Origin of the sequence: Mucilaginibacter metallidurans (genome assembly GCF_003286435.2) — a bacterium.
In the GTDB taxonomy this organism is placed as follows: Bacteria; Bacteroidota; Bacteroidia; order Sphingobacteriales; family Sphingobacteriaceae; genus Mucilaginibacter; species Mucilaginibacter gossypii.
This window is the reverse complement of the sequence record NZ_CP043449.1, coordinates 2,304,636-2,362,306: the sequence shown is the minus strand read 5'-3', so window position 1 is coordinate 2,362,306 and position 57,671 is coordinate 2,304,636. Positions and strand designations below refer to the sequence as shown.

The 57,671-nt window shown below is 43.2% G+C and carries 43 protein-coding genes (2 of these 43 cut by a window edge); 12 read left to right on the top strand and 31 right to left on the bottom strand.

From position 1 onward, the window contains the following. On the bottom strand, positions 1–291 hold the 5' portion of the coding sequence (locus DIU38_RS10190) for an MBL fold metallo-hydrolase (RefSeq protein ID WP_112652329.1). The gene continues 645 nt to the left of window position 1, outside the view; 291 of the gene's 936 nt are visible here — the first part of the coding sequence; the start codon lies at positions 289–291; its stop codon lies off the left edge, out of view. A gap of 165 nt (positions 292–456) precedes the next feature. On the opposite strand from DIU38_RS10190, the gene DIU38_RS10185 reads away from it, so the two are divergent. After that, positions 457–696, top strand: a complete 240-nt coding sequence (locus DIU38_RS10185) for a hypothetical protein (RefSeq protein WP_112652330.1) — start codon at positions 457–459, stop codon at positions 694–696. 56 nt (positions 697–752) lie between these two features. Here the strand turns inward: DIU38_RS10185 and DIU38_RS10180 are convergent, their stop codons facing one another. The 7 genes from DIU38_RS10180 to DIU38_RS10150 all read right to left on the bottom strand — a co-directional run bounded on the left by DIU38_RS10180 (position 753) and on the right by DIU38_RS10150 (position 10,054). Next, positions 753–2,063 carry an MFS transporter gene (locus DIU38_RS10180; protein ID WP_112652331.1) on the bottom strand — a complete coding sequence of 437 codons (1,311 nt, stop codon included), beginning with the start codon at positions 2,061–2,063 and terminating at the stop codon, positions 753–755. A gap of 19 nt (positions 2,064–2,082) precedes the next feature. Further along, on the bottom strand, positions 2,083–2,745 hold the full coding sequence (locus DIU38_RS10175) for a bifunctional 4-hydroxy-2-oxoglutarate aldolase/2-dehydro-3-deoxy-phosphogluconate aldolase (protein ID WP_112652332.1): 663 nt from the start codon (positions 2,743–2,745) through the stop codon (positions 2,083–2,085). Continuing rightward, the gene (locus tag DIU38_RS10170) at positions 2,742–3,773 is read right to left on the bottom strand and encodes a sugar kinase (RefSeq protein ID WP_112652333.1); all 1,032 of its coding nucleotides are present in this window, start codon (positions 3,771–3,773) and stop codon (positions 2,742–2,744) included. Before DIU38_RS10170 ends, DIU38_RS10175 begins: the two co-directional genes overlap by 4 nt. After that, a complete protein-coding gene (gene uxaC / locus DIU38_RS10165) occupies positions 3,774–5,174 on the bottom strand; it encodes a glucuronate isomerase (RefSeq protein WP_112652334.1) in 1,401 nt (466 codons plus the stop codon). 210 nt (positions 5,175–5,384) lie between these two features. Continuing rightward, positions 5,385–7,091 carry a sodium/sugar symporter gene (locus DIU38_RS10160; RefSeq protein ID WP_112652335.1) on the bottom strand — a complete coding sequence of 569 codons (1,707 nt, stop codon included), beginning with the start codon at positions 7,089–7,091 and terminating at the stop codon, positions 5,385–5,387. Positions 7,092–7,139: 48 nt separating this feature from the next. Further along, complete coding sequence (gene xylA, locus DIU38_RS10155; protein ID WP_112652336.1) at positions 7,140–8,465, bottom strand: xylose isomerase; 1,326 nt, start codon at positions 8,463–8,465, stop codon at positions 7,140–7,142. Positions 8,466–8,578: 113 nt separating this feature from the next. After that, positions 8,579–10,054 carry a xylulokinase gene (locus tag DIU38_RS10150; protein WP_112652337.1) on the bottom strand — a complete coding sequence of 492 codons (1,476 nt, stop codon included), beginning with the start codon at positions 10,052–10,054 and terminating at the stop codon, positions 8,579–8,581. 130 nt (positions 10,055–10,184) lie between these two features. Between DIU38_RS10150 and DIU38_RS10145 the strand changes: the two genes are divergently transcribed. From DIU38_RS10145 to DIU38_RS10130, 4 genes are all read left to right on the top strand, one after another. Continuing rightward, on the top strand, positions 10,185–11,222 hold the full coding sequence (locus DIU38_RS10145) for a LacI family DNA-binding transcriptional regulator (RefSeq protein ID WP_091164875.1): 1,038 nt from the start codon (positions 10,185–10,187) through the stop codon (positions 11,220–11,222). A gap of 294 nt (positions 11,223–11,516) precedes the next feature. Further along, a complete protein-coding gene (locus DIU38_RS10140) occupies positions 11,517–12,839 on the top strand; it encodes a cytochrome ubiquinol oxidase subunit I (RefSeq protein ID WP_112652338.1) in 1,323 nt (440 codons plus the stop codon). Further along, positions 12,836–13,849, top strand: coding sequence for a cytochrome d ubiquinol oxidase subunit II (locus tag DIU38_RS10135; protein ID WP_311085791.1), 1,014 nt, complete (start codon positions 12,836–12,838; stop codon positions 13,847–13,849). Before DIU38_RS10140 ends, DIU38_RS10135 begins: the two co-directional genes overlap by 4 nt. Before the next feature lie 117 nt (positions 13,850–13,966). Further along, positions 13,967–14,995, top strand: a complete 1,029-nt coding sequence (locus tag DIU38_RS10130) for a GntR family transcriptional regulator (RefSeq protein ID WP_112652339.1) — start codon at positions 13,967–13,969, stop codon at positions 14,993–14,995. 159 nt (positions 14,996–15,154) lie between these two features. Here the strand turns inward: DIU38_RS10130 and DIU38_RS10125 are convergent, their stop codons facing one another. The 4 genes from DIU38_RS10125 to DIU38_RS10110 all read right to left on the bottom strand — a co-directional run bounded on the left by DIU38_RS10125 (position 15,155) and on the right by DIU38_RS10110 (position 20,267). Continuing rightward, entirely contained in the window at positions 15,155–16,516 is a 1,362-nt protein-coding gene (locus DIU38_RS10125; RefSeq protein WP_112652340.1) for a 3-keto-disaccharide hydrolase, read from the bottom strand. Positions 16,517–16,650: 134 nt separating this feature from the next. Further along, on the bottom strand, positions 16,651–17,982 hold the full coding sequence (locus tag DIU38_RS10120; RefSeq protein ID WP_112652341.1) for a Gfo/Idh/MocA family protein: 1,332 nt from the start codon (positions 17,980–17,982) through the stop codon (positions 16,651–16,653). A gap of 269 nt (positions 17,983–18,251) precedes the next feature. Then, positions 18,252–19,070, bottom strand: a complete 819-nt coding sequence (locus DIU38_RS10115; protein ID WP_091164883.1) for a peptidoglycan-binding domain-containing protein — start codon at positions 19,068–19,070, stop codon at positions 18,252–18,254. Positions 19,071–19,235: 165 nt separating this feature from the next. Next, positions 19,236–20,267: an aldo/keto reductase gene (locus DIU38_RS10110; protein WP_112652342.1), complete on the bottom strand. Its 1,032-nt coding sequence runs from the start codon at positions 20,265–20,267 to the stop codon at positions 19,236–19,238. Between the two features lie 148 nt (positions 20,268–20,415). Here DIU38_RS10110 and DIU38_RS10105 point away from each other — a divergent pair, with 148 nt between their 5' ends. From DIU38_RS10105 to DIU38_RS10090, 4 genes are all read left to right on the top strand, one after another. Next, positions 20,416–20,643, top strand: a complete 228-nt coding sequence (locus DIU38_RS10105; RefSeq protein ID WP_146750433.1) for a hypothetical protein — start codon at positions 20,416–20,418, stop codon at positions 20,641–20,643. A 102-nt stretch (positions 20,644–20,745) separates the two neighbouring features. Then, positions 20,746–20,970, top strand: coding sequence for a CDGSH iron-sulfur domain-containing protein (locus tag DIU38_RS10100; protein ID WP_090525766.1), 225 nt, complete (start codon positions 20,746–20,748; stop codon positions 20,968–20,970). 94 nt (positions 20,971–21,064) lie between these two features. Then, entirely contained in the window at positions 21,065–21,877 is an 813-nt protein-coding gene (locus DIU38_RS10095; RefSeq protein ID WP_112652344.1) for a tRNA pseudouridine synthase A, read from the top strand. Positions 21,878–22,285: 408 nt separating this feature from the next. Next, the gene (locus DIU38_RS10090; protein ID WP_112652345.1) at positions 22,286–23,584 is read left to right on the top strand and encodes a DEAD/DEAH box helicase; all 1,299 of its coding nucleotides are present in this window, start codon (positions 22,286–22,288) and stop codon (positions 23,582–23,584) included. A 125-nt stretch (positions 23,585–23,709) separates the two neighbouring features. Here DIU38_RS10090 and DIU38_RS10085 read toward each other — a convergent pair whose 3' ends face one another. Further along, on the bottom strand, positions 23,710–23,922 hold the full coding sequence (locus tag DIU38_RS10085; protein ID WP_112652346.1) for a VF530 family protein: 213 nt from the start codon (positions 23,920–23,922) through the stop codon (positions 23,710–23,712). Between the two features lie 173 nt (positions 23,923–24,095). Between DIU38_RS10085 and DIU38_RS10080 the strand changes: the two genes are divergently transcribed. Further along, positions 24,096–28,400 (top strand): hybrid sensor histidine kinase/response regulator, encoded by a 4,305-nt coding sequence (locus DIU38_RS10080; protein WP_112652347.1) that lies wholly within the window; start codon positions 24,096–24,098, stop codon positions 28,398–28,400. A gap of 19 nt (positions 28,401–28,419) precedes the next feature. On the opposite strand, the gene DIU38_RS10075 is transcribed toward DIU38_RS10080, so the two are convergent. After that, positions 28,420–28,950: a hypothetical protein gene (locus DIU38_RS10075; protein WP_146750434.1), complete on the bottom strand. Its 531-nt coding sequence runs from the start codon at positions 28,948–28,950 to the stop codon at positions 28,420–28,422. 301 nt (positions 28,951–29,251) lie between these two features. Between DIU38_RS10075 and DIU38_RS10070 the strand changes: the two genes are divergently transcribed. Then, positions 29,252–30,751 (top strand): malate:quinone oxidoreductase, encoded by a 1,500-nt coding sequence (locus DIU38_RS10070; RefSeq protein ID WP_112652349.1) that lies wholly within the window; start codon positions 29,252–29,254, stop codon positions 30,749–30,751. Between the two features lie 28 nt (positions 30,752–30,779). Here the strand turns inward: DIU38_RS10070 and DIU38_RS10065 are convergent, their stop codons facing one another. The 14 genes from DIU38_RS10065 to DIU38_RS10000 all read right to left on the bottom strand — a co-directional run bounded on the left by DIU38_RS10065 (position 30,780) and on the right by DIU38_RS10000 (position 51,437). Then, on the bottom strand, positions 30,780–31,682 hold the full coding sequence (locus tag DIU38_RS10065; RefSeq protein WP_167516135.1) for an energy transducer TonB: 903 nt from the start codon (positions 31,680–31,682) through the stop codon (positions 30,780–30,782). A gap of 315 nt (positions 31,683–31,997) precedes the next feature. Then, on the bottom strand, positions 31,998–33,086 hold the full coding sequence (locus tag DIU38_RS10060) for an efflux RND transporter periplasmic adaptor subunit (RefSeq protein ID WP_112652351.1): 1,089 nt from the start codon (positions 33,084–33,086) through the stop codon (positions 31,998–32,000). Next, on the bottom strand, positions 33,083–36,244 hold the full coding sequence (locus tag DIU38_RS10055) for an efflux RND transporter permease subunit (protein WP_112652352.1): 3,162 nt from the start codon (positions 36,242–36,244) through the stop codon (positions 33,083–33,085). The genes DIU38_RS10060 and DIU38_RS10055 overlap by 4 nt, the downstream gene beginning before the upstream one ends. Next, on the bottom strand, positions 36,241–37,647 hold the full coding sequence (locus DIU38_RS10050) for a TolC family protein (protein ID WP_112652353.1): 1,407 nt from the start codon (positions 37,645–37,647) through the stop codon (positions 36,241–36,243). The genes DIU38_RS10055 and DIU38_RS10050 overlap by 4 nt, the downstream gene beginning before the upstream one ends. Before the next feature lie 78 nt (positions 37,648–37,725). Beyond that, positions 37,726–38,565: a chromate resistance protein ChrB domain-containing protein gene (locus DIU38_RS10045; RefSeq protein ID WP_112652354.1), complete on the bottom strand. Its 840-nt coding sequence runs from the start codon at positions 38,563–38,565 to the stop codon at positions 37,726–37,728. 115 nt (positions 38,566–38,680) lie between these two features. Further along, positions 38,681–39,889 (bottom strand): glycoside hydrolase family 88/105 protein, encoded by a 1,209-nt coding sequence (locus tag DIU38_RS10040; protein WP_112652355.1) that lies wholly within the window; start codon positions 39,887–39,889, stop codon positions 38,681–38,683. 110 nt (positions 39,890–39,999) lie between these two features. Further along, the gene (locus DIU38_RS10035; RefSeq protein ID WP_112652356.1) at positions 40,000–41,655 is read right to left on the bottom strand and encodes a glycoside hydrolase family 43 protein; all 1,656 of its coding nucleotides are present in this window, start codon (positions 41,653–41,655) and stop codon (positions 40,000–40,002) included. Beyond that, on the bottom strand, positions 41,645–42,367 hold the full coding sequence (locus DIU38_RS10030) for a rhamnogalacturonan acetylesterase (protein ID WP_112652540.1): 723 nt from the start codon (positions 42,365–42,367) through the stop codon (positions 41,645–41,647). Before DIU38_RS10030 ends, DIU38_RS10035 begins: the two co-directional genes overlap by 11 nt. Before the next feature lie 179 nt (positions 42,368–42,546). Continuing rightward, the gene (locus DIU38_RS10025; RefSeq protein WP_112652357.1) at positions 42,547–44,205 is read right to left on the bottom strand and encodes a RagB/SusD family nutrient uptake outer membrane protein; all 1,659 of its coding nucleotides are present in this window, start codon (positions 44,203–44,205) and stop codon (positions 42,547–42,549) included. A 28-nt stretch (positions 44,206–44,233) separates the two neighbouring features. Next, positions 44,234–47,572 carry a SusC/RagA family TonB-linked outer membrane protein gene (locus DIU38_RS10020; RefSeq protein WP_243770769.1) on the bottom strand — a complete coding sequence of 1,113 codons (3,339 nt, stop codon included), beginning with the start codon at positions 47,570–47,572 and terminating at the stop codon, positions 44,234–44,236. A 159-nt stretch (positions 47,573–47,731) separates the two neighbouring features. Beyond that, entirely contained in the window at positions 47,732–48,751 is a 1,020-nt protein-coding gene (locus DIU38_RS10015) for a FecR family protein (protein WP_112652359.1), read from the bottom strand. Between the two features lie 64 nt (positions 48,752–48,815). Beyond that, positions 48,816–49,436 carry an RNA polymerase sigma-70 factor gene (locus DIU38_RS10010; RefSeq protein WP_167516134.1) on the bottom strand — a complete coding sequence of 207 codons (621 nt, stop codon included), beginning with the start codon at positions 49,434–49,436 and terminating at the stop codon, positions 48,816–48,818. A 179-nt stretch (positions 49,437–49,615) separates the two neighbouring features. Then, complete coding sequence (locus DIU38_RS10005) at positions 49,616–49,969, bottom strand: HopJ type III effector protein (protein ID WP_112652361.1); 354 nt, start codon at positions 49,967–49,969, stop codon at positions 49,616–49,618. 220 nt (positions 49,970–50,189) lie between these two features. Then, on the bottom strand, positions 50,190–51,437 hold the full coding sequence (locus tag DIU38_RS10000) for a lipase maturation factor family protein (protein WP_208809228.1): 1,248 nt from the start codon (positions 51,435–51,437) through the stop codon (positions 50,190–50,192). 404 nt (positions 51,438–51,841) lie between these two features. On the opposite strand from DIU38_RS10000, the gene DIU38_RS09995 reads away from it, so the two are divergent. Beyond that, entirely contained in the window at positions 51,842–52,258 is a 417-nt protein-coding gene (locus DIU38_RS09995) for a DUF1003 domain-containing protein (protein WP_090525787.1), read from the top strand. A 141-nt stretch (positions 52,259–52,399) separates the two neighbouring features. Here the strand turns inward: DIU38_RS09995 and DIU38_RS09990 are convergent, their stop codons facing one another. The 3 genes from DIU38_RS09990 to DIU38_RS09980 all read right to left on the bottom strand — a co-directional run. Then, on the bottom strand, positions 52,400–53,452 hold the full coding sequence (locus DIU38_RS09990; RefSeq protein WP_112652363.1) for a metallophosphoesterase: 1,053 nt from the start codon (positions 53,450–53,452) through the stop codon (positions 52,400–52,402). Positions 53,453–53,526: 74 nt separating this feature from the next. Continuing rightward, positions 53,527–55,065 carry a RagB/SusD family nutrient uptake outer membrane protein gene (locus DIU38_RS09985; protein WP_112652364.1) on the bottom strand — a complete coding sequence of 513 codons (1,539 nt, stop codon included), beginning with the start codon at positions 55,063–55,065 and terminating at the stop codon, positions 53,527–53,529. Between the two features lie 18 nt (positions 55,066–55,083). Next, positions 55,084–57,671: the 3' portion of a SusC/RagA family TonB-linked outer membrane protein gene (locus DIU38_RS09980; protein WP_243770771.1), read on the bottom strand. It continues 766 nt past the right edge of the window; 2,588 of the gene's 3,354 nt are visible here — the last part of the coding sequence; the start codon falls outside the window, past its right edge; its stop codon occupies positions 55,084–55,086.

Below are 57,671 nucleotides of genomic sequence, written 5' to 3'. Positions count from 1 at the left end.
GTGGGCATAAACAGGCACATTCCAGATCTTCAGAAGCTCTGCCAATCCGCCGGCATGATCACCATGCCCGTGTGTAAGCACAATGGCTGCCGGCCTTGTTCCGGGGCCAAAAAGTTCCTCGGCCATGGTAATGATCTTATTGGCCGAACCTTTTAACCCGGTATCAACCAATACCCAGCCCTTGGCAGCGCCTGGGCGATTAGCTATCATGTAAACGTTAACAAACAATAATTTGGTTCCCCATACCCTTTGCGATACCTGGAAATACTTTGTACTGAGCCTTCTGTTCATGGTTTATAATTGTTAACAAAACGTAACTCTTATATTAAAAGTTTTAGGTGGATTAAATTTAAAAACAATTTTATCAGCTTAAAAACAAATAACATACATCTAACCGGGCATCTTATGCAAACAGAAACTAAATAAACCATGTTAGATTTATAAATTATAAACATCATGGAACAACAATTTGATGCTACACTTACAGGAACCGACAGCGAAATTGACGGCACAGCGCAACAGGTAAACCGTCCCGGTTATACCAAAGCTTACGATTTTAGGTCGATAGATGGAACACTCCATTTAGTAATCGGTAAAAATCAGGATGGTGAATGGATCAGGCTTGATGGCACGGAGCCTTACCTTTCAAGCTGGATAGATGAACTCGCAGAACAGGCGGTAAGTCATTCTTTATAAACAGAGAAAGCCGGGTCACGAATTGATCCGGCTTTCTCTGTCATGATATAAGTTGCTTAGTCCAACTCAATCGGTTTCATTTTAGGCACCAAAAAGTGCATGATAAGCCACGCTAAAATGTATGCACTGCCACAAACAAAAAACATGATGTAATACGCTATCTCAATTTTATGGATTGACCGGTAGTACACGAATAAATTTTTCTGTACCGCAAGCGACAAAAATACTCCGCCTATCGAACCAAACATACCACCTAAGCCTGTTACCGAGCCAATAGTACGCTTCGGGAACATATCCGAAACTGTAGTGAAAATATTAGCACTCCAGGCCTGGTGCGCAGATGCCGCTATCCCTATCACTATCACCGCAAGCCACATATTAACGCCACCCAAAATTTGCGCAAATATGATTGGTATTACTGCCAGTGCGTAAATAAACATAGATGTTTTCCGGGCTTTAAATACCGGCCAGTCCTTTTTAATAAGGTTCATGGGCAGCCATCCGCCACCAACACTCCCAAAGGTCGACATGGTATAAACCAGTGCAACGGGTATGGCTATTTGTGTACCTTTTAAATTATATTGGCTCTCCAAAAAATCGGGCAACCAAAACAGGTAAAACCACCATATGGGGTCGGTAAGAAATTTACCTATCACAAACGCCCATGTTTGTTTAAAAGAAAGCAGTTTGCCCCAGGATATTTTTTTTTGTTCGGCAGGCTGCAAAGTCTCGGTTTGGCTATCATGATCACTGTTGATATAATCAAGCTCGGCCTTTGATACTTTGCTATGTTTTGAAGGCGCACGATAAATTACCTGCCATAATACAAGCCATATAAAACCGATTGAGCCGGTTATGATAAATGCCCAGCGCCATCCCCAGGCAGCTGCTATAAACGGAACCGTTAAAGGGGCAACTATAGCACCTATATTTGCACCCGAGTTAAAGATCCCCGTAGCAAATGCACGTTCTTTTTTGGGAAACCACTCGGCCACTGTTTTAATGGCTGCAGGAAAATTTCCCGCTTCACTAAGGCCCAGTGCAGAACGTACTACGCCGAAACCAAAGGTGCCGCCAACAAAAGCGTGGCATACTGCCGAAATACTCCATAGTAGTGTTGAAAGGAAATAGCCGAGTTTGGTGCCTATCTTATCGATGATCCGTCCGGCAGCCAGCAAACCTATTGAATAAGCTATTTTAAAAGCAATCTCAATATTGGCATAGTCGCCATCATTCCACTTAAACTCCTTGGTAAGGTCTGATTTAAGCAAACTGATTACTGCCCGGTCAAGGTAATTAACGGTTGTTGCGAAAAAAACCAGCGAGCAGATCACCCAGCGGTAGTTTCCAACTTTTTCTTCTCTCATTATAATTTAGGTTAACTGGCTATTTAATGGTTTGTACTATCTCCAGCAGCTTCAGGGTATCGTTATACAGTCTATCGTACTCCTGGTTTTCCAGTACGCTTTTGCTGATTAGTTTACTGCCCATACCCACCGCACATACCCCGGCTTTAAACCAGGTGCTGATACTGTCATGGTTCAAATCAACCCCACCTGTTGGTATGAACAACTGACCGGCAAACAAATCCCTGATTGAGGATACAAACTCCGGTCCCAGTATATTGGCCGGGAATATTTTTATCAGCGCAGCCTCATTTTGTTGAGCTGTGTAAATTTCAGTTGGTGTCATACAACCGGGAATCCATAACAAGTTGTGCTGCGCTGCCAGTTTACCAACCTCGGGGTTAACAATTGGCGAAACGATAAAATCAGTTCCGGCAGCAATAAAAGCTTCAGCTTCCTGAACGCTTTTGATGGTACCGATACCTAATTCCAGGCCCGGCATTTCGCCGTTGGCAAGGGCTTGTTTTAAAACCTTAAAGTTTTCGAGGGCGGCTGCACCGCGGTTAGTATATTCAAATACCCGTATCCCGGCTTTATAAAGCGTACGGGTAATTTGCAGGCTCACTTCCGGGTCTTTATAAAAAAACAGCGGTAATGTACCTTGCTTTAATATCGCGTCAAGTACTATATTTTTTTTAGTCATTGTTTCATTGCGTTATAAATTTGATCAACTGTTTTGGTGGTCGCATCGCCTTCAATAAAAAGCTTTTCAAATGCGGCTGCCGTTGCAAAGTCCAGCAATTGCTGCGGATCCTGCTTGTTATAAAAGCCGTAAATAAGGCCGGCCATAAAGCAATCGCCGCTGCCAACTTTGTCAACCACGGTTTCGGTAGTATAGGTTGGGGAGTGATAAAAGCGGTTGCCTGTATAAAGCGAAGTATAATATTCAACGCCTTTGCCTGCATCAAAGCGGAAGGTATTGGCAACAGCCCGGCAGCGTGGATAAGCATCCATAATCCTTTCAGACGAATAAAGCCCTTCTTTCAGGTAAATGCTTTGCTGGCCCGATTCATGCATATCTGGCGTAACGGGAATACCAAGCATAGTTTCTTCGGCCCAAACATTACCCATAATGATATCGGCATATTGTACCAGTTTTGGCATGATCTCGACCGGTTTTTTTCCATACTGCCATAATTTAGGACGATAATTAAGATCGACAGAGATGGTGATATGTTTTTTGCTTGCTGCCTGTAAAACTTCTTCGCAAACATCGGCCGCAAGTTGGTTCAAGGCCGGGCAAATCGCGCTGAAATGAAACCAGCTTACTCCCTCCAAAACGGCATCCCAGTTAACCATACCCGGTTTCAGATCGGCAAAGGATGAGCCCGCACGGTCATATACAATGGCATTGTTCTTTACATCTTTACCACGGGTAAGATAATAAAGACCTATTCTGTTACCACTGTGATGTATTGCTGATGTGTCGATGCTTTTGCTTTCCAGGTAACTGATAATCTGTTCGGATAAGGCATTATCAGGCAAAGCGGTAAAATATTTTATTGGCTGCCCCCATAAAGCTAACGCGTTGGCAACATTAAGCTCAGCACCGCCCATAAAAAATGGCAGCTTGTTTTTTGCAAGCCATTGCCCTTCGCCATCGGGGCACATGCGTAACAACAATTCGCCAAATGACAGGATGCTTCCCTTTGTAATTTCTATATTGCTCATTTAAAAATTGAAATAGTTTTTGGCGTTAAAATAACAAATATCGCTCACGATCTTTCCTGTCCATTCAATATCGTTTGGTAATTCGCCGTTTTCAATGTCATCACCCAACAAGTTACAAAGCAACCTGCGGAAATACTCATGCCTCGGGAACGACATAAAGCTCCTTGAATCGGTAAGCATCCCAACCAAACGGCTCAACAGGCCCATGTTTGATAAAGCGTTTAATTGCTTAATCATGCCATCCTTTTGATCCAAAAACCACCAGGCCGATCCAAACTGCATTTTGCCGGCTACCGAACCGTCATTATAGTTGCCCACCATAGTAGCAAACAACTCGTTATCGGCAGGGTTAAGGTTATAAATAATGGTTTTGGCTAACTGGTTAGTGGTATCCAACCTGTTCAGGAATTTGGATAATGCCCTGCCTTGTGCAAAATCGCCTATAGAATCCCAGCCGGTATCAGGCCCCAGATTGGTTAAAGCACGCGCATTGTTATTACGCAATGCACCAAGGTGGAATTGTTGTACCCAGCCTTTTTCATGATCCCAAATGGCAAAGTAATACAACATGGCCGATTTAAATTTCAGGATTTCCAAAGGCAACAACACTTCGCTGTTCCTTATTTTGGTAAAGATGGTAGCTATCTCTGCGTCGGTATAATCTTCGGCATAAATTTGCTCCAGTCCGTGATCTGATAATTTGCAGCCATTTTCGGCGAAGTAATCGTGTCTTGCTTTTAAGGCCGAAAGATATTCATCAATGTTAGATATGGATACATTTGCTACTGATTCCAGTTGGTCAATGTATTTGTTGAGCCCGGCAATGTCATCGGCGTTCATAGCTTTATCGGGGCGGTAGGCCGGCAATACTTTCACGCTGTATCCATCCCGTTTCAGTTTCTGATGGTGGCTAAGATTATCCAGCGGATCATCGGTAGTGCCGACAACCTCTACATTTTTACTTTTCAGGATATTACGGATGCCGAACTCCGGCGATTGCAATTTTTCGTTGCATTGGGCATATATTTTTTGTGCTGAAGCCGGTGAAAGCAATTCAGTGATGCCAAAATAGCGCTGCAATTCAAGGTGTGTCCAATGATATAGCGGATTTCTTAACGTATACGGTACAGTGGCTGCCCAGGCTGTAAATTTTTCTTCGTCGGTTTTATTGCCGGTGATATACGCCTCATTAACGCCGTTTGCACGCATAGCACGCCATTTATAATGATCGCCATAAAGCCAGATCTGCGTGATGTTTTGAAAATTGATGTCATCGGCTATCTGATCTGGCGGCAAATGACAGTGGTAATCAATAATAGGCTGATGGCTCGCAAACTCGTGATATAAGCGCTGCGCCGTTTTAGTTTGAAGTAAAAAATCCTGATCTAAAAAATTCTTCATTGGTTATTAACAGATGAATACCATGGTTACTGGTATAGTAGTTTATACTTGTAAGCGGCAAATTACACATCATATAGGCAAGTTGGAAGTAATAAGCCCAAACAATCCACGCAAACGTTTTCGTTAGCAGGTAAAAGTTAGTGTCAATTACACAAAAAAGGCGACGAGTGTTAACCCGTCGCCTTTTCTTGTCTATTGGTAAAATTTCTGCTACCAGAAAATTGAGTACAATGCAACTACAATACCGGTTACAATTAATGCACCAGCCAAAAACCCTCTTGACGTTTTAAACATTGAACCGTCAATTTCAAGTCCGTTTGTAGTAATGCCCCTTGCCTGGTCAATTTTTGATATAATGTACATACCGACAACGCAAAGAATAAATACGAAACCCATACGGTCAAGGAAAGGGATTTCATACAGCTTAGTTACCTTATCATCCTGCAAGGCTAATTTTGAAAAGCCATACGGCGACAGGAAGCTCAGGTCAATAAACCTTGGGCAAAGTTTAAAGAAGCATGAGAATATGAAACCGCCGATAGTTGCAAATAATGCAGCATTTGAAGTCGCTTTTTTCCAGAAGAAACCAAGGATAAACATGGCAAAGATACCCGGAGATACGAAGCCTGTATATTCCTGGATGTATTGGAAGCCCTGTTTGCCTTCGCCCATTAAAGCTTTACCGATAAGCTCAGATAACAGGATACCTAATAACAAGGCAACAAGTACCGATATTTTACCCAGGTTAACCAGTTTTTTATCGGTAGCTTCAGGGTTGATTGCTTTTTTGTAAATATCTAACGTAAAGATGGTAGCGATACTGTTTGCTTTACCCGCTAACGACGCTACAATAGCAGCCGTTAACGCAGCAAATGAAAGGCCTTTTAAGCCGCTTGGCAATAAGTTTAACAGTGATGGATATGCTTTATTAGGATCCAAAACTCCAGATGAACTCGCCATTTCCTGGTGGAACATACCTTTTTGATATAAAAGGTAAGCCGCAATACCAGGCAGCACTACAATAACAGGCATCAGCAACTTAAGGAAAGCTGCAAACAGGATTCCACCACGGGCAGTTTTAAGGTTTGCGCCCAAAGCCCTTTGGGTAATATACTGGTTACAGCCCCAATAGTTAAGATTAGTGATCCACATGCCGCCTATCAGAACAGATAAGCCAGGAAGGTCCATGTAATTTGGATTATCCTTTTTAAAGATCATATGGAAGTGATCAGTAGCTTCGCTATGCAGGATCTTGAAACCATTGAGTAAGCCTGTTGTACCTTCTTTTTCGCTTAACAAAGTAAGTGCAAGGTAAGATGCCATTAAACCGCCCAATATCAATACCGCCACCTGGATAACGTCGGTATAGCCGATAACCTTCATACCGCCCAGTGTAATAACTGCAGAGAATATAGCCAACAGCCAGATACACAAGTGAATATCAAGACCTGAAATACCGCTGACAGCTAATGCACCAAGGTAAAGGATCGACATTAAGTTAACCACGATGTACAACAACAGCCAAAAAATGGCCATGATCATGGCTACTGTTCCGTTATACCGCTGATGCAGGAACTGCGGCATGGTAAAAATCTTATTTTTAAGATATACCGGGATAAAGAAAACCGCCACAATGATGAGGGTAATAGCGGCCATCCACTCGTAAGTAGATATGGCTAAGCCCATTTTAAACGCAGACCCACTTGTACCTATAAATTGTTCGGCAGAGATATTTGAGGCGATGAGCGATGCTCCGATAGCCCACCAGGTTAACGACCCTTCGGCCAAAAAATAGTCTTTTGAGGTAGCGTCGGCGTTGTGTTTACGCTTATACACCCACCAGCCGTAACTGGCAACAATTATAAAGTAGATAAAGAAAACAGCATAATCGCCATTCGAAAGGGTTTTGAGGTTCATTGTTTTGGTTTGTCTTTGGGTTTAATATGTATGATTGACAATTATAAACTATATATATCGATTTATCAAATTTTCGATATATTCTTGTTTACCGCTTGTCACTTTAGGTTCGCCGTTAGCTATCGCATAGTTACGCAAATCTTCCAAAGAAACCTTACCCTCTTCAAAATCTTTCCCGGTGCCGGCATCAAATGACGCATACCTGTCGGTACGTAATTTTTTATACTCTGATTTTTGCAAAATGTTGTCAGCAGTAACCAAAGCCCTTGCGAAGAGGTCCATACCACCAATGTGAGCATAGAACAAATCAGCCGGATCGGTTGAATTACGGCGGATCTTGGCATCAAAGTTAATACCACCACCCTGGAAACCGCCTGCCTCAAGAATGATCAGCATGCACTCCGTTACTTCATTAATATCGTTAGGGAACTGGTCGGTATCCCAGCCATTTTGCGTGTCACCGCGGTTTGCATCTATCGAACCTAATAAACCTGAATCGGCAGCAACCTGTAGTTCGTGCTGGAAAGTATGACCTGCTAAAGTGGCGTGGTTAACTTCAAGGTTCAGTTTAAAATCGTTGATCAGGTCGTATTTCTGTAAAAAACCTAATACAGTGGCCGCATCATAATCATACTGGTGTTTGGTTGGCTCGCATGGTTTTGGCTCAATAAAGAACGTGCCTTTAAAACCTTGCTTGCGGGCATAATCTTTAGCAGTATGTAAAAACTTAGCTAAATGCTCCTGCTCGCGTTTCATATTGGTGTTGAGCAGACTCATGTAACCTTCGCGACCACCCCAGAAAACATAATTTTCGCCGCCTAATGCAATCGTTGCGTCAAGTGCCGCTTTTACCTGCGCACCGGCATGAGCCAATACATGAAAATCGGGGTTGGTTGATGCACCGTTCATATAACGTTTGTGGCTGAACAGGTTTGCAGTACCCCAAAGCAATTTTACACCGCTGGCAGCCTGTTTTTGCTTGGCATAATCAACCAAAGTCTGCAAACGACGATCATTTTCGGCAACATCATTGCCATAGTCAACCACATCAACGTCGTGGAAACAGTAATAAGGCAGGTTCATTTTGGTCAAGAACTCAAACGCTCCATCCATTTTGTCTTTAGCTCGCTCAACAGCGTCAGCTTTTTCATCCCACGGGAAAACGTGTGTAGCGCCGCCAAACGGATCGGCACCGTTACCGCAGAACGAATGCCAGTAAGCACCGGCAAACCGTAAATGATCTTTCATGGTTTTGCCTGCCACTACCCTGTCCGCGTCATACCAGCGAAACGCCAGTGGATTGTCTGATTCAAGGCCTTCAAATTTTATCTGGCCTATTTCTTTGAAAAATTCTTTTTCGCCTGTTACTATCATTTTAATTATTGATTTACTGAGTTATTGAATTAGTGATTGTTTTTATTAGATAATTATTGAATTATTGATTTAGATATACGGGGCAATACCTTTCGCCTTTAACCTTTTCCCTTTCACCTTAAGCGCGCTTCCAAAAGGGTTTTCCACTCCTGGTAAACCGGTTCAAATTGGTCTGTAGTAGGTTCAACCAGTTTGATGGCTTTGATATTGCTGAATGCTTCGGATGGAGATTTGAAGATGCCCGCGCCTATACCTGCGCCTAAGGCCGCACCTACACTGCCGTCGTTATTATAGAGCTCGACAGGAACGCCTGTAGCATTTACAAAAGTTTGGGTAAACAGATCGCTCAGGAAAAGGTTGCTTTTGCCCGCACGGATCACAGTAGGGTTCATACCATTGCTGCGCATAATGTCAAAGCCATAACGGAACGACGAGGCTATCCCCTCCTGCACAGCCCTGAAAATATGCGCCGGGGTATGCAGGTTAAGGTCGATATTTTGAAAATGCGCGCCTACCTGCTTATTATTTAACATACGCTCGGCACCATTGCCAAAAGGCAGTACCTGTAAGCCTTCGCTGCCCAAAGGTGCTTTTTCAGCTTCGGCGTTCATTTGGTTATAGGTATAGCCTGTACCGAAGGTGTTTTTTACCCAGCGATATAAGCTTCCGGTTCCGTTAATACAAAGCAGCACACCAAGTCTTTTCTGTTCGGTGGCATAATTAACGTGTGCGAAGGTGTTAATGCGCGATTGCTGATCATAAACCAGTTGGTCATCTACGCCATATATCACGCCAGAAGTACCTGCAGTGGCAGCTAGCTCGCCGGGATTTAGTACATTTAACGATAAGGCATTGTTGGGCTGGTCGCCGGATTTATAAGTAACCGGAATACCTGCCTTTAAATTCAGTTTTTCGGCCACGGATGCCTGTAAAATTCCGTGCGATGAAAATACAGGATAAATAACCGGAAACAGGCTTTCGTCAAAACCAAAATAATTGATGATCTCTTTGGAGATGCCGTTGGTTTTGAAATCGAAAAACACCCCTTCAGATAATGCCGATACAGATGTGGTGATCTCGCCGGTAAGCTTCATGGCGATATAATCGCCAGGCAACATGATCTTATCAATTTTACTGTAGATCTTCGGTTCATTTTCCTTTACCCAGGCCAGTTTTGAGGCCGTAAAGTTACCCGGTGAATTGAGCAGGTGCGATAAGCAATGCTCTTCGCCAATGGTGGCAAAAGCTTTATCGCCAATTTCAACAGCGCGGCTATCGCACCATATAATACTATCACGAAGTACGTTTTGATTTTTATCAACAAGTACAAGGCCGTGCATTTGGTAAGCGATACCAATGGCAGCTATATCTTTTGAGTTGTAACCTCCCTTAGCATGACAGCGCTCCAATGCTTTGTGCGCCTGCTCCCACCACATTGAGGGAGATTGTTCGGCCCAGCCGGGATGCAAGGCTTTAATTGGCGACTCCTGGTCAGGGTATTGTGCCGAAGCGATTGTATTTTGCGTTGCGGCGTCAACAACACTTACTTTTACCGACGAAGTACCTATATCGATCCCTAATAACAGCATAGCCTATTCAGATTTTTGTATGATTTTTTGGTTGTATTTATTAATTGGTAACTTAACGCAACGAAAATAAAGAAATAAATAAAAATTGCAATCGATTGCGTAAAATATTTTTTCCAACTTGCACGCTATAATGAAGAAAGTTAAACGCACCACCATTTATGACATTGCCGCAAAGCTCGGCATAACCGCGTCTTCCGTATCAAGAGCGCTGAATAACAGTAGCCAGGTGAACGAAAAAACCAGGGAGCTGATTATCAAAACCGCCGATGAGCTCAATTATAAACGCAACACCCTTGCCTCCAACCTGCGCAAAGGACATTCAAAAACTATTGGCGTAGTGGTGCCGCGGATAAACCAGAACTTTTTCAGTAACGTGATAGCCGGCATTGAGGAAACAACTTATCAAAAAGGTTATAATCTCATCATATGCCAGTCGGGCGAGGTGCATGATAAGGAAATTCAATGTGTAAATACGCTCATTAATCAGCATGTGGATTGTATAGTGATCTCGGTATCGGCCGATAGCTATGATTACCAACACCTGCAAAATGTGCTTGACCATGGCATTCAGCTGATCCAGTTTGACCGTGTTGCTGAAGAACTGGAAACGCTTAAAGTGATCAACGACAACGAACAGGCTTCATTTGAAGCGGTATCGCACCTGATAGAAAACGGCTATAAACGTATCGCTTTACTTGAAGGCCCCCAAAATCTCAACATTTTTCGCCAGCGAAAAAACGGGTACCTAAGGGCATTAGAAACGCATAAGGTGAAAGTGATTGACGAACTGGTGGTTGAAAATGCATGGACAAAGGAGCTTGGTGCCGAAGCTACCCGTAAGCTGCTTAACCTCCCCCACCCGCCGGATGCAATATTTGCCTCTACGTCTGATTTTTCGGCTTTAGGTGTTTTGGAGGTAGCCAATGTTATGAACATCAAGGTACCTTCAGAGTTGGGCATTTGCGGTTACTCTAATGAAGCTTTTACAGAGATTACCAGTCCATCGATAACCACTATAGATCAGTTTAGCGTTTATATGGGCAAAACCATTGGCAACCTGTTTTTCCAGGAGATTGCCAACGTCGAGGTTTCTGTTAAACCCAAGATTATCAGTATTAAGCCTGAGTTGATTATAAGGGGATCGACGAAAAAGAACAGCTCGCTCTAACCCCCTCTAACTGGGGCAAGCATAAAGTGAAGGCTACTTGTGCCGCGGCTTAGCAGCACAAATAGTTTTCGTTAATAGTCAGCCCTCCATACTTGCGCCAGTAAAAGTCAGTAAAAAGCATCGTCGTTTTTCTCTCGCAATGAACTCTGTGTTCGTAAATTTTTACTAAATTATCCTCATTAATACAACACTCGTCCGATAAAAAACATATTTTAAATTCAATATCGATAAGCATTTAGTTACAGATTTGTTACATTAAGCTTTAATTTCAACCATTATTTAAGTATAATACATATGGATGATTTTTTAGCGGCCAGATCCCAAATGGCCTTATCGTTAGGTTTTCATATCATATACTCCTGTATCGGTATGGTGATGCCGGTTTTCATGGCTATATCGCATTATAAATGGATCAAAACCCAGGACCCGGTTTATAAAAACATCACTGTTGCCTGGAGTAAAGGCGTGGCCATATTTTTTGCTACCGGCGCGGTGTCCGGCACCATGCTCTCTTTTGAACTCGGCTTGCTTTGGCCCGGCTTCATGAAACACGCCGGACCGATCTTCGGGATGCCGTTTTCGTTAGAAGGTGTCGCCTTTTTCATCGAAGCTATAGCACTTGGCTTATTCCTTTATGGCTGGAACAAATTAAATAACTGGGTACATTGGACAGCCGGGGTTATTGTCGGTATAAGCGGCGTTGCATCAGGTATCCTCGTAGTGTCAGCCAATTCATGGATGAATAGTCCATCCGGGTTTGATTTTGTGAACGGACAGTATGTCAATATCGACCCTGTAAAAGCCATGTTTAACAAGGCCTGGTTTTCCGAGTCATTACATATGATCATAGCCGCCTTTTCGGCCACAGGCTTTGCAGTGGCCGGGATCCATGCGCTCATGATCTACCGTAAAAAGAATATCGCTTTCCATACTAAGGCGTTTAAAATAGCTATCATCTTTGGGGCAGCCGCAGCTATTTTACAACCTTTCAGCGGCGACTTATCAGCCAAAAACGCAGCTAAACGCCAGCCTGCGAAACTGGCCGCAATGGAAGCTTATTTTCACACCCAGGAATACGCACCGCTGGTTATCGGTGGTATTCCTGATACCGCAGCAAAAAAAGTAAATTATGGTTTAGAGATCCCCGGCCTGTTAAGCTTTTTAGTACATGACAATTTTAAAACACAGGTAAACGGATTGGATAAAATCCCGGTTAAAAATCAGCCGCCGGTAGCTGTTACGCACTATGCTTTCCAGATTATGGTTGGGATAGGTGTTTTGATGATGCTGATCGGGATTATTTACTTTTACGAGCTCTGGAAAAAGAAGGACCTGCTCTCTAAACCATGGTTCCTGAAAACTTTTATCTGGGCTACCCCGCTGGGCTTTATAGCTCTCGAAGCCGGCTGGACGGTGACCGAGGTTGGCCGCCAGCCATGGATCATACAAGGTGTTATGCGTACCAGCGAGGCAGTTACGCCAATGCCGGGTATCCAATATTCGTTTTACCTGTTCAGCTTTATTTATTTTACGCTGAGTGTGGCTGTTATATTTTTATTAAAAAGGCAAATCCAGATGGTGCCTGAATTGTATGACCGTAAAACTGCCCAGCCATGATGTTATATATTGTAATTCTTTTTCTTTTTGCGGCTATCACCCTTTACTTTTTATTGGGCGGAGCTGATTTTGGTGCAGGTATTATCGAGCTTTTCACATCAACCGATAATAAACACCGCACGCGCAAGATCATGTACCAGGCTATCGGCCCAATTTGGGAAGCCAATCACATGTGGCTGATCATTACAGTGGTAGTACTTTTTGTAGGATTTCCGGTTATTTATAGTGAAATGTGCATTTACCTGCATATTCCCTTACTGGTAATGCTGCTTGGAGTAATAGCCCGGGGCACGGCATTTTCGTTCCGTAATTATGACGCCATTAAAGACGAAAAAACACAGGCATTTTATACGCATATATTCGTTTATTCAAGTTTTGTTACACCATTGTTCCTGGGTATCATTGCAGGCAGTGCCCTATCCGGGCAGATTGATCCTAAAGCCACTGATTTTCTGCACGCTTACATCTTTAGCTGGTTTAACTGGTTTTCGGTATCTGTTGGCTTTTTTACCGTGGCACTATGCGGTTTCCTTGCAGCTATTTATATAGTTGGTGAAACGGAAGATGTTGACGAAATTAAACGCTACATCCGTAAGGCAAAGATTATGAACATAGCCGCCGTGATATGTGGTGCATTGGTGTTCTTAGCTTCTCATTTTGAGCACGTTCACCTGGCCAACTGGATTTTTGGCAACCCCGTAAGCTTAGTTTCGGTAATTGCTGCAACCATTTCATTGGTAGTGCTTTATCTGATTATATCACACCGCAGAAACAGGCAATGGATCAGGGTGCTTGCTGCCTTCCAGGTGTGTATGATATTGATATCGGTAGGGTTTTCGCGCTTCCCGAGGTTTGTTATTTTTAAAGATGGCAGCTCCATGTCCTTACTTAGCGAACATGCCAACAGCAATAGTATCGATGACTTAGGGATTGGTTTATTGGTAGGTAGCTTATTTATATTGCCGGCGCTGGGGTATTTATATTACGCGTTTAAGAAGAAAGACCGTTGATTTATTTGATTACGCTGATTTCGTTGATTTGATTATAATATTTATTTGCAAAGCTTAACCGTCTTTATCTGTCTTGTTTAAAAGACGAGATGTGCTGTCAAATATTACATTTGTGTTGTGAAGAATTATTTAAAGATCCTGTCAATCGACGAATATTCCATTACGCCTAAGTACCTGCAACTCTCCAATGCTATTATCAGGGCCATTGAAAGCGGGCAGATTGTAAAGGATGATATGCTCCCTTCTATCAATGATCTCAGCTATGCACTGGATACTTCCCGCAATACCATTGAGCGCGTTTATAAGGAACTGAAGGAAAAAGGCATAGTAAGCTCGGTTCCGGGAAAAGGCTTTTTTATTTCCAATACCGATTTTCAGAAGCCACTTAAGATCTTCCTACTGTTCAACAAACTCAGCGCGCACAAGAAAATTATTTATGATGCCTTTGTTGCTACTATCGGCGAGCAGGCTGCTATAGATTTTTATATCTACAACAACGATTTTTACTTTTTTAAAAAGATCATTGCCGAAAGTATCCAGAGCGATTATGCCAAATACATCATTATCCCACATTTTTTAGATAATGAAACCAAGGCTCATGAAATTATCAATACCATCCCTAAAGACAAGCTGATTTTACTGGACAACCTTGTACCTGGTGTAAACGGTAAATTTGCAGCGATATATGAAAACTTTGCTACGGATGTATACGAGGCGCTGAAAAGTATGCTGGATAACCTGAGTAAATATCATACGCTTAAGCTGATTTTCCCCGGCAAAACCTATCACTCTAAAGAGATCATGAAGGGCTTCCTGAATTTTTGCAGGCAGTATGCTTTTGAATACGGTATAGTTGAAACGTTATCTACAGAAACTATACAGAAAAATACCGTATATATCAGCCTTACAGAGGACGACCTGGTTGAACTTATTAAAAAGATCATCGCCTCCGATTTAAAAGTGGCTAAGGACGTTGGCGTGATATCCTATAACGAAACGGCGCTTAAAGAGATCATTCTTGACGGCATCACTACCATCTCAACCGATTTTAAATTGATGGGCAGCAAAACTGCCGAGTTTGCGCTGAATAACTGCCACGAGCATTTCGCTGTGCCGTTTACAGTGCGATTGAGAAGCTCGTTGTAGAGGCCCAAACTCCCTTAAGAGGGAACCATAGTCAAGTGAGGGCTTAATCAACTTGCGCTCGTTTTTAATGAGTGCTTACTATGGTCTGGCGATTGTATCGCCAGTGCGTTGCAAACGCAAACCCAAGTTAAGCATTCGTTAAAAACGAGCGCAAGGATTTTATTTCAATTCCTTAACCTTAATACTCCTGAAAAACACTTCATTGCCATGATCTTGTAGTAATAAATGCCCTTCAGTGGCTTCGCCAAAGTTTTTCCAGATTTTGTACTTGCTGATTGCTACCAGGTCGCGGAAAGTTTTTGAACCGCGTTCGTATTCCAGTACTTTAACACCGTTCAGGTAGTGCTCAACATGGTTGTTTGGATATACTACCACACGACCAGTATTCCAGGCACCTATCGGGTGTACAAAACGTTCTTGTTTATTGGCTTTGATAAGGTCATACAACGAGGCTAATGTACGGTCGCCATCGCGGCCAAGTTTGGCATCGGGGTGCAGTTTATCATCAAGTACCTGGTACTCCAGGCCAATAGCCGATCCCTTGGTAACTTCAGACAGTGTTACAAAATACTTAACGCCACTGTTGGCACCCGGAGTAAGCTTAAACTCAAACGACAGGTCAAAAGCGCTATAATTATCATTGGTTACGATATCGCCGCCGCCTGATTCTTCCTGTCCGGCAGATGGCAGCACGTGCATAGTGCCGTTAGCATATTCCCAGCCTTTTTCAGGAAAACCTTTGAGGGTCGCACCGCGCCAGCCGGTATTGGTTTTGCCATCATATAATAACTTCCAGCCATTTGCTTTTTCGGCCGCTGTTACGCTGTTTGGCGTAAGGTTAACCACATACACCTCCTTTGGAAAAGGGGTGGCTTTTAAATTATTGGTTTTTAGATTGATATTTTTAAAGTATACCTTTTTGCCTGCCTGTTTTTCCTCATTTACCGCATGCACCTGTAAACCTATAAAGCCTTTGCTATCGATGGTATCAACAACATCGCTTGCAGGGACACCATTTACCCATGTCTTCATCTCGTTGCCGATACATTCAATTTTGATGTGGTTGTACTCGCCTACTTTAAAAGCGTCTTTTGCTTTTGGGTTGAGATCCAGCGGATAAAGCCAATCGCGCCGGCCTTCGTCATAAATGCCACCAGTCCATTTGCGTGAAGATGGGTCTATTTCAAATTGCCTACCATAAACCTTTCCTTTACCCTTATTACCGGCCGGGTCGTAATGGCTGCGGGTTTGCACGCCCGAATTACTCAACTCACTTTCAATTTTTGCATCCAGCTCTAATATAAAATTACCGTATTCCTTTTCGGTAACTAAAAATGAATTGCCCGAGTTGAGTACAGTAGTGCCTACTATAGCGCCGTCTTCTACTTTATAATCGGCATTGCCGGCAAGCTTTTTCCAGCCTTTAAGAGTTTTACCATCAAACAGTTTGGTTTGCGCGCTTACTGGGCTAAATGCCGTTGACGCCAAAAGCATAATTGCAGGGTAGATTATTTTTTTCATATTTGATATTTTCTTGTTTGATTAAAAATATGTCATTGCGAGGAACGAAGCAATGAGCCCCTCTAAATCTCCCCCAGAAGGGGAGATTTTAAAAGTTTTTAAAGCCCTCTCCTCTGGAGAGGGTTGGGTGAGGCTTACACTTTCACTTCCCAACCCTTTTCATACTCCCTGCCCCAGAGCTTTTGAGCTTCGGGGTCATTTAAAATATGACCATTATTTGGATCGATATGCAATACACGGTCAACGCGATATGAGATATTGCCTAATTGCGGCAACAGGGTTGATTTGAAACCGATCTCAATCGGGCAGTTCAGTTTATCTGTTCCTCTTACCGAATCGACAAAGTTTTTCATGTGGAAGCCATCCAGCGCCTCCGTCGGGCTTACTTTGTTGGTGCCGTCGACCTTGGTGTCGTCTTTAACCTCTTTTACCAGTTTATTATCACCATCGTAAACCCGATAGCTGTTGCCGCTATCATAAAACAGCGTGCCTTTATCGCCATAAAATACTACTCCCCTGCTTAATTTTTCAATATCAAAGCCGTTGCAACTGCGGCATTCCCATTCGGCGGCCGTATTATTGGGGAAATTGTAAAGGATATTTTGTGTATCCGGCGTTTGCCAGTCGTCATTAAAATGGAAGCGGCCGCCTGTTGATACCACTTTGCTCGGATAATCAACACCAAGCCCCCAGCGGATCACATCCAACTCATGGGTACCATTATTCAGCGCCTCACCTGTGCCCCAGTTCCAAAACCAGTGCCAGTTATAATGGATCAGGTTATCTTGGTAAGGCCTTCTTGGCGCAGGGCCCTGCCATAAATCATAATTTAAATTGGCTGGCACCGGCACCTGTTTGCCTTTGCCTATGCTTGCACGATGATTGGTGTACCAGCCCTTTGCATAATAAGTACGACCGATTACCCCGTCATGCAGTTCCTTCACCATGGCCTGCACATTAGAGAATGAGCGACGCTGGCTGCCCATTTGCACCAGTCGTTTATACTTATTTGCTGCTTCAACAGCCATCTCTCCCTCGTGCGGATTATGACTGCAAGGCTTTTCTACATACACATGTTTGCCGGCCTGGCAGGCCATGATAGTTGCTGGAGCATGCCAGTGATCGGGCGGTGCAACCACTACTGCTTCGAGATCCTTTATCTCCAGCATTTTGCGGATATCTGTTAATCCCTGCGGCTTTTTGCCTGTTTGCTTGTAGATGGCATCAATCGTTTTAGCAACCACGTTTGAGTCAACATCGCAGATATAACCTATCTCTACATTGGGCAACTTGGCAAAGCTTTGAGCAAGGTATAGTCCCCGGCTGTTAGTGCCCATCATTCCCAATACTACTTTTTCATTGGGCGATCCTTTAAAAAATCCGGTGGCTTTTGATAGTTGCGGCGCAAGCAGGAAACTTGTACCAGCTACGGCAGTGGATTGAATAAACTTTCTACGATTGATCATATTCAAAACAGGTTAATTGGTTGATAAGCGCGCCCCGGCGGACCGCCCCGCAAATTAGCTAAGTTTTGGAAAGGGCTAAAGCTATCCTGCCATTTTTTTATGAAGCAATTGTAATTTAACTGTTACTTAATTGAGCTGAAAGCGAAGATCGTTAACGTGAAATAATTTTGACAAGCAAATTGGCTTTAGGCTTTCAGCCCCAAGCTTTAGCTTTTAAAGCAGAAAGCCCCTTACAGGGGCTCCGGGAGTATTAATTTGCAAAACATGCTTTAAACGAGAGGTTGTATCGAAAACACATCGAGCTTTGAGGTTTGAAAATTACGTACACGTTTGTACACACCGTTGCCGTTGCTGCTTCCGTCGGTATTGGTATTTCCCTCAATGGTATCAAATAAATCGCCATGCACGCCAATAACAATACCTGTATGTACCCAGTCGTTGGGTGTTTTCTGAACCAGGAAAATATCGCCGGGCCTTACTACAGCAGGATTAGCCCTTACTGTTGCAACACGGCTTAACAAACCTTTATTAATGCCGGTAGTACCCACAGTATCGCAACTATAGGTTAGCGGCATAAGTGTACGAAAATCTTTTCCTAACTGGCTTGCGGCCTGGTCAATGATGGTTTGTACAAACCCCATACACCAAAACCACTCTGTTCCTTCATTATTATCCATATAGGCCCGCACCCAGGGACCGCAATTACTTTGCCCCTTAATGGTAAGTTCAAATGGTGCGTTACCTAAATGTTGAATAGCTGTATTCACAACCAATTCCCTTAAGCCCGTACCTGCTACCGGGCTTTTAAATGCTTTTATCATGGGCTGGCATAACTCACCGAAAACATTGCTGTCAACAATGCCGGTTTGCGGCAGGTTTTTTGCCTTTTGGAAATTCTTAACTGCTGTTTCGGTACCCGGGCCAAAGCTACCGTCAATGCCTGTTGCTGTACCTGCCGAAGGATTGGTAACCGCATACAGGTTAAGCCAGCTTTGAATTTTACTTACTTCTTTTTGATTGTTTGAGGCACCGCCTTTTTGTTGGGTAGCCGATATAGCTATTTCTTTGAGGTATTGTTTTTTGATCATAAAGGAAAGGTTTAATAGTGATAAGGTTTAGATATCGTAATAATGGATATTTCATTACCTTCAAAAGCAAAGCTAAAGCAATCATTACAACTATAACAGCGTACTGTTACGGGATTTAACAGGAAAGCTTACGTAGTTTTACGTAAGCTTTCCTGTTAGTGATTTTTAATATTGTATCGGCAACGGCACCAGCTTTAAATTCTGGCGCTGGTGCCAGTATGGATATATTGGGTCTACCTCGCTGGCGGCATCCAATTTTTTTACCTGCTCAACTGTCAAATTCCATCCTATTGCGCCAAGGTTTTGCTTAAGTTGCTCTTCGTTACGTGCGCCAATTACCAGGTTGGCAATAGTAGGCCTTTGCAGTAACCAGTTCAATGCTACCTGTGCCACAGATTTACCGGTTTCTTCAGCAACTTCGTCAAGCACGTCAACGATATTGTATAAATGATCAAAATTTGTAGCCGGGCCATGGGCGCCGCCCTGCACGGTCCTTGAGTTTTGGGGGATTGGCTCTCCCCTCCTGAATTTTCCGCTCAGCTGGCCGGATGATAGCGGGCTCCAAACAATAGTGCTTATTTTTTGATCGATACCTAATGGCATCAGCTCCCATTCAAACTCGCGGTTAAGCAACGAATAATATGCCTGATGGGCTATATAACGACTCCATCCATATCTTTCAGACATCGACAGTGATTTCATTAAATGCCAGCCCGAAAAATTGGAGCAGGCTATATAACGCACTTTACCGCTGGTAACCAGGTCGTCCAAAGCCCTTAGTGTTTCTTCAACCGGGGTATTGGCATCAAAGCCGTGCATATGATAAATATCTATTCTATCGGTATTTAAACGACGAAGACTGTCTTCGGCCGATTTGATCAGGTGATAGCGAGACGAACCATAATCATTAACGCCCTGCCCCATAGTAAACGTGGCTTTGGTTGAAATCAGCACTTCATTACGGATGCCTTCCAGGGCCTTACCTAATATTTCTTCAGAAATGCCATGCGAATAAACGTTTGCGGTATCAAATAAATTAACACCGGTGTCAAGGCAAATATTTATTAGCTTCTTTGCCTCGTCGACCTGGGTATTGCCCCATGCTTTAAAAAACTCATTACCACCGCCAAATGTGGCCGTGCCGAAACTTAATACCGGCACCCTTAAACCGGATGCGCCTAATTGTCTGTATTCCATAGTTTAATGTTTTATGATGTAGCAGGCGGTAGCCTGTATTACAAATTTATGCGGAATGGTTGCTGGCAGGGATTTTTGCAAATCATAAGTTTGTCATTTATGGCCGGTGTTTCATTGCATAGCGGTAAACAAATATTAGTTTTGGGTAATGATTGTAGACCCGCTAAGCGTTTCCCTTTTTGAGATGAGGCTGGAAGAAATCCATCGCCGCGATCCTATGCTAAGGTATGAGATCAGCATTCGCGATTTTATTGCCTTATTCCCGCTAAAAATAAAAAATGGAAGACCGTTAAAACCCGAACAGCCTTCCTCCTTTGCACTCGACAGGGATGCGTTTTTGCAGGTGCTTGTAGCGTTTAACCAGTCATTCAACTAATTATCCGCTCTCCTCTGTTTCTTCCAATCAGGAACACTTCTAAATAACAAATAAACAATTTTGGCGGCTTGTCAAGTTTTAACTTTGGCCAAAATTTAACACATGGAGAAAACTAAACTTACCATTAATAACAACGGTTCGGTTAAAATAGAAGGCGATTTTGAAATTGTTGATATGCAGGGCAACGCTTACGGTTTACAGGGTCGTACTGTAGTTTCTATTTGCCGTTGCGGCTTATCGGCAAACAAACCATTTTGCGACGGTTCGCACAAAGGTCATTTTGAACATAATGCTATCGCATTTGATCTTCCGCCCAAAAAAGTGTAAACAATTGTTTTAATATACATACAGCCCGGTGTTTAATTACATTGGGCTTTTGTTTTGTACACGATTTTTAAAATAATCTGCATTTTTGAAAACTATGCTTAAATCAACAAGGCGGCACTTTTTTCATATAGGTTATCACGGCGCAAGATATTCGGGCTGGCAAAAACTTTCTAAAGCAATTACAGTGCAGGAGGTGATTGAAACGGTCCTCTCCAAAATCCTGAAACAACCTGTTGCCATTAACGGTTGTGGCCGTACAGATGCTAAGGTGCATGCAAGTCAGTATTTTTTTCACGCAGATATTCCTGATAATTTAGATTTCGACCTGCTATTTCGCCTTAACAAACTGCTGCCGGATGATATTGCTGTATTTGATATTATCCCGATGCAGGGAGATCCGCATGCCCGTTTTGATGGCGTGATCCGTACCTATGATTATTTCATCCATAATTATAAAGACCCCTTTCTTAGTAACTTCAGTTCACTTTATCCGGATCAGGATCTCGACTTGGATGCAATGAAAAAGGCTGTTTCCATCCTGCCTCATTACACCGACTTCCGCGCCTTGTGCAAAACGCCCGACAGGATTGAGCACACTATTTGCCACGTAAAATCTGCAGGACTTTATATCGACGGCAATGGAAGCAAGCTCAGATTTAACATTACCGCCAATCGTTTTTTATATAAGATGATCAGGATCACTGTTGGTCGCCTGCTTGAAATTGGCAAAGGGCAGATGAGCACAGATGAATTTGAGTTTTATATTGCCAACAAACAAACACCCAAAATCATTATTCCGGCACACCCCCAGGGCTTGTATCTTTCAAAAGTAACATATCGTTACCTTGATCTTGAACCGCGGTCGGCATTTTCACTGCTCAACAGTACAGACTGGTACCCCCTATAACATTTATCTGCCATGGCAAACGTACACAAATGGGGGTTAACAGGGTTAACACTTTTTAAAAATTAAATTTTTAAATATCTTATATTCAGATATTTAAATAAAATCAAGGGTTACACTAAACTGATATTCTTGAGCTCTTAAACATGTCCGAATGTTTGTGCTGGTTATCGGCAAAAGCAGGTACAGATGAGTTCAGGAACATTAACCGCGATCAAGCTATAAAACAAATATCAATTAATACCGATGGCTCGCCAACATCATAACCTTATTTTGTTAGTAATCTTATAACAAGTCGTTGCCGCTAAATATTTAGATGCAGTTCCCCTGCCTTATCTGCTGATTTTTAAAAATATGACGCGTTAATTTGGTACTTTTGCACCCTCATTTTAAATTTTAATAAGTATCCTGATGGCGTGGTCTGATAAATTGAAGCTAAACAAACAATTATTGCGTTCGGTAAATGAAGCCGGTTTTGCAAACCCTAAAGAGCTTCAGCTTAAAACAATCAACCGCATAATTGGCGGGCAGGATATTATCGCCATTGGCCCCGAAGGCAGCGGGAAAACCACCACTTATGTATTAGGCGTATTAAACCGCTTTAACTATGCCCCCGAAGGTGTTCCGCGTGTATTGGTGCTTGTACCCGAAAAAGAACAGGTGGTTGCTGTTATAGAACAGTTTGACAGGCTTAATAAAAATAAATCTATCCGCATAGTTGGCCTGTACGTTACGCCCGGTTTCGAAAGCCAGATGGATGAGCTTGCCGAAGGTGCCGACATTGTTGTAGCCACTCCTGACAGGGCAAGGGCCATCTATCTTAAACTGGCCTTAAATTTAAATAAAGTTGATTTGCTGGTGATAGATGATGCCGACCAGATCATAAAAAAAGGTTTGCAATTACCGGTTGTTGAATTGGCTAACAGTATTGACAAGGGCCAGCACTTGGTGTTTACCGAGGTGATGCACGCCAAACTCGAAAAAATGCTTGATCCGTTCATGAGGCAACCGGCTACAATTGAGGTTGATGAACTGGGCGAAATGGCTATTGAAACCCATGAGCAGCTTTTATATAACGTACCAAACTTTGGCACCAAGCTAAACCTGCTCAATTTATTCATGTACGATGAAGAACTGTTTACTAAAACCATTGTATTTGTAAACACCCAAACAACTGCCGAAAAGCTTTTCCAAAGCCTTAAAAGTCGTTTACGTACAGGTGTGGCATATTTAAACCCCAAGTTTTTCGACTCAAAAGGGTTCAAGACCATTGAAGAATTTAAAGCCGAAGCAGGTGCAAGGGTTCTGATCGTGACTAACGAAAATGACGAAAACCTTAACCTGAGCGGTATCCCCTTCCTGATCCATTTTGATTTGCCTACAGATAATGAACTGTTTATTAGCCGTGTGGCAAATCCTAATCCTGACGATAAGGAAGAAACGCTGGCAATGACATTTGCTACTGATATTGAGTTAAGCCAGGTGAAAAAGATTGAGCAGATGATAGGGAATAAAATCCCAGTAGCCGAGCTGCCGGATGACCTGGTGATAGTAACCGAGTCGAAGCCTAAAAAAGCGGATGCTAAGGAAGATGTTAAACCCGCAGGTGTTGGTGAAGCTTTCCACGAAAAAAAAGCATCAAATGCTAAAACTTATAATTTAAGTGCCGGGACCAAGGCTAAAATGAATAAAAAGAAAAAACACGGGTAGTTATATCCCAATGTCATTCAAAACTTGTTTCGGCACCCCATAAGCCAGATAGCCAATTTGCTCAGCATGGTTGCTTAGCGAGTGAGGTGTTAAAACAAGTTAACATGACTTTCTTTTTATAAGTTTCACACTATCTCCAAATACAACTCTTCTACCTTTTTCCTTGCCCAATCGGTTTTTCTCAAAAACTTGAGGCTTGATTTTATACTTGGATCATCGTTAAAACAGTTGATCCTGATCCGTATGCCAAGTTCTTTCCAGCCAAAGTGAGCTACCAGTTCATTAAGGATCATCTCAAGTGTTTTGCCATGTAATGGGTTATTGGGCTGTTGCTGCATATGGCAAAAGTAAATGTTTGTTTTGTTAAAATGGTATAACAAAATTTGTTACCATCTCGTTTAAATAGTAAATGATATTAGCTGATATTTAATAAACGGTAAATTTTATTAAATTTAATGCAGCCAATCATGCACGGTTAAACCACTTCTTCAATTTGCCCAAAAATATTTTAATGAATAGCTATAAGTGTTATCTTGTTTTATTGTTGCAAGCTATTTCGTTATGCGCGTTCTCACAAAACCGCCCCATTCATTTTCAGCATATCGGCAGCCGTGAAGGGCTTTCTGAGTTAAACATCAATTGCATTATGCAGGATAGCCGCGGCTTTATATGGGTGGGCACGCGCGACGGTCTTAACCGTTATGACGGTAACAAATTCAAAGTTTTTAAAAACATCGTTAACGATACTAACAGTATCAGCAACAGCTTTGTTCAGGATGTAATTGAGGACAAAAACGGAAACCTGTGGATCTCGACCAGCGGTGGAGGGTTAAACATGTACGACCGAAAACTTGATCGTTTTATCCATTATCGCCATAATCGAAACAATACCAATTCAATTGCGAGCGATCTTTTAGTTAAGATAGCGCTCGATAAAAGCGGCAACCTGTGGGTCTCGAATCAAAAAGAAGGTCTTGATCAGTTTAATATCGCTAAAAAAAAGTTTACCCATTACCGGTATAATGCAGCCGATGCAACCGGTTTAAGTGATAACAATGTCCGTACAGTTTATGTAGACAGTCAAAATAAGGTATGGGTGGGTACAACCTACGGCGGACTAAATCTTTATAAGCCTCAAAGCGGTGATTTTACTCGCTTTGTTCATGATGAAAGCATCTCTTCTTCTATATCAGCCAACAAGGTCAATGCTATCTTGGAAGATAGCGATCATCGTTTATGGGTTGGGCTAAGTGATGGGGGCCTTAATTTGTTTAATCCGGCAACCCAAACTTTTACTCATTATAAGAATGATCCGCACGATAATAATTCCCTTTCGTACAACACGGTGCAATGCATGGTCGAAGACAGTAATCATAACTTGTGGATAGGTACGGAAAACGGCGGTTTAAGTATTTTTAATTATGCCGAAGGAAAATTTAACAACCATTTTGAGGATGATGTAGATAACAGCAGTATTGCTAATAACTCGGTAGATGTGATCCTAAAAGATAAGAGCGGGAATATATGGATCGCTGCATTTGCATCAGGCCTTAACTTTTATAAAAAAACAAGCGAAAACTTCATACATTACAAGCACGGCGCCCAGCCAAATAGTCTGTCAAATAACTTTGTATTAAGTATTTACGAAGACAAAAATAACAACATATGGCAAGGCACAGATGGCGGCGGCCTCAATCTTTTCAACCCTGAGAAGGGTGAGTTTAAGGTTTATAAAAACAACAAAAACGACAATGCCAGTGTTTGCGGAAACTATGTTTTGGCTATACAGGAAGATGCGAAAAACAACCTGTGGATTGGCACCTGGGGCGATGGGGTAAGTATGATGAACCCGCAAACCCGCAGGTTCAGGACATTTAAACATAATCCGGACGATAGTACAAGTATAGGCGGGAATAACATTTATGCCATCACTAAAACACTTGATGGAAAACTATGGTTTGGCACGCTTGGGACAGGGCTTGATTTATTTGACCCTAAAACCAACAGGTTTATTCATTACCGTCATGATCCCGGCAACCCCAAAAGCATAAGCAGTGATAATATCAATTCGCTGCTTGGCGATTCAAAAGGTAACCTTTGGGTGGGCACTAATGATGGAGGCGTAAACCTGTATGATGCTGCAACTGATTCATTTAAACCGGTACAATACGAAAAACTGAACAGTGCGGTAGGCAACAACACCGCGCTCGACCTTTTTGAAGATCACCTGGGTAATATCTGGATCTGCACTTACGGCGGTATCTATCGCTTAAACCCTGTTACAGGTAAGGTTACAAACTTTAAAGCAAAGGATGGCCTTGCCAATGATTACGCGTACGCGGTTGAAGAAGATAACAGCGGTAATTTATGGATCAGTACCAATAAAGGCATTTCCAAATACAATCCTAAAACTAACCAATTCAGGAATTTTACTATTGAGGATGGTTTACAGGCCGACGAGTTTAAACCTCACTCGGCTGTAAAAAGTCATGATGGCACCATGTACTTTGGCGGGGTTAACGGGTTTAATATGTTTAATCCTGAAAATATCCGTGAAAATATATATAACCCTCCACTGGTACTTACCGATTTTCAGATTTATAACAAATCTATCCGCGTAGCTCAAAACAGCGATGATCCTTCGCCCCTGAAAGAGGATATTTCCGAAACAAAATCAATAACCTTAACGCATGATCAATCGGTTATATCGTTTGAATATGTATCTATGGACTTTGCCCTAAGCAATAAGGGAACGTATGCTTATTTACTCGAAGGCTTTGATAAAGCCTGGAATTATGTAGGCAATAAAAACACAGCCACGTATACCAATCTGCCGGCCGGAAATTATGTATTCAGGGTGAAAAGCCGCAGCGCCGATGGCAAATGGTCTATCCGGCAGGTAAGCCTGAATGTTACTGTGCTTCCGCCTTTCTGGCTTACCTGGTGGTTTATCAGTTTGCTGATCGTGCTGATTGTTACGGCCATTTATGCATTTTATCGCTATAAAGTAAATGCTATAGTGAAACAAAAAAAACTGCTTGAAAAGCAGGTTAGCGAACGTACCGCCGAGGTAATGCAACAATCGGAAGAGTTGAAAACACAGTCCGAAAATCTGCAGACATTAAATGCCGAACTCCAAAATCAGTCAGAAGAGTTACAGGCTTTAAACGAAGAACTGCTTTCCCAGTCGGAAGAGCTGCAACTACAAAAAGAACAGGAACGTGAGGCCCGGGAAGAAGCTGATAAAGCCAACCAGGCTAAAAGCATATTTTTAGCTACCATGAGCCATGAGATCAGAACGCCCATGAACGGCGTTATTGGCATGGCCTCGCTACTGGGCGAAACTGAACTGAATGCCGAGCAGCGCGATTATACGGATACCATTATTTCCTGCGGTGATAGTTTGGTAAGTGTGATCAATGATATCCTTGATTTCTCTAAAATCGAATCAGGAAAGATGGAAATGGAGCAGGAAGATTTTGACCTGCGCCAGTGTATTGAAGAGGTGATGGACATCTTTTCGCAAAATGCAGCCAAACGCGAACTGGAGCTGGTTTACCAGATTGACCCCGCCCTGCCCCAACAGGTAATTGGTGATAGTTTGAGATTAAAACAGGTGCTCACTAATTTGACTGGTAATGCACTTAAGTTTACCGAACGCGGTGAAGTATTTATTAAAGTATTCTTATCCAAAAATATCGGCGATAAGGAAATTGAGATTGGTTTTAGCGTGATGGATACCGGTATAGGAATCCCGGAGGATAAATTGACAACCTTGTTTAACGCTTTTTCGCAGGTTGATTCATCTACCACGCGCAAATATGGAGGCACCGGACTTGGTCTTGTAATCAGCCAGCGCCTGGTAAACTTAATGGGAGGCGAAATATGGGCTGAAAGTGTTTATGGAGAGGGTTCTGTTTTTGTATTCACCATAAAAGCCACTATCAGCAACAAACAGTCCAAACATGTACCTATTGTTTTTAATGCCGAAGAGCTGGAGGGGAAAAAGGTGCTTATAATTGATGATAATAAAACAAACCGGTTTATCCTGCAAACGCAGCTCGAACAATGGGGAATCCAAACGGTGGCGGCGGCCTCGGGCAGGCAGGCGCTTGACATCCTTACTGCCAATAATGGATTTAACCTGGTTATAACCGATATGGAAATGCCTGAGATGGATGGTGTAGGATTGGCCCGGGAAATCAAGAGCAATTATGGAGAATTGCCGGTAATTATGCTCAGTTCCATAGGCGATGGTTCAAAGAAAAAATATCCGGGCTTATTTTCAACTATTTTAACCAAACCTGTAAAACAATCGCAATTAGGTAAAAGCTTACAGGCTGAGTTCCAGGGGAAAAAACAAGCGCCTGCTCCTGAAGCAAAGCCGGATAAACTGCTTGATATAAATTTTGCGAAAGATCACCCCCTCAGCATACTTGTGGCTGAAGATAACACGGTTAATCAAAAGCTCATTAGCCGCATGTTGGAGAAGCTGGGCTATAGTTTTGAACTGGCCCATAACGGGCACCAAACGCTCGATAAATTAAAGGCTGATCCAACCTTCGATGTAATTTTCATGGATGTACAAATGCCTGAGATGGATGGCTTTGAGGCGACCCGCCATATTCGTCAATATGCTTTTAAGCAGCCTTTTATCATTGCTATGACCGCTAATGCCGGCCCCGACGACCGGGATATGTGTATAAGTGAAGGCATGGACGATTATATTGCCAAGCCCATGAAAACCGATGCACTGATCAATGTTTTAAAGGGCGCTTACAAAATGATGAAGAATGTAAAGGGCAAGTATGTTTAACTGTTGAAGGCAAAGCTACTTATTCTGATGCCACACCCCAGTAACAATTATGCCGGATTTTTTTAAGAATTGCGGGTGTTATGCTTGACACTTCATGCTGATATTTATTCTGGCTATTGAGCAGGTACATGGTACCGCTTGTATTGTTATAAATATATGTGCATAAGCGCGCGTCTTCACCATCTTCATCTTTCTTTACGTCAACTCTTATTCCGTTGGTTTTGTTACTCGTGTCTGGTGTTAAGGCCGGGGCCGACGCTTTTACCCAGTTAATGGTATAATTTATGTTTTGCGGCGAAATACCGTTGGTGTTTTCTTTGTAGCTTTTACTATCCTGAATAACTGTAAGCAAACATTTTACGCATGGATCGCCCACCGTTGCTTCTCCATAGTTTTTGCGCGGATTATTGATCACGCTATCTTTTTTACCGGCTACGGTAACTGTTGTTTTTGAAATATCATTTGATACGGGCTTCGGTTTGTTTTGTTTGCAGGCAAATATGGTCATCGCCAAGGCGCAAAAACAAATACATGGTTTAAACAGAATCATGGTTTATAAATTAGCTCTTAACTTATATACATCATTTTAGCCGTTTTGTGTTATAGTGTTTTGATATACCAAGTGCGGCATTAATCTATAAATTGAGTTTAAACAATTTAAACATAGATTTTATTGCATTTAATGGACAGGTAAAGGACAGTTTTTCTATAAAAATTTCTTAAAATTGCCTGATTTATTTTGCCGGGCCGGTTAATTAGCGGCAGGACTTAAACCATCATAACAATTTTAAAAAAACGAGGTTTACCTTGTTATAAATAACACTGCGGCATATGCAGGATATCATAATAAAATGACTAATAGCGGTACAGGTTCAAATTTAACAGTTGATGTGGTTTTAATTGGCGCAGGTATTATGAGCGCCACCCTTGGTGTAATGCTTAAAGAGCTGCAGCCCGATCTGACGATTGAAATTTTTGAACGCCTGGATGTTATCGCTGCCGAAAGCTCGGCACCAATGAACAATGCAGGTACCGGTCACTCGGCATTTTGTGAATTAAACTACACTCCCCAGCTTCCCGATGGTACCGTTGAAATAAAAAAAGCTATTAAAATTGCCGAGCAGTTTGAAACCAGTAAAGAGTTTTGGGCCTATCTTATTGAACAGGGCCTTTTAAATAACCCGCAAAGTTTTATCCGTAAAGTGCCGCACATGAGCTTTGTTTGGGGCGAAGAAAATGTTGAATATCTAAAAAAACGTCAGCAGGCCCTTACCAAACATCACTTTTTTAAAGGGATGGAATACTCGGAGGATAAGGCTCAGATAAAGAAATGGATCCCGCTGGTGATGGAAGGCCGCGACCCTGATGAAAAAGTATCGGCAACGTTTATGGATATAGGCACCGATGTAAACTTTGGCAGCCTTACCAGTGCGCTTATAGACGAGCTTAAACAAAAAGGAGGCGTAAACATAAGCCTTAATCATGATGTAAGGGATATTAAACGCAATGCCGACGGTACCTGGAAAATTACGGTAAAAGATAAAAACACTGGCAATAAAAGAAAACTGAATGCTAAATTTGTTTTTGTTGGTGCCGGTGGTGGTGCCTTGCCCCTGTTGCAAAAATCAGGAATTCCGGAAAGTAAGGGCTTTGGCGGCTTCCCGGTAAGCGGCCAGTGGCTGGTATGTAACAACCCCGATGTGGTAAAACAACATGAAGCCAAAGTTTATGGTAAGGCATCGGTTGGTTCGCCGCCAATGTCGGTTCCTCACCTGGATACCCGGATGATTAACGGTAAACGAGCTTTACTTTTTGGCCCATATGCAGGTTTTTCAACCCGCTTCCTGAAAAAAGGATCTCTGCTTGATCTTTTTGGTTCTATTAAGTTAAACAATATACTTCCCTTACTTGCTGTGGGGCGCGATAACTGGCCTTTAACCAAGTATCTCATCTCTCAGGTTATGCAATCGCCTGCCGACAGGCTTAACGCACTTAAGGATTACATGCCAACGGCTAAAGCCGAAGATTGGGACCTGGATATAGCCGGTCAGCGTGTACAGGTTATTAAAAAGGACGCCAAACATACTGGTGTGCTGGAATTTGGCACAGAGGTGGTTACCTCTGCTGATGGCAGTATCTCAGCCTTGTTAGGCGCCTCACCGGGCGCATCTACTTCGGTACCTATTATGATCCAGCTTATCGAACGTTGTTTTAAAAACCATGTCAAAACAGAGGCCTGGCAGCAAAAATTCAGGCAAATGATCCCTTCATATGGTGTGTCATTGGCCAGTAACGAGGCTTTGAGCGATGAAACCAGGGCAAGGACGAGCAAAGTGTTGGGATTGGTGTAGTAGTTATTTAAATGGGGAATATACTTTATTATTCCCTTGCTATTGAAAAACTAATTGGCACTGTGTGTATTACTTCAACGGTAATCCCGTAACTTGTAGCAGGCTGCCAGGGCGGGGATAATCGGACTACACGTAGCGCTTCTTCAGCCAGCATTTCATTTCCTTGCACCGGATGTATGTCATTCAAAAAGCCTTTACGGTCAACCAAAAAAGTGATATACGCAATTCCCTGTATGTTTTTGTATAGTGCTTCACTTGGGTATCTTATGTTTTTTGCAAGATAGCTTCCCAATTTATTTAGCCCTCCTGCGAAGTCCGGGGCAGTATATTCTTTATTGAATAAGTATTTATTTCCACTTTTGGCATAACTTGTTCCCGCAATAACGTTCCCATTTTTATAAGTAGCATCGTAGCTCAGGGTGTCATTTAAAGCTCCTTTCCATATACCGTCCTTCAGGCCTCCTTTTATCGGGCCGGAGCCAATCATATTTTTAAACCCATCAGAATAAAGTACTAAGGTCCCGTTACCATCCTCTGCCAATACCCGCCCTGTTGAGTCGCTACATTTATTTATTATTAAGGTGTCTTTTTTATAAACTCCAGACAAATAAAATTGGCCATTGGGGAAGTATTTGGTTATGTCACCTGAAAGGCGTCCCTTATCGTAATTACTAATGCATTTTCTCTTGCCGTTAGGAAAGTATTCGATACAAGCGCCTTGTAACTGCGCTTCAACAAAACCATTATTTGAATAACCTTGAAGTTTTGGATTTCCATTTAAATAATAATCATTTACGGGAAAAGCAAGCTTATCAGTGCTGATGTCGGGGCTGCTCACCATGCGAATAAAGTCGGCACTATCTTTACTACTGGTTATTTTAGCTGCTGAAGGCAGCCATGGTGCAGCAACAAAATTCTTCATGTAAGCCATTACAGTGTCGCGTTGTGCGCTTACACGTTCGGTACAAAGGACAATCGCTATTAGTAATAAGGGAACTACTTTACGCATGGGTTCAGGTACAAATCTTATCAAAAAATCAGGTTAAGTTAGCAATGAAATTTAAATTTAAAAACCTTTTTTTGATATGACGAAGGCAAAGGCTTGCGGATCGTCATTGCATATTACGGCAAATGATCTATAGAAAAGCTCACCTGTGCCCGGATAGCATTGTTGCCTGTGTATCTGTCAATGTTTCGATTGAAACCCCGGAATTAATTTATAACCTCTGTGTAATACATTGATCAACTATTGCTTAACAAGAAGAGTTGTGCCCTCTTTCATCTCATCATTGGCTTGTTTAACCAGTGTATCGCCATCTTTCAAGTCGCCGGTAATTTCTACTTTTTCTTTGCCTGTAAAACCTGTTTTTACATCTACCCATTTCGCTTTGCCATCCACGAGTTTCACTACAAACTTGCGTTCCTGCGTGGTTACAACAGCCTTGTAAGGTACCGTAAAGCCAAGATCAGGGCGATCAACGTTTAAGCTGATCTGGGCAAACATACCGGGTTTAAGCTGTTTTTTTTGATTGGGGAAACTAAACTCCCATGTTTCGCTCCGGGTATCTGAGCTGATCGCTTCCGATTTTCGGGCAAGATTGGCTTTAAATACAACACCCGGCAAAGCAGAAACGGTAAACAAGGCTTGGTTATCTTCTATTTTAGTGGCATTATAAGCTTCCGGTACCGGTACCTGGATCCTTAACAACGAGTTATCCTCTACAGTAAAAAGCAGGATCTTACCGATATTATCCACATAATCGCCTTTAAAAATATTACGCGCGGTAACTACTCCGTTAAATGGTGACCTGATAACCAGGTAATCTTCTAATGCATGATTAGCCCGGGTAGCAGCTTTAGAAGCTTCATAAGCGGAGCTGTCTGTTTTCATTTGGTTGCGGGCAATATCCAGCTCGTTATCTGATATGGCGCCGGGTGTTTTGGATGCTTTTAACAACCGCGAGTAAACGCTTTTGCTGGACAGGAACTTAGAATAAGCTCCCTGGCTGTTACTGCGGCTCTGCGCCTCGCCGGCTTTTAGTTCCGGCGCGTCCAGGATGCAAAGCACCTGGCCTTTACTCACCATGCTGCCAATGTCCACTTTTACATCTTTTACATAACCGGCTGTACGGGCATAGATATTGGCGCGGTCGTTTGGTATAATTTCCCCGGTGAGGCTGAGTTTATTGCTCACTTCACCGGCTTTAAGTTCAATCAGCTCTACAGGTTGTTTTGCCGGCGCCACCGTAGCTACCGGTGTCTTATTGTCATTGCTGCCGCAAGCCCCAAGTACCAGCGACAGGCCTAATCCTAAATATGTATGTAATGCTTTCATGCGTTTGGTTCGGTAATGGTAAAGTATTTGCTTTCCTTATCGTCGGGATCAAGTGAGATTAACTTAACCGGGCGATCGCCGGCTAAGGCATGATAGATCAGTGGTAAAATCAACAGGCTCAAGAGCAACCCGAATAATAAACCGCCTATTACCGCTATGCCTAAAGGCGCGGTCTGATCCCCGCCCTCACCTATTCCCGATGCCATCGGGACCATACCTGCGATCATTGCAAGGCCGGTCATCAGGATTGGCCTTGTCCTATCCCTGATCCCGATCAGAAATGAATTTTTGGTTCTTAGTTTACGATAGTTTTCCGCCTGTTTGATAAACAGGATAGCATTGGCCACCGCCACGCCAATGGCCATAATACAACCCATGTAAGATTGAATGTTTAAGGTTTTGCCCGTTAGCCACAGCAGTAAAAAACACCCGGTCAATACGCCTGGTATAATACCGATCACAATCAGTGAAATCCTGAATGACTGGAAATTAACAGCCAGCAACAGAAATATCACAACAATGGCCAGCAGAACACCTGTTTGCAGTTCATCAAATGTTTGCTGAAACACTTCTGCCTGGCCTTGCTGCTGGATCTTCATACCATCGGGCAACTTGCCTAAGCCTGCAATAATCTTATCAATGTCGCCAATAGCGGCGCCTAACGATTTGCCATGCAGGTTAGCTGTAAGCGTGATAAAACGCTTTTGGTTTAAACGGTCATACTCCCCTTCTATCCTACCCATCTTCCAACTGGCCACATCCCGCATAAACACTTGTTTGCCGCCATTTGAACCCAACAGGATATTATCTACCTTACCAGGGTCGTTCATGATAAACTCCGGCACCTGAACCTGCACCTGGTAAGCAGTGGCATTAGTTTTATCCAGCCAGTAATTGGGCTGGGTAAACCTGCTGGAAGACGTGGCCGCGATCAGTGATTTACTTGCGTCATCTACCGTTAAGCCTAATTGTCCTAACCTAACCCGGTCAAACTCCAGTTTCATGGCGGGGTAACTTTGAGGTGCGCCATAGGTAATATCCCGCAGGTATGGCAATTTGTGTAGTTGGTCGAGGATCCGCTGCGCAAAATCCCTGTCCTGTAATAAATTTTTACCCAATATCCTAATCTGTACAGGGGTATTGGTGCCCTGGCTCATCACCTGGTCTACCAGGTCCGACGGCTCAAAGGAAATTTGCATACCAGGTATTTTCAGGGCCACTTCTTTTCTCAAAGTTTCCTTAAAATCTTCGAGATTTATGCCTGCATTCTCCACGAAATTGGCTTTAAGAACTGCTTCCTGGGGGCCGCTTGTCCATAAGTGGATGGCATTAACAGGGTATGACGAACCCTGGTTGCCGATAAAGGCAGAAGTAATGGCTATTTTTTCCCCGCCCGATAAACTATCTATCAGGGCCAGCAATGCTTTGGTTTTAGTTTCAGTACGCTCTAGACGGGTGCCATCGGCTAAACGAACCCTGACCTGGAATTGGCCTGCATCAACTTTAGGAAATAATTCTTTTCCTAAAACATTGAACAATAAAACCGCGGCAACCACAGATACCAACAGGTATACCGTAACAATCAATGTAGATGCGGTGGCGGCTTTTTTCAGCCATTTGACATGCCGGTCTTTAAATTTACTCATCTTTTCACCCTCTTTCGCGTTTTCGCTCAAATGATCCTTAAAAAGCCAGTTGGCCATGACCGGGACAAAGGATTGTGAAAGCAGGAATGAAGCGATCATGGCCAAACCTACCGCTAAGGATAAAGGCAAAAACATTGCTTTGGGAATACCGGACATAAAAAATGCCGGAAAAAATATCGCAAGGATACATAGCAATATTAACAACTTGGGTAACGCTATCTCTTTAGAAGCTTCCAGTATCGCCCGGCCTTTCGGCTCGCCTTTTTCCTGGTGATGATGGATGTTTTCTATGGTAACGGTAGCTTCATCTACCAAAATACCAACGGCCAGCGCCAGGCCGCCCAAAGTCATGATATTGATGGATTGCCCGAATAATTTCAAACAAATAACCGCTGATAACAAAGCCAGCGGAATAGTAAGCACCACAATGAGCGATCCCCTCCAATCGCGCAGAAATAACAGTACCATGAGGCCGGTGAGTACGGCGCCTAATATCCCTTCTGTAGTTAAACTCTTTATCGAATTGATGACATAGCCCGATTGGTCAAACTCATAACTTACTTTTATATCCGCCGGTATGGCAGCCTGCATATCCGGCAATGCCGCTTTAACCCGTTGAACTACATCCCAGGTAGAAGCATCGGCCCTTTTGGTTACAGGAATATACACGGAGCGTTTGCCGTTAATGAGCGCATAGCCCGATGTAATATCCGCCCCATTATCTACCGCGGCCACATCATGTACAAAAACAGTCGGGCCGCTGCCTGTTTTGATAGGAATATTAGCCAGGTCCTGGATATTTTCCACAACCGTGTTTTGCGGCGTGATCAGCGTTTGGTCGCCCACACGAATATTGCCTGAGGGGGTGATGACATTCCCCTTGGCAATGGCGGTTACCAGGTCCTGAGGTGTAACGTTATAGCTGCGTAATTTATCAGGATCTGCTTTAATGAGTACGGTTCTCTGGTTACCCCCAAAGGGCGGCGGAGCGGAAACACCCGGCAGGGTTGAGAACATGGGCCTCACCTTAAACAAGGCCAGGTCCTGCACTTCGGAAAGGGAGCGCGTTGAGCTGAATACCAGTTGCCCTACCGGTACACTGCCGCCGTCAAAACGGGTAACAAAGGGAGATATAGTACCCGGTGGCATAAATGCCCTCGCCCGGTTCACCATCGCCACAACTTCACCGGTGGCCTGGCCCATATCCGTACCCTCGTGAAAGTTCAGCTTTAGCAGGGTTACGCCTTGTATTGTCTTGCTTTCAACCGATTTGATGCCGGTAACATACAGAAAGTGGTATTCATAATAAGAAGTGATATAACCTTCCAATTGCTCGGCAGACAAGCCGCCATAGGTTTGTGCTACATAGATGGTTGGGGTGCCCAGTTTTGGAAAAATATCCACGGGTATATTGCGAATAGAAATTACGGAAAAGAAAATGATGGCGATCACCGCGACAATGATCGTTACCGGTTTTCTTAATGAACCATATAAAAGCTGGATGATATTCATTTTCCGTATTGATTTAAAAAGATATCTATATTGCCCTGGTAAGCGGCCTTAGTTAATAAAGATTTCCAGGCTCCCCAATAAGCGATCTTAACCGAGGCTTCCGATTGGTAAAGCAATTGCAGGGATTGGATCACATCATAATAACTGATGAGCCCCGACTGATAGCGGGATTGTATAGCCTGGTAGGCGTACCGCGCAGCTTTCAATGCTTCCGGGGCCAGGCGGGCAGATTGTATAGCTTTTGTTAACGCAGAATCTGCTATTTCCCGCTCGGTATTCAAATGCAGTTCGGTTTGTTTAAGCTGCTCCCGGCTGGCCTCAATATTCAGTTGCTGCTGTTTGAATAATGGTTTCTGTCGAAATACTTCCAGGATAGGAAAAGAAAGCTGTGCGCCGATACCATAATTATACCGCTCAAAACGCCATCCATCACCATTATTAACGGACCCATCGGCGGCTACGCCTGATCCGCGGCCATAACCCACGCTCCAGATGGTTAGTTTAGGCAAAAGGCTCCTTTTATAAGTTTTCAGGGTTAATTCATTGGTCAATACATTGGTTTTTTGCAAGCTAAGCTCGGGATGTTCAGTATCATCAGCATTGAGCGTAACAACAGGCAGGCTCTTAAACATCGCAGAATCTGCCACCGGGGTACCAGGTAATTTACCCCCGGTAAGTTCTTTTAAAACGATCAGGCATGAATCCCTTCGGCGTTCAAAAGCTATGAGTTGGATCTGCGCATTAGCCAGTTCGGCGTGAAAAGTAGATGAATCCGTTCCGGGCCTTAACCCGCTTGATACAACAGCCTGCGATTGTTTCAGGTGATAAGCATCCCTGCTGATATTACTTTGATAAACTTTAACCAGGTCGGCCGTAAGCAGGTAATTGAGCCAGGCATTAATCACAAATATCTTATGCTGAAAAATGGTAAGCGTTTCGTCGGCTTGCCCGTTTTTGAGTTTCCCCCTGGCCAATTCAACGGTTGCTCCACGCTGCCCAAAGGTAAAAGGCTCCCATTGCAGGTTCAGAGCTGCGGCACTTCCTGGCGTGCCTTTATAATCATTTGATTTGCTTGGCGGGCCGCTGATAGGTGTAATGTATTGCGGGTAAATCATACCCGTAATATTGTTGTAAGTAGCGTAATCTACCTGGTAAGATGCATTTATAGAAGGAATGATGCCGTTTTGCTGTAATTTAACGGCATATTGCAATCCCTGGGTCTGCAAACGTTTGGCTTTAATCAGCGGATAATTACGGGCCGCCGTGCTGAGCAGGGAATCAAGATAAATGCTGCCGGATTGCTGTGCATGAAGCTGCAGACAAAATAACCCGATGGCCAGCATCAACAGTATAATTTTTGAGGTTTTAGCCTGATAAAATTTCGAATAGGTTTTTGAATACACTATATATAAATTTATGGTTGCAACGCTATAAACAATCTACTGGAAAAGCTTGAATAAAATTTACCATTTGGACAGATTTTACTTTTTGGCCAGGCTTTTTTTATACTCCGAAGGGCTTTGCCCCGTATGCTGTTTAAAAATCCTCGAAAAATGGCCCTGATCAGAAAAGCCGGTCAGGTAAGCAATCTCCGTGAAGCTGTGGGTGGTGGTCCCCATCAGGTTAATGGCTTTTTCAATCCGCATTTTCCGGATATAATCGCCAAAACTCATATTCTCAAAATATTTGGAAAACTCCCTGGATAAATAAGCAGGGTTGATTTCCAGCTCTTCAGACGCCTGTTGCAGGCTCAGGCTCATATTGGTATCGATTTGATCCTGGATCATCTCTTTAAGTTCCTTTGTCCAGGACGGCGGTTTTTTATCTCCTTTAGTCTTGAGGTACTGGTGGTAAACCTCTATAAGCCTCTGTTCAACAGGTCCATCTGTATGCTTTTGTTTATGGAGGTATTTGGCCCAGTTGTATAGTCCGTCGTAGATCACCATGCCTAATGCCAGGAGTTGCTGATCATCGGCAATATCATGTCTTAACCCCGAAAATATCGCTTCCAACCCGGCTGATTGCGGCGCAAAATCGTGACGGTCTGTATCCGCGGCCCTGATTATCGAGGCAAGCCGGTTTAAAGCTGCATCTTTTAACTGGTGTTTTTTAAGGAAATAATCAAAGGTGCATTGATTTTCGTAATGGGTATATTCTACATTGGGAATATCAAAGGGGATAGCATCCAGCTCAGCTGCCTTCGCCAGCACTTCTTCGTAAGGAACGTAGATGATTTCACCTTCAGGATCAATGAAGCGTTTGATGAGCCAGGGGCAGGCAATACGGTCAATTTTAGGACGGGCACGCGTGATCCATTTCATAGTGGATCAAAGTTAAAAATCTAAAGCATATTAATGGCGCCCCCATTCCTATAATCGGCAATGGGTATAATTGTGATCATCATTATACCCATAAGATTTTTTCAGCTACCAGAAATTATGGTTTTGTTATTCCGCTATGCGCATCGGCCAGGCGCTCTACCTCAACACTGGCTAATATAAATGCGCCGACACCTTTAGCATCGTTAGTTATTACCTTCTCGCTTAAATAATACTCGTAACTCCCATCCCGGTATGGTTTCCCTCCAAGCCCCGATACACTCACCGTGCCGTTAAGGTTCAACTGCCCATTTGCATCTGTTTCAATAAACTTTTTGATAATTCCGTTATAGCCTTTTTGAATGGAGGGTAAATAGGTTGGTTGTAAGTATCCCTGCCTCACCGCTTTTGCCATGGTGTATACAAACATACATGATGCCGATGCTTCCGGATAATTCCCTTTGGCGTAACCTTTGTCAAGTACCTGGTACCACAAGCCAGAATTTTCATCCTGATATTTAACAATTGCCTCGGCAAACCGGTTAAGTATTGCCAGTAACTCCACGCGTTTGGGATGCTGCGCCGGAAAATAATCAAGCACATCAACCAATGCCATCCCATACCAACCCATTGCCCGGCCCCAAAAATTAGCCGACTGACCGGTTTCCGGGTTAGCCCAACGTTCTTTTTTACTTTGATCCCAGCCATGATACAACAGCCCGGTTTTTGTGTCGCGGGCTTTTTCTTCCATCAGGATAAATTGCCTGGCTATATCATTAAATGCGGTATCTTCATGAAAAGCAGCAGCATATTCGGTATAAAAAGGCTCACCCATATATAAACCGTCCAGCCACATCTGGTTTGGGTAACGGTTTTTATGCCAAAAGCCTCCCTCGGGTACACGCGGTTGTTTCCGCAGTTGTTCACGCAGCAACGTTGCCGCTTTATAGAATTTTTGGTCATCCAGCACTTTATATAACGTCAACAAATTACGGCCGCACAATACGTTGTCTATATTATAATCAGCTTGCCGATAGGTGCGGATATTGCCGTCGGGCGTAACATATCTGTCCATGCATTGCTGTATATAGGTGAAGTATCTTTTGTCGCCTGTTTGTTGCCACACGCCTTCTATACCTTTCAAAATCACTCCCTGGTCATAAGTCCACTTGTCGCCGGTTGTCAGGCTATCTTTCCAGATAGTCATAACCGTTTGTGTCATGCGCTGCGAATAAGGCTGCTTGTTTTGAGCCTGTAATATCAATGAACGCTGTGCAAGGATGGCAATAATAAGCAGGCACCTTTTTATAAGCTGATCACTTCTCATACGAATTCATTTTGGTGATGATAAACCAACCGGATCATCTTCATTTATTTTTATTTGTTGCTGATTTACAATTAATGGATACTGGTTCCAATATATGCCCACACAACGTGTTAATTATTAGGCGTTACCCTAAACCAATCTACATCAGCATAACCCGAATCATTGATCTGGCTTGTACGCGTACAAAACAAGCCAATCTTGGCCCCAATCCAACGGCCTGCCTCGGCCGTAAATGGCCTGCCGGTACTTTTATAATCTATTCCATCGATGCTGTAGCTGAAGTTACATACGGCATTCTTCGTTACTTTAACACGCAGGTAAACAGTTGGTGACGATAGCTTCGTAATCACTTCCTCCAGCTCCTTTTTGCCCTTATCTGCTTCCGTACAAGTAGTAAATACCAGGTATATGCCATCTTTTTTACTTTGCATGGCTATATTAGCGTAGCTGAAACCCATAATGGTAAGTCCCGTTTTTTCACCCTCCAGCTTTAAGTTAGGCGTAAAGGTGATTTTGGCAGTAGCCATAAATTCATCAGCCGGAAACTTTTGTAACAGCACATTTGGCGTAAACCACAGGTTAGCGGGATCATTTGGGGGTTGATAACTATAAAGGCTCAAAACGCCTTTATTGGTGTTCATAAACATCCATACGGGCTTTGCGTTAGCCATCCATTGCCATTGTAAGCCTGGAGACATGGTATTAAATTCGTCACTTTCCTGCGGAGTGCTCACCGGAAAGATTTTACCAACATTGGGCTTTTTATACGTTAATACCGGTTCGCCTTTGCCATCACCATCCTTATCCACACCAATAACAGGCCAGTCATCCTTCCAGATCATTGGTTGTAAATGCACTACGCGCCCATAAACGCCCTTATCCTGAAAATGCAGAAACCAGTCTTCTCCGGTTGGTGTATCCACCCATGCACCCTGATGCGGGCCATTGATGCTACTTTTCCCCTGATCCATTACCACCCGCCGCTCATATGGCCCATAGATATTTTTTGAACGCAGCGCCAGTTGCCAGCCTGTGGTGACGCCCCCAGCCGGAGCAAAAATGTAGTAAAACCCGTTACGCTTATAAAACTTCGGGCCTTCTATAGTAGGGTCCATTTCATGTCCGTCATAAACAATCACGCCATCGTCAACTACCCTGGTTCCGTCATTATTTAATTTGTTTACAGCGATTACGCTTTTTATACCTGCCCGGCTGCCTGCAAAGCCGTGCACAAGGTACATGCTGCCGTCGCTATCCAGCAGCGGACAGGGATCTATTATACCTTTGCCTTCCATTACCATAACGGGTTTGCTCCAGGGACCTGCTGGATTTTTAGCTTTTACCACGCAAATGCCAAAATCAGGGTCAGGATAATAAATATAAAATTCGTCATGGTAATAGCGGATGGCGGGGGCCCAAACCCCATCGCCGTGCCGCGGTACGTCAAAATGATCAAAGGGAGGCTGCTTCAATAACGCGTAACCTAAGATGCTCCAGTTAACCAGATCTTTTGAATGCAAAACAGGCAAACCCGGAATTGCTTCAAAGCTTGAAGATACAAGATAGAAATCGTCGCCAACGCGAATAGCGTCAGGATCGGAATAATCGGCATTTATCACCGGATTTTTATAGGTGCCATTACCCTGATCTGCCACCCATACTTTAGAGATATAATTGGCACCAGTTACGGATAGTCCTTTTTTTTGCTGCGCAAGAACCTGTCCGTTTATAATTAATAGCGTAACGAACAGTAATTTATTTTTCATATAAAGGTTTAACATTTGAATGCACGATATGCGGGGTAAGTCCAAGTTTTAACGACCGGATGCCTGCTAAAACTATTTCGGCCATTTTCAGGGCTCCCAACTCACTAAAGTGCGTATCATCAGCCCGGCCTTCCGGATAGTTAATACTTTCTCCCGGAGTAAGGTAATTAAACAACTTTTTTGATCCCTCGGGCCCGAGTTTTTGCAATAAAGCCTGGCTTTCCCTGTCCAGGTCAATCAGCGGGACCTTTTGTTCTGCTGCCAGTTTACGCACTATGGCCGAATACACTTCATGTGTGCCAACTATGGTTCCTGTTGTATCAAACTTTCTTCGCGCTGCTGGTGTCAGCAATACCGGGTTTGCTTTTTTTTCCCTGGTTTCGCGGATGAACCTTGCTAAGTTATCCCCGAATCCCTGCTCATTGATATAGCTCTTTTTAGTAGGCACCTCATCATTATGGCCAAATTGTATAAATACATAATCGCCTTCCTTTAAACTGCCGATAATAGAACTCCATAAGCCTTCACTAATAAACGTTTTGGTGCTTCGGCCATTCTGCGCACGGTTGTCAACAACTACCGTACTATCAAAAAAAGCGCTGAAAGGCATTCCCCAGCCTGTCTCGGGAAATGCCTTTGGCTGCTTATTGGCCATTGTTGAATCACCCGCTAGGTATACGGTGGTATGGCCGGGAGTAATCAGAAAAGACATCAACAACAACGCGCTTATTAAAACACAAATAAATAATAAGCCTTTAATTTTAATATTACCACTCCTATACATCATATATCGTTTTTAGCAAAATGTTTTCTCTCCGGTTGCATGCTTATAGCAGGCTCAAAAATTATAAAAAGGGATCATTTATCAGATTCCTTTTATACCGTTTCAAATTAATTATAGCCCGGGTTTTGTTTAAATACATCTTTATTGGTTACGGCATCAATTTGTCCCTGAGGTATGGGTCGTACCAATTCATATGGCTTGAAATTGGCTGCGGCGTCCGGGTTCATAGCCTGGATCCGGCTTGCCAATTTACCCGTCCGCTTCAAATCAAACCAGCGTAACTGTTCGCCGCCCAACTCACGTGCTCTTTCGTCCAAAATAAAATCGAGCGAAACCTGTGCGGGAATGATCTGCATTTCTGCTATATGACCAGGTTTTGCTGCCCTTGTCCTGAGTACGTTAATATAAGTTGCCGCGGTTCCCGGGTCGCCCAGGTTTAATTTTGCTTCGGCAGCAATCAGGTACATCTCGGCCAGCCTGATCACAAAGACATCGCGGGCACTTTGGGCCTCAGCCACACTTGCGCGTGTTGAATCTTTAAATTTCGATAAAGAAACATAAAACTTACGCTGAATAGGTACCCCATTTGATTTATATACCTTGGACAGGTCATAAGTAACGTATTTACTGCTCTGCGAGGCTGCAGGTATAGTTGCATTAGGGGTATAACAAACCGTATCGCCAACTTTAACAGCATTACCATTATAAGTACCTGCTTTGTTAGCATACCAAACACTCTGAAAGGAGCCGGCATAGCGTGAATCATTTTGCTGATCAAACATGTTTAAATAAGCTAAAGTGGGCATATACCTGTTAAACGGCCTTCCGTTTGGAATATCACGGACGAGCAGGCTTGAATTTACCTGGTCATAAACCATCAGGTATAGTAAGTGCCCGTTGTTTGAACCCCGATAGTGCCCGTTTGGATATGTTGCCGAGGTAAGATCATTATTGGCCAGGTTGGTTGAATAATCAATGGCCCAAATCACTTCCTTATTTTTCAGGTTCCCCATATTCCACAGATCAGCATATTTAGGCTGCAATACATAGCTATAGTTTTTAATCACATCATCGGCCATGTTAAATGCCTCGGCATTCATACCCCGGGTTAAGTACATCCGTGCTAAAAAAGCTTTAGCTACCGGCACTGTTGCCCGTCCATAATCGGTGGTGGTTGGAGTCAGGTTAGCTACTGCAAATGTAAGATCTTCAAATATCTGCTTATAAAAAGTCTCAACCGGTGTTTTATTAGCTTCTGTATTGGCACCTGCGGTTGGTTTGGTGGTAAAGTTTACACCGCCCCAGGTTTCAACAATATGCCAGTAATAAAATGCTCTTAAAAAACGCAGCTCGGCTTCGCGGTTCAATTTTTGGGCTGCCGTATAATCTGTAACGGCAGCAATCTGGGCTATGCCCGTATTGCATAAATTTACACCGGCATACAAGTTGTTCCACAATAAAGGCAGCGGGTCTGCGGTGCCTTGTAAATTAATATATTGAGTAAACATTGGGTATGGGTCGCCGGTACCGCTCGTCCAGATATCCGTTCCCATTTCAGAGGCCAGGTACCCTTCTTCCTTCCCATACCAAAACCGGGTATAGGTATAGGCTGCATTAACCAATGTTTCAAAACCTACCGCTTTGGTATAAACTGTTGTAGCGGTTAAATTACTGGGGTTATATTCTTCGAGCTTTTTGCTGCAGGCACTAAATAAAGTGGCAATGGCTATAAGCAGCAGCGCCCAACTTTTTAGTAAATTTTTCATAATATATTTTTTAAGATATTAGTATTTGTTAAAAAGAAAGGTTTACACCGGCCAGGAACAATTTAGTAAGTGGCCTGTCAAATGAACCACCGCCTTCCGGATCATAATCTTTTATCTTTGAGAAGGTCGCAAAGTTTTTGGCGCTCACATAGATTCTTAAATTAGACACATGGATGGGTTTAGTTACACTTGCGGGAAAGGTAAACCCAAGCGTTGCGTTCCTTATTTTAACATACGAACCATCTTTATAGCCCAAGGTTGAAGCAAATGGCTCTGATGCCTTTGTGATATTGGCACTTGGCCTTGGGTAGGCGTTTGTTGGGTTTTCCGGCGTCCAATAGTCTACATTGGCGCCATTTTCAATTCCATTAGGCTCATACTTCAATGCGTATTGAGATACGAACATCTGCCCGATACGTCCAAATACCTGCACATTTAAATCGAAGCCCCTATATTTAAAATCGTTGCTAAAGCCAAAGCTATACCTTGGGACAGCTGAGCCAAGTATTTTACGGTCAAATGTTGTGGTAAACTTTCCGTCATTATCTAAATCAGCAACCTTAATATCACCTGGCTTGTACCCATAAGTTGCAGCCTGGGCGGCTTCAGATGTTTGCCAGATACCTGTTTTTTGATAATCGTAAAAAGATACAACCGGGTAGCCTATAAACCAGCCATTGGCAAGGTCGTTCACACCATTTGGTAAATAAGTGATGCGTTCCTTATTGCGTGTATAGGTGATATTGGATGTCCATGTAAAGCTTTCTGATTGGATGTTAATGGTTTTCAGTGCAATCTCAATACCTGTATTACGACTTTTGCCAACATTGGCCAATGTTCTTTGCGCTCCTGTTGAGGCAGGTAATTGCTGTGGCAATAACAAATCCCTGGTGTGCGAATCATAATAATCTATAGTGCCCGAAACCCTGTCTTTATAAATTCCGAAATCTATACCGGCGTTTAAGGTTCCTGTTAACTCCCACTTTAATTGAGGGTTTCCGATATTGGGGTCAAGGCCATATGCTAACGCGGTTATATCGTTCCATGAAAATGGAATAAGCACTGCCTTACTTTGGGTTTGGTATGCGCTTACAGCAGCATTGCCGGCAACCCCATAGCTTAAACGTAATTTCAACTCAGAAAACACGTTTTGGGTTTTCATAAATCCCTCATCAACCACACGCCAGGCCGCGGCAGCCGAAGGGAAGAATGCCCATTTATTTCCCGACGACAATACGGATGAACCATCAGCACGCCCGGTGAGGGTTAGTAAATACCTATCTTTAAACGCATAATTTAAACGTAATGCTCCTGAAGTTAAATGTTGCCCAACGTAATTACTTGATATTTTTAAGTTAGACGGATTGTTTTGCAGCGCGTAGAAAGATTGGTCGGGTATTAATTGTCCGGTGCCTTGTGCTGCAGATTGGTCCATAACATTTGATTGATAACTGGTAACACCCGTTACAACTACGCTATGCCTGGCTATTGTCTTTTGCCAGGTAATAATATTTTCCCAAAGCAAATTAGTTTCGTTTGAATTGGTTACTGACGACAATGACCCTGAAGATAAGGCCCGGTTTATAGTATTGGCACTTTCAAAATGGCCGTTTCGTGAACCAGATAGTGTGATACCTAAATTTGACCGTATGGTTAAACCATTTATTGGCTTCCATTCTGCATAGGCGGTTGAAAGCAAATGAGTAATCTTGTTTTTATTTACAAACTGGGATGCATCATCATCAAAAAGAGGATTGGCCTGGTTACCGTTACCCGGAAATTTAGCTATACTACCATCTGCATTATACGGATTAAAATAAGGAATAATTTTATTGGCTATGGATAATACCCCATCGTTTCGAAGGTTTTGATCATAATAAGCAAGCTGACTTTGCAGCCCCACTTTAAAAGCTTTGAATAACTGGTGATCTATATTTAACCGCAGGGTATACCTGTTTGAGTAATCATTAGCGTATAACCCTTTTTCCTTAAAATAATCAAAAGAAAAGTAAGCTTTTGTTTTTTCACTACCACCGGAAACGCTGGCGTTATAATCCTGTTGGGAGCCTTTATACAGTAAAAATCCCGGCCAGTAATATGACAGGCCGCTTTGAACTGCAGCCAGATCGCCTGCACTGGTAAAAACTTTCGGATCGTCGGCAGGGGAATTCCATGTTCCGATAGTTCTGAAGCTTTCACGTTTCAGGTTTGCATATTGCGACCCTGTCATGGGTACCGGATAGCCTGCGACATCCGAAATTCCATAATATGAACCCGCGGCTACTTTCGGTTGCCCGCTGCTGCCTCTTTTTGTTGTAATTATAATTACACCGTTTGCTCCGCGCGAACCATAAATAGCGGTTGATGAAGCATCCTTTAAAAACTCCATTGATGCAATGTCGTTTTGATTGATATCTTCATAATTGCTGTACTGGATTCCGTCGACTATATAAAGCGGGCCGTTACCTGCAGATAGAGACCGGTTACCCCGAACAGTTACGCTTACATTTGCACCTGCAGCACCGCTTGTACGCACGATATCTACACCCGAAACCTTTCCCTGAAGCGCTTCCATAGGATTTGATGCCGCAACTTTGGTGATCTCATCCCCCTTAACAGAAACAACGGAACCGGTAAGATCCCTCTTTTTTACCGCGCCATAACCCACAATAATCACCTCTTCGAGCGATTTGCTTAAAGGAACTAAAGCCACCTTTAAAAAGGTTTTGCCATTAACACTCTGTTCTAACGGCCTGAATCCTAAAAAAGTAAATACCAATACGGTATTGGCATTGGGAACAGTAATGGTAAAATCGCCTGAAACATTAGTTGCTACACCGATATCAGTGTCTTTTATCCTTACCGATACACCAGGCAGGGGTTCGCCTTTTTCGTCGGTTACTTTGCCATTTATGGTTATTGTTTCAATTTGCCCATTGTTGCTCGCAGCAGGCCCTGCAGTTGTGGTATTAAACAAAATAATATTGTTGTCTATCTGGCTATACCCAATTCCCCGGTTGGCAAAAAGCTCGTCAAGGATATCCTTTACCGATTTGTCGAGGGAAGAAACGGTAACGCGGGTGTTGGGTGACAGGACATTGTCTTTGTATGCAAACCGCAAATTGGTTTGCTTTTCAATTTTTTTGATTACCGATTTTATCGTTTCGTTACCCACTTCCAGCCTGACATTGATCTTATCCAGCGATTGACCCTTGCTTGAGGAAGCTAAAAGCAATTGGCCGGAGACCAGAAATACCAACAGGATCATAAAACTGAATCGCATAACTTTTCGGAACGTGTTTAAAAATTGGCGTGCAGAGGCACCGGATAATGTGCACCATTGCTTAAACGCAAGAGTTTTTTTCATAACTTGCATTGGTTTTAATCGGTTAATAATAATTGGTTAAATACTTGCCCTGTCGCCGAATGATGTGAGAAGTCGTAAGCAACGGGGCTTTTTTAATCTGGAAGGTTTAAAGTATCAATGTTTCATAGGTTTTTTATTTAAGAGGTAAAAAATTGGTTATTATTCACAGCCGGAACCGGATAGCGTAACATCACCTTCCTTACTCCATTTATAGCTCAGATTATTCAGGTGCGATAATACTTTGACAACCTGTTCCAACCCTGTGGTATTTAAGAAGGTTGCGCTAAAACGGCAGCTTCCTATCTTTTCGTTATCAAGGATAACTTTTACACCATATCTTTCTGTTAAAACGGCCGCGGCTTCTTTCAATGTTATATGATCCATCACCAAATCGGTCTCTTTCCAAAGTACCGTTGTTTTGGCATTCAATATATCTATGGAAGATTGATTATTGATTTCGTTATAATTTATCTGATGATTGGGCAATACAATGCCTAAGGTTTTTTTAGGGGTTGATACTTTAACTTTTCCACGGGTTACCGTTACCTGGATCAAACTGCCTTCCGATTTAATATTAAATGCCGTACCTAACACGCGGGTTGTAATTTGCCCTGTATGCACCAGGAAAGGGTGAAGCGGATCATGCCTTACATCGAAATAAGCTTCGCCGGTTAAATATACTTCGCGGGTTTTCCCGGTGAATTTTGCCGGGTAATCTAAATGACTGTTCTTATTTAATGTCACTACGCTTCCGTCGGCCAGCTTGATCTCGTGCACATGGCGGACGGGGTTTGATAGTGTTACCCGGGCCTGCATGGGCATTGGTTTAGGCCTTGTGTGTAAAAAGTACAGGCCTGCGCATATTAACAATGCAATGGTAGCGGCAACCGAACGGATAATTGTTTTGGAGCTTCTTTTTTGAAATGAGTAAACGTTTTTTTCCTTTTTTACAATCTCAAGCAACTTATTGTATAAAACTTCCTGGTGAACGACTTCTGCGTCAGCATCAGGTTTCATTTCAGTATCGGCCCATAGTTTCTCCAATAAACCTTCAATTTCTGGCAAATTCTCCTCTTTGGCCATCAGCTCAAAAAGTTCGTTAAACTCTTCTGTAGTACACGAGGTGTCCAGGTATTTTTGAAATAAGTATTTTATGCGAAAAACAGAGGCTGTTGACATGCTGCACTTGGCTGGTTTAAAACCAATTCATATACATGACGATAAAAAGAGAAGAGAGGACTAATCAGATCTGAAAAAAAATAAAAAAAAACGAGATTGTAAGCAAGATGGATAGTTGACCGTGTTTTATAAACTCGCGCATTTTTTTTAAAGCAGTAACAATGTGATTTTTTACCGTGTTTTTTGACAGGTTTAGTTTATCAGCAATTTGCTCATGCGTAAGCCCTTCTTCCCGGCTTAAATTGAGTATCAATTGTTGCTGCTGAGTAAGCATTTGCAAACAATGTATCACATGCTGGTTATATTCTTTAAAATCGTGATTTGGGGCTGCAGTTGCCTGCTCATACTGCATGTGTTGGTTAAGGAGCTGCTGTATTTTTTTTTCGCGGGTGGCCGTACGTAAAAAGTCGAGTGATTTATTTACAGCCATCCGGTGAAGAAAAGCATCAACATTTTCTACTTCACTTAAGATCTCTTTAGCCGACCAGATCTTTACAAAAATATCAAGCACCAATTCTTCTGCAATTTCGCGAGACTTGACAACTTTATAAATATAGGCGAAAAGCCGGGGTTGGTTTTTTTGAAAAAATAATTTAAAAGCAAGCTCATCGCCCGATGACAGACGCTGGTGCAGCGAATTTGATATTTCGTCACCTATATCGGATGAACCCAAATTGTTAAACAAAGCAATATTATAATTGGAATCATAAAGTAACAATCTATTATTCAAATAATCAATAAGTAAGTGAATAAATGATTGTTTAGAATACAATTAATAACACGCTCTGTACCGGTCAACCAATACTTAAATGATGTATCGTAAATTATTGCTAATATGTTGATAATGGAATCTTAAGGTACCCTTCAGGCCTGTCCTGACTTCAACACCAGGGCATCCCCTTCAAACATGATTCCTGGCCAGCCATAGGCCATAAACTGTCGGATGTTCTGATGGTCTGTACCATCTGTATTTGCCAGTACGGCCCTGTAATGCTCTGCAAATAAATAAAGCGTATAAGGCTCACTAAGATTATTGAGTTGTGCAAAAGCGAAAACCCTGGCGCTGCCCTGGTTCTGAGCGGCTTCGTTATAAACATTGCCATTTTTAAATGCAGTTGGCTGATGCTCGTAATAATTATTAATAAATTCAATGACCTCATTAAATGTAACCGTACCCTCTTTTAGGGCCGCAAGTAGATCAGACAGTTGTTCTTTCATTAGGAAAATATTTTTGCGAAAATAAAATTTAAAAACAGTTATTGATGCAGGTGGTTGATTTCAATTGAAATTGAGATGGAGCCGGGTTAAAGGCAAAGACGATATCCGAACCCGGGGTACCGACCCGGGGCTTATAAGTTACATTACTCTAAAGTGCCCATACCGGAATCTCTTTTTGAGTATATCCCAGAACCCGTTCTTGCTTTGCGATAGCTGTAACCTATAGCCAGCCCTGGCCTTTCAGATAAGCAACAAATTGCGGGTTTTGCACAGAAAGCACGGGTAACCATAATCCTAACTTTTCCCGTTCCCAGTAAGGGCCGGCACCAGGCGTGGGACGGGCAAAACGGTAACGGTAAATGACAGCACGAATATAACGCGGTGGTTTTCCCGGGAAGGGATTTCCGGCAAATAAACCGACTACCCCCGGGTCATTATGCAATAGTTTCCAGGCCAGATGATATGTCCAGGGGTATTGATCGGCTGTGGACATTGCGGCAAACCACATCTGCCAGTCCAGTCTCAATTGGTACGGCGCCACCTGGCGGGGGGGCCGGTCGGGCGCTACAGGCAGCCCTTTGTATGGATAAGCTTTCCAATTTGCACTGTCGGGATTGAGATCACTTGTTCCTTCAAAAACCACGTTGTAACGTTCCCTTCCCACGCTGCCAAATGCGCCGTAAGTGTTCACGAGCTCTAACGGGTCAAACGAAGTATTCATAATTTGTTTGGATGATAAGAGATTGAATGCAGGCTGGATACTGAGCATCCCTACAATACAAGCCACTGCCAGCACCGTATATTGCATGGGCTGTGAAACCTCTGCTTCCAGTGCAGCTTTCGCAGCTTTGCGTACAAGTACGCCCGGCAAGAGTTTAGCCCAAAAACCATCATCAAGGCAAGCCAGCGCAGGCACAATAGTAAGCCAATTCAAAAAAGAGAGGTTCCCGCTCGAGAGGATTGCAAATTGAAACAAAATAATAACACTACCAGCGACGTGTCTGAATATTCGCGGGCCAAAAACAAACCAGGGTGCCAATAGTTCGGCCAGCCAATTGAACCAAACACCAAGGCGCAATAACGAATGTGGCAGAAAGTGAAACCAGCGGCTAAACGGTCCCGGTATTGGCTGGGTTTCAAAATAATAATACAATGCTGTTCCATTGCGCCACACAGCATCGCCACGATACTTGATCATTCCAGCACCAAACATAATCCTGAAGATGAGCCAGCGAAACAGGATGATAACCAGCAAAGGCGGCGGACGTTTGGGAAAAGGCCGCATATCCAGCAAAGGGCATAAAAATATAGCCAGAAAGCCGGTTTCTGCAAGTTGGATTTCCCAGCCATAACCATACCAGTCCTGTCCAATATGTACCAATGATAGATACAATACCCACAATACCCCATTAAAAACGCGTTGGCATAACCGGCCACAACAATCAGGGATAAAATTAAACCTGTCCATGAAACAAGCAGTAATGCCTGATCTGAATGCCAAAACCAAAACACTGAAGGCAGCCGCATAAACCCTGATCCTTTTGAACCCAGTGCTATACTTACCTGATGCAAATAATGATCAACCGGTAATAAGCCATTTGAGCCGACTAAGGGCAGTACCTGGTTTATAGCCACAAGGAACGCCACCGCGTAAACCGCACCCAGCAGGCGAAGAATCACAAAACGGCTGAGCCAGTATTGAGGTGTTGGGATATGTTCAAAGCAGTCTAACATAGTGACATGTATCTTAAAGTTACATAGATTGGGAGACTACAGATAGAAAATAGTTCATTAACAACCGGTTCCCTTCAATAAAAGTAGCCATGGCAATTAAATTTATATATTTATTACCTAAAGCTTAATTCTTAAAAAATGTCAAACAATAAAAAAAACTGGTATCAAAGACATATCGATTCCATGAACTTTGGGCAGCGATTGGCCGACTCTGTAGCGGCCGGCATGGGTTCATGGCGGTTCATCATCATTCAAACCTTAATTGTTGCATTGTGGATGGCGCTAAACGTAGTGGCCTTTATTGGTCATTGGGATCCCTACCCATACATTTTATTAAACTTGTTGTTTTCAACCCAGGCGGCATATGCGGCGCCGATTATCATGATGGCACAGAACCGCCAAAATGAACGTGACCGCGCCCAGGCCAATGAAGACTTCCGAACCAATGTGGAAGCAAAAAAAGAAATTGAAGAATTACAACTGCGCTTAAACGCCATTGAAGTAGACAAGCTCGACAGGATCCTGGCATTGCTTGAAAAAATGGATAAAGAATAATCCATAATCTCACAAACATGAAACCAACCACCTTTTCAGGATAATTGGTTTCTTAATCTTTGCCAATCGTTTGTTGAGTGTAAAAGGTGTCCTTGAAACAACGGGCAATCGTTGCCGGCGCTTTAAGAAAAATCTTCATAGCTATTGTTTTACAGGTGTATCAAATAAAGAAACCGTAAACTGGCTATCGGCGTCCGTTTCGCTTGTTTTAGCATAAGGAGAAAATGTTTTGACTGACATCTCATTGCGCATAACTGAAAATTTATACAAACGCATCAACCCATTGCCGCCGTTAGGCCTGCTTTGATAATCGTTAAGGAAGACCTTAATCGTGTGGCCGTTAAAAACTTCTGTACGATAACCCTCCCCATTATCACCAACGTGCCCGCAAAGCATCATAAACAGATTGGGATTGTTTTTAAGGCTTTCATAAATAGCCTTGCCCTGCGCATTAAAAGGAGCCTGCGGCACGTTGGAACCGGTTACCGGGTTAAAATGTAAAATGGAGTGGCTTACCACAATTGCCTTGCGGGAGGCGTATTTGCTTAAAATTTGGTTAGCCCAGCCATACATGCCTGCCTGATCTTCGTTAAAAGCATCAAATTCGAGGAACAACACGATAAAATCAATGCCGCCTGCTGTAAACAAGTCATAATGGCTATCGTTATTATTACCGTAATGACCGCCATAATATGAACGTCCCTCAAAGTGTTTTACACCAAAATATTGATTATATCCATTAGTAGTGCCAGTAACCGGGTGTTGTGACGGGAACTGGTCATGATTACCAACAGCCAAACCATAAGGAATACTAACAGGATTTTCCAGGCCATAAAGCGCGGTTTTGGCAAGGTACCACTCACTTCTGGCTGTTACCGGGTTATCACCATGTTCGGTAATATCCCCCATGTGTGCTACATAGGCTATGTTTTCTTTGGTCTGGTTCTTCCGGATCCAGTCAATCTGCGCTTTGAACATCTCAAAAGTTCCGCCAAGCTGTGCCTGGGCCAGGTAGTATTGCGAATCGGGAATTACAGCGATTGAAAAATCGCCGGATTTTACCGTTGCTTCGGGTCCCGGAGTGTTTAACACGGTATCTGTTGGAAGCAATGACTCTGATTGCGCGCTGTTATTCAACAATAATGAGCCAAGGCAAAGCCCGGCTGCGAATGCATTTCTGTATTTCGGTAACATGTGGTATTAGTTTAATGGTGAAACTATTCCCCGCCTTCAGCAATCCGAAAGCAGGGACAGTAAACATTGATGGATCAATAACCCGGGTTTTGAGTCATCTGGCCAGGGTTTAAATCAATTTCGGGCTGTGGGATGGGATATAACAATTTATTGGCTATTACATTGTACGTATCAGGTGTAAGGTAGTTTACCTGAGTTTTTAGTACAGCTCCAAAAGCGTTCATCACGTCAACAGCTTTGCCGGTGCGTACAAGATCGTTCCAGCGGTGGTTTTCAAAGGCCAGCTCGACCCGGCGTTCATGTGCTATGATAGCGCGCAAAGATGTCTGGTCGGCAGTGGTTGTTGCGGGTAGCCCGGCCCTTGACCTTACTGTGTTCAGTGCAGTTAATGGCGATTTACCCTGCTCGTTCTGTGCTTCGGCTAAAAGCAGCAATGCATCTGAATAACGGTAAACAGGGAAGTTATCACTTGAGCCGGTAACCGCAATGAGTGGCGGGTGCTCGTACTTTTTGATGTAAGGTACGCCCATTTTACCAGCCGCCGGCGTATAACCAATTACACTTTTATTGGCCGAATAAACAAACAGGTCGCTGGCGTTATAAGTACCTTCAACAATCCCGATAGAAGCATCAAGGCGCTTGTCATTGGGCTCATAGGCATTGATAAGATCCTGTGTAGGTGTATTCCAGCCACCGGTTGAGCTGTTGTTGGTATTAATCCCAGTGATGATTGAGGTATTTGTACTCCTCGGTAAAAAATGAAAAGGCAGCGGGTTTGGCGTAGTGCCTAAAATTGTCCCTTCCAAAAACTGGATGTCAAATAATGATTCTTTGCTGTTTTTATTTCCGGGTGTAAAGGCATCTGCGTAATTAGCGTTTAATCCGTAACCCATGCCCGAAAGCGTATTTAGCAACGTTTCGGCATCTGCCCATTTCTTTTGAGTAGCATAAACCTCGGCCAGCAGCATTGTGGCCGATCCTTTGGTGGCTTCTCCTGTTTGAGGGAATTTCGCCGGTGCACTCAACTCACTGATGGCATCCTTAGCATCGGCAATAATTTGATTATATATCGCGTCAGCTGCTGAACGTGGTAAAAAGGCATCTTCGGCCTTGGTCACTTCCTTTAAAAATAAAGGCACGCCACCAAATAACCTAACCAGTTTAAAGTAATAAAAAGCCCTTAAAAATTTGGCTTGCCCATCAATGGGCGCCTTAACTGCTGCATCAAAATCTGTTGTTTTCAATCGCTCAATAACAATATTGGTGCGGGAGATGCCGGTATAGCAATGCTGCCAAACAGCGTTCACGTAATCGTTAGTAGATGTATTTGTGAAGTTTGAAATGCTTTCGCGATATAAATATGCAGTACCGCGATTGCTGGGGTAAGGCTGGTAAATGGTATTGTCCGAGCGCATTTCTGAAGTAAAGTAATCGTTTACCAAAACATCACGCAGCGGTGCGTAGGCGGCGATGTCGGCCTGTTTAAACTGATCAACAGTTTTATAAAATGTAGCATCGGTATAGGAATCCTTTGGTGTAAGGTCGATAAAGTCTTTTTTACACGAAGCAGCGGTAAGCGCTGTTAATGCAAGGATGATATATGTCTTTTTCATACAATGGTCTTTGGGAGATTATTTAAAAGTTGCTGAAACACCAAATGAAAAGGTGCGTGGGATAGGATAAGCATTTTCATCAACACCGATGCCCTGCGTAGGGTCAAGTCCTGCAAAGTTGATCTCGGGGTTCATGCCCGAATATTTTGTAAATACAAAAGCTTGCTGAACAGATGTATAAACCCTCAGGCTGCGCATCAAAAACTTTTCGCCCAAATTAAACCGGTATCCCAGCGAAATATTCTTTGCAGTTAGGTATGAGCCATCTTCAACCCATTGCGAGTTAACCTGCCTTCCCATTGCTGTAGTGCCGGTTTTTGTACGCGGATAAACACCCGAACCAGGGTTTTCCGGCGATCTCCAGCGGTCGGCAGCAGCGGCAAGCATCACACGTGAACCATCCAGGTTGGTTTGATAAGCCCATTTAGCCGCATTTAATATTTTGCCGCCAACTGAGAAAGCCATGTGGATGTTCAGGTCCCAGTTTTTATAAACAAAGTTGTTGGTAAGGCCGCCGATAAAGGTTGGCGTAGGATCGCCGATAAAGGTACGGTCGTTTACATCATCAATAACACCATCGCCATTAATGTCTTTAACCTTGATGGTACCAACATCAGAGGCGCTGCCATATTTGGCCGAATTAGCCAGGTCATTGGCATCTTTATATAAACCTAAAAACACAAAGCCGTAAAACTCGCCCAGATGGTGTCCCTCCTGCTGGCGGTAATAATCAGAAGATACTGTGTTATTTCTGCGGATGTAGCCCGGAGAAACAAGGTTTTTGATCAGGTTGCGATCAAAGGAAACATTCAGGTTGGTTGTCCACTTCAATTTGCCGGTGAGGTTGCTTGAGTTAACGGTAAACTCATGTCCCCACAGTTCAATTGCGCCCACGTTATCCAGGATACTGGTAAAGCCCGATGCTTTTGGTATAGGACGCTGCATGATTAGCCCGTCGGATATTTTGTGGTAGTAATCGTAGGTAAAATTCAACCGGTTATTGAACAGCGACAGATCCAGGCCGAGATCAAATTGTTTATTGCGTTCCCAGCGAAGATCACTGTTAGCCAACCGGTTAATAGTTTGCCCAGCCACAGATGCGCCACCAAATTCATAATAATATTTTCCGATGGTTGCCTGTGCATCATAATAACCAGGGAAGAAATTATTACCGGTTACGCCATAGCTTGCACGGATCTTCATCAGGTTAAGAAAGCTGAAACGATCCATGAATTTTTCATCGCTTACTACCCAACCGGCAGATATTGATGGGAAATTACCGTAACTCTGATTTGAGCCAAAGCGGGATGAACCGTCACGACGAATTGCGCCTTGTAACAAGTACCTGCCTTTGTAGTTGTAGTTAATACGTGCGATGCTTGACAACAACGAATAGGCATTATATGAACTCCCACCCGCAGATAAACTGGTCGCCGCATTTAAATAAGGAATATCATCACTTGGATAACCCAAACCGGTTAAGGTATTATTAGTGCCGCTATATTTTTGAGCAGAATATCCTGCCAGCGCTTCGATATTATGATTTCCAAAAGATTTACGGTAAACGAGGTTCGCCTCCGCTGTATATGATCCATTATCTACTGAACTGCTGGTTCCGGTGGCCTGGCCTACCGTCGAAGTAACCACACCCGACTGAAAATACTGCCGCGTTTCACCGCCTTTATCTACAGCAATATTAGTTTTGATGCTAAGGCCGGTTAAAAACTCGTAGTTTAAATAGCCATTGGCCAGGATGCGTGTAGTTTTATAATCATCGTTAGTAAGGTTGAACTGGGCCAGCGGATTAATGTAAGCCACCATACCCGGTGAATAAGTATCACGGTTGTAGCTGCCATCTGCATTATAAGGCGACTTTAACGGACTGGCTTCAAAAATCCTTTCAAACAAACCGCCAACCCCATCAGTACCTAAACGGTTGTTATGATCAAGGCGATAGCTTGGCGCAAGGTTAAAACCAATTTTTAATTTATTGTTGCTTAATGAAAGGTCATGGTTAATGCGTAATGAAAACAATTTAGTGCCTGTATTGATCAATACACCCTGCTGTTCCTGGTAGCCGGCCATCACAGTAGAACTTGATTTTTCACGCGCGCTGCGGATGGCGATGTCATAACTTTGAATGGGTGCAGTGCGGGTAAGTAATTTATACCAGTTGGTACCTTCGCCGTATTGCTCCGGGTTCAAATAATCGGCTGGGGTGGCGGTTGTGTAACCTGGTTCATATTTACGGCTATCGGCAAATTTTTCATTCATGTACTGGGCAAAGCCACGGGCATCCATCATTTTTGGAACGCGCTCGCCGGGTATTTTCTGCACCCCGTAATTAGCATTAAAATCAATCTGTGCATCACCCGGTTTTGCATGTTTGGTGGTGATCAGAATTACGCCATTTGCAGCACGAGATCCATAAAGTGCAGTAGCCGAGGCATCTTTTAATATGCTGAAGCTCTCGATCTCGGCTGGGTTCATGTTATTGATGCTGCCTGTAACAGGGATTCCATCAATCACTACCAATGGCTGGTTACTGGCATAAAAGGATGCCGCACCCCTAATCCTGAATTCTACACCTCGGCCCGGCTGTCCGC

Bases quoted from the DNA above. Each gene is read 5' to 3' on its own strand.
- uxaC (WP_112652334.1), bottom strand. From the start codon at position 5,174: ATGAAGAATTTTTTAGATCAGGATTTTTTACTTCAAACTAAAACGGCG.
- DIU38_RS09985 (WP_112652364.1), bottom strand. From the start codon at position 55,065: ATGAAAAAGACATATATCATCCTTGCATTAACAGCGCTTACCGCTGCT.
- DIU38_RS10110 (WP_112652342.1), bottom strand. From the start codon at position 20,267: ATGGAATACAGACAATTAGGCGCATCCGGTTTAAGGGTGCCGGTATTA.
- DIU38_RS10105 (WP_146750433.1), top strand. From the start codon at position 20,416: ATGATTGTAGACCCGCTAAGCGTTTCCCTTTTTGAGATGAGGCTGGAA.
- DIU38_RS10150 (WP_112652337.1), bottom strand. From the start codon at position 10,054: ATGCTGTTATTAGGGATCGATATAGGTACTTCGTCGGTAAAAGTAAGT.
- DIU38_RS10055 (WP_112652352.1), bottom strand. From the start codon at position 36,244: ATGAATATCATCCAGCTTTTATATGGTTCATTAAGAAAACCGGTAACG.
- DIU38_RS10040 (WP_112652355.1), bottom strand. From the start codon at position 39,889: ATGAGAAGTGATCAGCTTATAAAAAGGTGCCTGCTTATTATTGCCATC.
- DIU38_RS10125 (WP_112652340.1), bottom strand. From the start codon at position 16,516: ATGAAAAAAATAATCTACCCTGCAATTATGCTTTTGGCGTCAACGGCA.
- DIU38_RS10140 (WP_112652338.1), top strand. From the start codon at position 11,517: ATGGATGATTTTTTAGCGGCCAGATCCCAAATGGCCTTATCGTTAGGT.
- DIU38_RS10090 (WP_112652345.1), top strand. From the start codon at position 22,286: ATGGCGTGGTCTGATAAATTGAAGCTAAACAAACAATTATTGCGTTCG.
- DIU38_RS10145 (WP_091164875.1), top strand. From the start codon at position 10,185: ATGAAGAAAGTTAAACGCACCACCATTTATGACATTGCCGCAAAGCTC.
- DIU38_RS10060 (WP_112652351.1), bottom strand. From the start codon at position 33,086: ATGAAAGCATTACATACATATTTAGGATTAGGCCTGTCGCTGGTACTT.
- DIU38_RS10160 (WP_112652335.1), bottom strand. From the start codon at position 7,091: ATGAACCTCAAAACCCTTTCGAATGGCGATTATGCTGTTTTCTTTATC.
- DIU38_RS10025 (WP_112652357.1), bottom strand. From the start codon at position 44,205: ATGAAAAATTTACTAAAAAGTTGGGCGCTGCTGCTTATAGCCATTGCC.
- DIU38_RS10030 (WP_112652540.1), bottom strand. From the start codon at position 42,367: ATGTCTTTTCTGATTACTCCCGGCCATACCACCGTATACCTAGCGGGT.
- DIU38_RS10005 (WP_112652361.1), bottom strand. From the start codon at position 49,969: ATGAAAGAACAACTGTCTGATCTACTTGCGGCCCTAAAAGAGGGTACG.
- DIU38_RS10085 (WP_112652346.1), bottom strand. From the start codon at position 23,922: ATGCAGCAACAGCCCAATAACCCATTACATGGCAAAACACTTGAGATG.
- DIU38_RS10185 (WP_112652330.1), top strand. From the start codon at position 457: ATGGAACAACAATTTGATGCTACACTTACAGGAACCGACAGCGAAATT.
- DIU38_RS10115 (WP_091164883.1), bottom strand. From the start codon at position 19,070: ATGATCAAAAAACAATACCTCAAAGAAATAGCTATATCGGCTACCCAA.
- DIU38_RS10135 (WP_311085791.1), top strand. From the start codon at position 12,836: ATGATGTTATATATTGTAATTCTTTTTCTTTTTGCGGCTATCACCCTT.
- DIU38_RS10035 (WP_112652356.1), bottom strand. From the start codon at position 41,655: ATGAAAAATAAATTACTGTTCGTTACGCTATTAATTATAAACGGACAG.
- DIU38_RS10020 (WP_243770769.1), bottom strand. From the start codon at position 47,572: ATGAAAAAAACTCTTGCGTTTAAGCAATGGTGCACATTATCCGGTGCC.
- DIU38_RS10070 (WP_112652349.1), top strand. From the start codon at position 29,252: ATGACTAATAGCGGTACAGGTTCAAATTTAACAGTTGATGTGGTTTTA.
- DIU38_RS10170 (WP_112652333.1), bottom strand. From the start codon at position 3,773: ATGAGCAATATAGAAATTACAAAGGGAAGCATCCTGTCATTTGGCGAA.
- DIU38_RS10065 (WP_167516135.1), bottom strand. From the start codon at position 31,682: ATGGCTTACATGAAGAATTTTGTTGCTGCACCATGGCTGCCTTCAGCA.
- DIU38_RS10000 (WP_208809228.1), bottom strand. From the start codon at position 51,437: ATGGACAGGTTTAATTTTATCCCTGATTGTTGTGGCCGGTTATGCCAA.
- DIU38_RS09995 (WP_090525787.1), top strand. From the start codon at position 51,842: ATGTCAAACAATAAAAAAAACTGGTATCAAAGACATATCGATTCCATG.
- DIU38_RS10120 (WP_112652341.1), bottom strand. From the start codon at position 17,982: ATGATCAATCGTAGAAAGTTTATTCAATCCACTGCCGTAGCTGGTACA.
- DIU38_RS10080 (WP_112652347.1), top strand. From the start codon at position 24,096: ATGAATAGCTATAAGTGTTATCTTGTTTTATTGTTGCAAGCTATTTCG.
- DIU38_RS09990 (WP_112652363.1), bottom strand. From the start codon at position 53,452: ATGTTACCGAAATACAGAAATGCATTCGCAGCCGGGCTTTGCCTTGGC.
- DIU38_RS10180 (WP_112652331.1), bottom strand. From the start codon at position 2,063: ATGAGAGAAGAAAAAGTTGGAAACTACCGCTGGGTGATCTGCTCGCTG.
- DIU38_RS10045 (WP_112652354.1), bottom strand. From the start codon at position 38,565: ATGAAATGGATCACGCGTGCCCGTCCTAAAATTGACCGTATTGCCTGC.
- DIU38_RS10100 (WP_090525766.1), top strand. From the start codon at position 20,746: ATGGAGAAAACTAAACTTACCATTAATAACAACGGTTCGGTTAAAATA.
- DIU38_RS10015 (WP_112652359.1), bottom strand. From the start codon at position 48,751: ATGTCAACAGCCTCTGTTTTTCGCATAAAATACTTATTTCAAAAATAC.
- DIU38_RS10095 (WP_112652344.1), top strand. From the start codon at position 21,065: ATGCTTAAATCAACAAGGCGGCACTTTTTTCATATAGGTTATCACGGC.
- DIU38_RS10175 (WP_112652332.1), bottom strand. From the start codon at position 2,745: ATGACTAAAAAAAATATAGTACTTGACGCGATATTAAAGCAAGGTACA.
- xylA (WP_112652336.1), bottom strand. From the start codon at position 8,465: ATGATAGTAACAGGCGAAAAAGAATTTTTCAAAGAAATAGGCCAGATA.
- DIU38_RS10075 (WP_146750434.1), bottom strand. From the start codon at position 28,950: ATGATTCTGTTTAAACCATGTATTTGTTTTTGCGCCTTGGCGATGACC.